The organism is Empedobacter sp. UBA6745 (genome assembly GCF_002453775.1).
GTDB lineage: Bacteria > Bacteroidota > Bacteroidia > Flavobacteriales > Weeksellaceae > Empedobacter > Empedobacter falsenii_C.
In genome coordinates this window covers 1-57671 of sequence record NZ_DKHL01000004.1, presented here as the reverse complement: position 1 = coordinate 57671, position 57671 = coordinate 1, and the positions used below count along the sequence as shown (strand labels likewise).

Sequence of the window (57671 nt, the reverse complement as noted above, 5' to 3'; positions counted from 1 at the left end):
TACATTAAACATAGAAGTAGCACTATCATACCAAATTGTAGAAGACGAATCGGTTGAAACTCCTGCTATATCAGTTGGCAAAGCAATAGAAGGTGCATAGAAATAAGAAACAACTTTTTTATATCCTAAATTTAACGGTTCCCACTTTTTTGTCATATCACCAGACCAATACCATAATCCTAATGCATCAATATCAGGAGTTGTATTCGTCGAAATAGCATTTGCATAAACAAGTGTTCCTGCTTTTAGATCTGTTGTAGACATCGCCTCTATTTGATTTCCACTCATCATTGGAAAAGCTACACCTGCTTTATCTCCACTTTTGTAATTTGCATCGATAGCTACATCAAGTGTTGCATTTGGATTAGATGTACCTATACCTACTTGTGCTAACAAAATGTTCATAAAACAAAATGAAATTGCTAATAATAAATTGATTTTCATAAATTTTTTGGAAATTTTGCGCAAAGGTATTGTTTTAATTATCAATAAGCTACTGATAACTAATTTATACCATTAATTATACTCATTAAATCATTATTAAAGTTTAAATTTACTCTTAAGAGAAAAAATACCTATTAATGCGAAGTACGAATTTATCTGAACTTAAGTTCCACCAAATTGTGGAAAATAAGTTTCAAATTTACAACAGTCTCTTTATGAGTCTGCCCTACGAAAAAATGCAAAATATCGGATCATTGATCCCGTTTTTGTACGATGAAAGTCAAAAAGGTTTACCTGAAGGTAAATCGCCAAATGAAATCATCAACAATTTTTTTGAGAAATACACTGATTTAAAAACCGAACAAGAGCAAATCGATTTGATGTTTCGAATGATACAATACATCGAGCGACAAGTTGTTTTGTTTGATAGTATCGAAGATGCTGCATTTCCGTCATTACATTCCGAAAATGAAAAAGGAAGTTTGGAAAGCATTTACCATATTGCGCAAGCGCAAGGTAAAATGGAGCAAGTAAAAACGAGAATTGAAGATTTTGTGACAAGAGTTGTTTTTACAGCACATCCAACACAATTTTATCCAACAAATGTTCAACAAATTATTCAGGATTTACGCGATGCTATTCAACAAGATTCGGTAAGTAAAATTGATTTATTGTTGCAACAATTAGGAAAAACACCTTTCATCAACGAAGAAAAACCGACACCTTACGATGAAGCAGTTTCGATTATTTATTATTTACGAAATGTGTATTATCAGACAATTGGACGATTGTATAACGAAATCAATCAATTGTTTTTTACAGAAAGTCAACCACTAAAATCTCCTGTCATTCAATTAGGTTTTTGGCCTGGAGGTGATCGCGATGGAAATCCTTTCGTTACAGCAGAAATTACGTGGAAAGTAGCAAGTTTATTGCGAACAAGTATCTTAAAAAATTATTACAATCATCTAAAAATTGTTCAAAGACGATTAACGTTCAAACATGTTACAGAGCCTTTAAAAGCGTTGAGTAATTTGATTTACGAAAATATGTTCAATGAAAATGGAACAATTACAATTGATGAAATCAAAACGCGCTTACAAACGATTCGTACAATTTTGATTGAACAACACAATGGTGTTTTCTTAGATATTCTGGACGATTTTATCACACGTGTTGATATTTTCGGATTGCATTTTGCTTCTTTGGATATTCGTCAAGATTCGCGTGTTCATCAAAAAGTAATTAACCAAATTGTTGAAAAATATACTGGAATTAATCTGAAAGATTTAAGCGAAGCAGAACAAATCGAATTGTTAACAAATCCTTCATTTACTGCTAAGCCTGAAGATTTTGAAGATGATATTGTGATTGATACGATCAAAAATGTTTATCAATTAAAAACAATTCAGCAACGAAATGGCGAATTAGGTGTTAACCGATACATTATTTCAAATTCTGAAACCATTTTCGATGTTTTAAATGTTTACGCTTTATTCAAATTTTGTGGTTACAAAGATGACGAAATTAAGTTTGATATTATGCCACTTTTCGAGACGATTAGAGGTTTAGATGGTGCTGAAAATACGATGAATAAATTGTATAATTTACCTATTTATGCACAACATTTAGAACGTAGAAAACAACGTCAATCAATTATGTTAGGATTTTCGGACGGAACAAAAGATGGCGGTTACATCAAAGCGAATTGGGAAATTTATCGTACCAAAGAAATCCTTTCGAATGTTTCGGATAAAAATCAAATCGAAGTTATTTTCTTTGATGGTCGTGGTGGACCTCCTGCACGTGGAGGAGGAAAAACGCACGAGTTTTACGCTTCTCAAGGGAAAACAATTGCAAATCACGAAATTCAAATTACAATTCAAGGGCAAACAATTACGTCGAATTATGGAACAATGCCGCAGGCAAAATATAATTTTGAACAATTGTACACGGCTGGTATTATTTCGGATGTTTTCTCGACAAGTACAAGTCAGATTTCGCCTGATGAACGCACATTGATTGATAAATTAGCCACAATTAGTTATCAGAAATACGAAGATTTGAAAGCGCATCCTTCATTTTTACCTTATTTAGAAAATATGAGTACGCTTAACTATTATGGAAAAACGAATATCGGAAGCCGTCCGAGTAAACGAGGTGGTGATAAAAAATTAGAGTTCGATGATTTGCGCGCTATTCCATTTGTGGGTTCTTGGAGTCAATTAAAACAAAATGTTCCAGGATATTTTGGTGTTGGAACGGCTATAAATGAATTGAAAAAACAAGGTCATTTAGAGGATGTAAAAGATTTATTCAAAAATTCGAGCTTCTTCAAAACGTTGATTCAAAATAGTATGATGTCGATGGAAAAAACTTATTTTCCATTAACTTCTTATATGAAAGATGATCCTGAATATGGTGAATTTTGGAATATTTTGCACGATGAATTTGAATTATCAAAAGCATTGTGTTTAGAAATTTCGGGTTACACAGAATTGATGCAAGATGAACCATTGAACAAATCTTCGGTACAAATGCGCGAAAAAATTGTGTTACCATTATTAACGATTCAACAATTTGCGTTGAACAAAATTCATCATGAAAGTGAATTCAAATCAGTCTATGAGCAAATTGTAATGCGTTCGTTATTCGGAAATATTAATGCGAGTCGAAATTCGGCTTAATTTTCAGAATATCTTAATACCTTCGCAACGATGGAAAAGATTATTTTAGGGATTGATCCTGGAACAATGGTGATGGGTTTTGGTTTGATTGAAGTCAAAAACAACAAAATAAAGTTGATTACTTTAGACGAATTGTTGTTGCATAAACTTCCGAATCAACAAACAAAATTGAAAAAGATTTTCGAAAAAACTTTAGCCATTATCGATCAATATCATCCTGATGAATTAGCCATTGAAGCGCAGTTTTTTGGCGTTAATGTTCAGTCTATGTTAAAACTTGGACGTGCACAAGGCGTTTGTATTGCGGCTTGCCTGCATCGCGATATGCCTGTGGTAGAATATGCGCCAAAAAAAATTAAGATGGCGATTACCGGAAACGGAAATGCCTCGAAAGAACAAGTTGCGGGAATGTTGCAACATTTACTTGGATTGAAAGAAATTCCGAAGCGTTTGGATGCCACAGATGGTCTTGCAGTTGCGGTTTGTCATTATCTAAATTCGGGTAAAACAACTGGAACCTCAAGTTCTTATTCGAGTTGGGATGCCTTTGTAAAAAATAATCCGAATCGAACAAAATAAAATATATTTGTAGTAGAATTAGCAACCTAATTCATAAAACATAAAACACATCAAATGAAAAAATATTTAATCGCTGCCTCAGTTTGTGCAACAGTTTTCTCTTCAGTATTATTTTCTTGTAAAGATTCTACAGGAAAAAACAATACTGCAATCACTGAAATTGTTTCGAAAATTGAACAAAATAAATACAAAATTGGCGACAAAATCGATATTCCTTTAACTAATCTAGATGGAATTACGAAAGTTGTAGTTTCGGTGGACGGACAAGAAGTTCCTGCTGATTTTACGATTGACGGAAAAACAATTGGATTAGGAAATCATACGGTTAATTTGAAATTCTTCAAAGGAGAAGAAGAAACAAATTCGCGCGATTTTACGTTTGTGGTTTATGCAAATGAGCCGGCTGCGCAATGGAATTATGAAATTGTTGGAACTTATCCACATAACCCTGATTATTTTACGCAAGGTTTTTATTTCAAAAACGGAAATATTTTCGAAGGAACTGGACTTCGTGGAGGAAAAACACGTTTGATTGAATATAAATTGGGAGCAACTGAGCCTACAAAATTATACCAAATTAAAGACGATGTTTTTGGAGAAGGAATTACAGAACTTAATGGTTTTATTTATCAATTAACATGGCAAGATCGTGCGATTTATAAATATGATTTAAACTTTAATCAAGTTGAAAAATTTGATATGCCAGCTCAAATTATCGAAGGTTGGGGAATTACTACAATTGGTAAAGAATTAGCCGTAACAGAAGGCTCACAACGTATTCATTTCTTCGACGAGAAATTTAACTACCTTAGAACTGTTCAAGCTTTTGATAACACGCAACCATATAGTTATTTGAATGAAATTGAGTATCACGATGGTCTAATTTATGCAAATGTTTACCTAAAATCTGGACATGCAGATAATAGTAATATTGTGGTAATTGATCCACAAACTGGTGCTGTAAAAGCTGAGTTTAATTTTGCTGAATTGAAAGGAAAACAAGGAAATCCACAAGCACAAGAATTGAACGGAATCGCTTTCAAAGACAACGGAAATATGTTATTAACAGGTAAAAACTGGGACAAAATCTTTGAAATTAAGATTAAGAAGTAGAATCTTATGCGATTAACCAGACCCAAAATAATAAGAACATTGAAGATTCAACGGATGATGTCTGAAACTTTGGCTGTTATAAATGACATCAAAAATCCTCCTAATAAAATAATTATTCCTTGTTCATCAATTGAAGATGGTGAAGAAATAATCGAAAAGATAAAAAAGCAAAAAGCTCGACCTGCAAAATCGAGCTTTTCTTTTCAAAAATCATCTAAAAAATTATAAGTAAAAATTTTTAGCTATAAAGATCTATAACCAAAATTGATCTTTCCAATCTGTGTTAGTTAAAAGTGAATTAAATTGTTCTTTAATTACTTTTAACTTTTTTTGTGTTGCATTTTTCTCAAATTCAGGAAACATTTGTTTCTCCTCAAATCTGATATGCAAATCCAATTCTTCTTCGATATAAATCAAACTTTTCATCGGATTTTTTGCATCTATCTTAAACAAGCGTCTCAAACGTCTATGTTCTTTCAATGCTCTTTTTACCAAGTAATGATCTTCATCCAAAAGTGTAAAAAGAAATTTTTCTTCTATCTCAAATTTTTTGAATAAAACATCTTCCCCATACCAATTTACATAATCAACAATTCGTTGAATATCGACTCCTTTATCTATTCCAGCACGAATATTCCAACAAAAAAATAATGTCTTATGATGTCTTTCGCACGCTTCATTTAGATTTACTGTTACAGTATAACTCATATGAGAAGCAGTTGTTTGAGGAAGTTCTATTAATAGGTTCATTGTTGTAATTTTTTAATTCGGATAATCGGATATTTTTATCTTATTTTTAATCAAATTTTTTTAATGCTTAAGAAAAGCAATTCCTTTCTCAAGATCATCAATCAAATTAAACATCGATGTCTTTTCTAGCATTCCTCGCAAATCATTACGAATTGCAAAAACACGGCTATGTAAAGCACAAGGTTTGTTAGCATCGCATTCTACTAAACCTAAAATGCAACTGTGATAAAGACCATCTCCGTCAATCGCTTTGATGATATTCACTAATTTGATATCTTCTAAATGCGCTGCATCCATTTGGAAACCTCCCATTTTTCCTTTGACAGATGAAATCACATTTGCTTTAACTAATTGTTGAAGAATTTTGGCTGTGTAAGCTTCTGGAGAATTAATCGAATTTGCAATTTGTTTTAAATTGACTCTCTTTCCTTCTACAGATTCTTGTGCAATAAACACACAAGCCTTAATTCCATATTCGCACGCTTTAGAAAACATTAATTTCTTTTATTCATTATAAATTATGAAGCAAATATACAACTAATTTTAATTCGGACAAATTTATCTTATTAAATTTTTAAAAATAAAAAAACCACTCAAAATTGAGTGGTTTAATTTTATCTGAAAAGAAAATTTCTTAATCTTCGTCTTCGTCTTGATCAGCATCTTTAACAGCGTTACGAGAAGTACGGATAGCTACTACTACTGCGTTATCTGGATGAGCGAATGTGTAGTTATCATTTTTCAATGTTTCTACATACATTTTGTGACCAATTCTCATTGGAGTAATATCGATTTCGATTTCGTCTGGTAAGTTTGCTGGAATAGCACGAACTTTTAATTTACGCATGTTGAAACGTAAAACCCCACCAGCTACTAAACCACGAGCACGTCCTACTAAACGAACTGGAACTTCCATAGTTACTGGTTTGTCCTCGTTTAATTGGTAAAAATCTACGTGTAAGATTTTATCCGTTACTGGGTGAAATTGGATGTCTTGTAAAATTGCTTGAATTTTAGCTCCATCAGCTAACTCGATAGTTGCTGTATGAGCATCTGGAGTGTAAACTAATGATTTGAATGCTTTTTCATCAGCTGAAAAGTGGATAGGCTCTCCAGAACCGTAAACCACACAAGGTACTTGTTCAGCATTACGTAGGTTACGTGTAGCCACTTTACCTAAGTCTTCTCTTTTTACACCTTGAATTGTAATTGACTTCATAATAATATGTATATAATAAAAATAATTTAATTTTAATCTAAATCACTAGATAACAAAACGTTGGCTAATAGATTTATTGCTATGTACTAAATGCATAACATCAGCAAAAAGCGGAGCGCAAGATAATACTTTTATTTTAGATACGGAAGTATTTTTTAATGGAATACTATCAGTTATAGCAATTTCCGTTAATAAAGAGTTATCAAGACGCTCGTAAGCAGGTCCAGATAAAACTCCGTGCGTAGCAATTGCGCGAACAGATTTTGCTCCTTTTTCCATAATCAATTCAGCCGCTTTAGCAAGTGTACCTGCTGTATCAATCATATCATCCACTAAAATAACGTTTTTACCTTCTACCTCACCGATTAACATCATGCTATCAACTTGGTTTGCAACTTTACGTTCTTTGTGGCAAATTACGATATCTGCATTAAGGTATTTAGCATATGTATTTGCACGTTTAGCACCTCCCATGTCTGGAGAAGCGATACAAATATTATCTAAACCTAAACCTTTGATATACTCAACAAAAATTGTTGAAGCGAATAAATGATCAACAGGAACTTCAAAAAATCCTTGAATTTGATCGGCGTGTAAATCCATAGTCATTACACGAGTTGCTCCAGCTGTCATTAACATTTTTGCAACTAATTTTGCTCCAATTGGCACACGTGGTGCATCCTTACGATCTTGACGAGCAAAACCAAAATAAGGAATAACAACTGTAATACTTTTAGCAGATGCGCGTTTTGCAGCATCACACATTAAAAGTAATTCCATTAAATTGTCTGTTGGTTGCATTGTTGAACCAATTAAGAAAACGCGAGCACCGCGAATTGGTTGTTCAAAAGCTGGCACAAATTCGCCATCGCTAAACTCTACAATTTTAGATTTACCAAGTTCTTGACCATATTGATCGGCAATTTTTTGTGCTAATTCTAATGATCCTCTGGTTGAAAAAAGAAATGCTGATTGTTCCATTGTTTGTTTTGGGAAATATTTGTGCAAAAATAATTTAAATGATTTGAAAATGATATAAGAAAACTAAAAATTAATTTCGGCACAATTATTGAAGTTCTTTTTAACTCATTAAACTAATCAACAAGAGAATTATATGATTTTCGTTAGTAATAGGCGTTTTTAACAGTTTTTTATTGATTCGTTTTTAAGTATTTATATAATTTTGTAATTAAATATATCCTCATGAAAAAGATTTCATACCTATTAAGTGTAATTGGATTAGGAATTTTTGCTCAAGCGCAAGAAACTACTGAGACAGTTAACAACGATTACAACAAATGGTCTATCGAGGCCAATGGAGGTGCTGTAAAAGCACGTAAAGCTTTCACTCCTGGTTACTATTCTGAAACGCCAAGTTTCTATCATGCTGATTTTGGAGTTCGTTACATGTTCAACAATAAGTTTGGTTTAAAATTAGACGGTGGATATGATCGTATCAAAGAAGGTGAAGATGTAGCTCGTTTCCGTTCTAATTATTACCGTGTAGATTTACAAGGGGTTGCGAACTTAGGACGAATCATGAATTTTGAAACATGGACAAATAGAATTGGTTTATTAGCGCATGGTGGTGCAGGTTATTCTTGGATGAATAATGACGCAACAAAAGGTGCTGATGGTAAAGTTTTCGATGACAATGATAACATGGTAAATGTTATGGTTGGTTTAACTCCTCAGTTAAGATTAACAGATCGTGTTGTATTAACAGGAGACGTTTCTTATGTAAGAAATATTCGTCAAAACGTAGCTTTTGATGGAAATTCTGAAATTTCAGGTTCTGGTTTTGGTGGTGAATTATGGAATGCTACTTTAGGTTTAACTTTCTACTTAGGTAAAAACCAAAAACACGCTGATTGGGTTTACGAACCAACTCGTTCTGACTTAGAAGATCGTATTGCTAACATCGAGCAAATGTTAAAAGATACTGATGGTGATGGTGTTGCTGATTACTTAGATCAAGAACCAGATTCAGCTCCAGGTGCAGTTGTTGACACTCACGGTGTTACAATTGACCACAATGGAAATGGTATTCCAGATAACATTGAAGAGTACATCAAACAAAATGCAGGAGGAAATACAACTATCGTTAACGATGCTGATTTCTTAGAGCAAATGATTAATTCAGGTATCATCAATGTATACTTTGATTACAATTCTGATAAACCATATCTACAATCTGTTGGAGGTATTAAATTTGTATCTGAATATTTAAAAGCTAAACCAAATGCTCAAATTGACATTTTAGGTTACGCTGACCCAGTTGGAAGTGATTCTTACAACAAAGATTTATCTCGTAGAAGAGCAGAAAATGTAAAAGCTATTTTAGTTAGTCAAGGAGCAAATGCTTCTCAATTAACTACAGTTGGTGAAGGTGAAGATAAAGAATTCAAAAATTCTCAAGTTTCTTCTCATCAATTAGCAAGAAGAGTTGTTTTCAGAGTAAAATAATTCTCTCTTAATTTAAGATATTAATCAGGGATAGATTTTTCCATTTTTTGGAGTCTCTATTCCTGATTTTTTTATTATCTTTATCACCACTTAAATTACTAAAATATTGAATCCTTTTAACCAACACTTTAATGCTCCTAGATGGGTCGTATTAGTGCTAGACATACTTATAGTTTTCTTTAGCTATGTAATAACCAATTTTATACTTAATAGTTTTCTAAATTCTTTTAGTTTAGAAAAATTATTATTTAAATTACCATTTGTTGTAGCAGCATATACTCTATGTTTCCTATACTTCAAAACATATAAGGGAATTGTAAAAAAAACGGGGTTAAAAGATGCTGAAAATGTTTTTGTTTCAAATACAACAGCTTTTCTGATTCTTTTCTTCATCTCTTTTATCTATAGACAATTCATTGAATCTAATCTTTCGGAGAACACTCCTGTTTCATATGTTTTCAGAATGTCTTACTCTGTTATCTTTGTCCATTTATTTATTTCAACAGTAATAATGGTTATTGCCAGATTATATTATAAATGGATTTACGATTATTTTTTTTCTAAAAATAAAGCTCAACAAAAAACATTGATTTACGGAGCTGGAGATTCAGGATTAATCACTCGAGATATTTTACAAAACGATACTCAATTTAACTATAAAGTAGTAGGTTTTATTGATGACAAACCTTCTAAAATTGGAACGTTTATCGATGGCGCTAAAATTTATTCTATAAATGATGTTGATGATAAATTCATTGAACGAAATGATATTTCAGAAATCATTATTTCTATTCAAAATATTAAAACTAATGAGTTATTAAACCTTTCTAAATCTTTAGAAGATTTAAATGTTAATATTAAAATAATTCCTCCTATTTCTAATTGGATTGATGGTACATACAAGCCTGCTCAAATCAAACAATTAAAAATTGAAGATTTATTAGGGCGTGAATCAATTAAGTTGAAAAACCCTATTATTAATGAAAATGTACAAGGTAAGGTAATACTTGTTACTGGTGCTGCAGGTTCTATAGGAAGTGAAATTTCAAGGCAACTTGCTATGATGGACTTTGCTCAACTAATTTTGATTGATCAGGCAGAATCGGCTCTATATGATGTTCAACAGTCTTTAAAAAATGAAATTTCTGAAGAAAAACAAAATAGAATAGATTATATCGTTTCGAGTGTAAGAGATCGAAAAAGGATGTTAAGCCTCTTTGATAAATATCATCCGCAAATTATTTTTCATGCAGCTGCATATAAACATGTTCCGTTGATGGAAAAATTTCCTTATGAGGCAATCAACACAAATATTTATGGAACAAAAATAATTGCTGATTTTGCAAATGAATTTGGCGCAGAAAAATTTGTAATGGTTTCTACTGATAAAGCAGTAAATCCTACAAACGTAATGGGCGCAACTAAACGCGTAGCAGAAATCTATGTAAATTGTACTAATGCAGTTTCTAAAACAAACTACATTGTTACCCGATTTGGTAATGTACTAGGGTCTAATGGCTCTGTAATTCCTCTTTTTAAAAGACAATTGGAAAATGGTGGTCCCTTAACAGTAACTCATCCTGATATTACACGTTTTTTTATGACAATACCAGAAGCGTGTCAGTTAGTGCTTGAAGCAGCAATAATGGGAAAAGGTGGCGAGATTTTTGTATTTGATATGGGTGAGTCAATGAAAATTATTGATCTTGCAAAAAGAATGATTAGACTTAGTGGATTTAAATATCCTGAGGAAATTGATATAAAAATTGTAGGTTTACGCCCAGGCGAAAAAATTTATGAAGAATTATTGGCCAATGATGAAAATACAGTTAAAACACATCATGAAAAAATAATGATTGCTAAAGTAAATACTTCAAAATGTCAAGATAATAAAAAGTTGATTGAAGAACTATGTTTAATGTCTTCAACGATAGAAAAACATGAGCAAGTCATGCATTTAGTAGCTAAAATAAAAGAGATTGTACCTGAATTTAAATCTCAAAACTCCGAATTTGAAAAACTTGATAACTTAATTTATGAAAAATAAAATTTTTAATATACTATTTGTAATAGTTGTACTCACAATATCATCTTGTGCATCAAAAAAGGAATTAGTTTATTTAAGTGGAGACCAACAGTCTACTACAAATTTCGAACAGTATATCCCTAAAATTCAATCTTCTGACATATTAGCTATTAGTGTCAGCGCTGCTGATATAAAAGCTACAGAACCTTTTAATCAACAAAGTGTTTATCAAGTAAATTCTGGAATGCAAAATAATCCTTATGCAAAAGTGTATACTGTTGACGAAAATGGTTATATTAACTATCCTTTAATAGGTAATGTAAAAGTTGGAGGATTAACTAGAGCAGAAGCTGAAAACGAATTAAAATCTAAGATATCAAAGTACATTGTAAATCCTGGTGTTAATATAAATTTCACAAATTTCAGAATCACTGTTTTAGGTGAAGTTGTTAGACCTGGTAATTTTACAATTCCAAATGAAAGAGTAAGTATTCTTGATGCATTAGGAATGGCAGGAGATTTAACAATTAATGGTGTAAGAAAAAATATTATGGTTATCCGTGAACAAAATGGACAAAAACAAACCTATAATGTCGATTTAACATCTAAAGAAATACTAAACTCCCCTGTTTACTATTTAGCACAAAATGATGTTGTTTATGTAGAACCAAATAATGCAAAAATTTCATCATCTAAATTTACACCAAACTATTCTTTATGGATATCTGTTGCTGGTGTTATAATATCTGTAATTGCTGTTATTTCTAAATAAAAATGAGTAAAAATAAAAACAAAGTAGAAGACCAATACTTCGATGAGTCTGAAGAAACTATTAATATCAGGCAAATTTTAGAGCAATATTTATACTATTGGAAATGGTTTGTTTTTGGAGTCATTATTTCTTTAATTATAGCCTTTTTATATGTTAAATATACACAAAAACAATATCAAGTTTCAGCTAAAATATTATTGAACGAAAAAGAATCTTCAACAGGAGAATTAGCTGGTTTAATGGATCAAGCTATGCTTGGAGGTGGTTCTGGAGGAAGCGCTGAAGTTGGTGATCAAATTGATGTTTTAAAATCGAGAAGATTATTAACTAAAGTAATTCAAAAAAACAACTTTAATATACAATATTTTAGTGTTGGTCGTGTTGCAGAAATTCAATTACAACAAGAAAAATCTCCCATAAAATTCATTTTATTAAATGAAAACGATAAAGCCAATGAAAGCTTAGACAATAATAGTTTTATTGTAAGTATATTATCGAACACTAAATTTAAACTTGAAAATAAAAAAACAAGTGTTATAAAAGAATATTCTTTTGGACAAAAGATTACAGAAGACTTTGGAAGTTTTATAATTAGTCCAAATGGAAACTTAGGAAAACATATTGGTTTTGAATATCAAATTAATGTAAATTCTATTGATAGAATTGTTAATGCATATCAAAACTCATTGAGTATTTCTCCAAATACTGAGAAGAGTTCAAAAATTATTAATTTTTCTTTGGTTGGTCCTGTTCCAGATATATCTAAGAAGTTAATAAATGATCTTATTACAACTTATAATGAAGATTTAGTAAGTGATAATCATAAATTAACAGAAGCTACCTCTAAATTTATTGATGATCGCCTACAAATTGTTACAAACGATTTACGTGGAGTTGATAAAAATCTTGAACGTTATAAAGTTCAAAATAATATTACAGATGTTACTTCAGAAGCGAATATCTTTTTAGAAAGTGCCGCAGATAACGAAAAGAAACTTTTAGAATCATCTACTCAACTACAATTAGTTGACTATATGAACTCTGCTCTAAATTCTTCTAAGACTGATTTACTACCTTCTAATATTGGATTAGAAGATAAATCTATCTCAGCAGAAATATCTTCATACAATGAATTAGTTCTCGCTAAAGAAGATATGTTAAAATCTGTAACAAAAGATCACCCTAACGCGATCAAATTACAAGAGCAAATTAATGATGTAAAAAGAAACTTGAAGAATAGTTTGAGATTATATAGAAATAACACTCAAACAATGTTAAATTCTGTTCAATCTAAACAAAATCAAATTGCGAGCAGAATTCAAAAAGTACCAAGTCAAGAACGTGGTTTTAGAGATATTTCTCGTCAACAGCAAATTGTTGAAGCTTTATATTTATTCTTATTACAAAAACGTGAAGAGAACGAAATAAAAGCAGCTGCTACACCAGATAATATAAAAGTTATTGACTATGCTTATGATTCTAAGATTCCCGTTTCACCTAAGAAAAGTATTATATTATTAGGAGCTCTAATTCTAGGATTAGTTATTCCATTTATATGTATATATATTTATAAATTATTGAATAATAATGTAAACTCTAAAGAGGATGTTGAAGATGCAGTTGGAGCTCCAATTGCTGGACAAGTACCTAAAAGTGATATTTCTATTATCGAGCAAAATGATAATTCTAGTGTTGCTGAAGCTTTTAGAATTCTTAGAACAAACATGAATTTTTTACTTAAAAATTCAACAGATCCTCAGTCTATCTATATAACTTCTACTACAAGCGGAGAAGGTAAAACATTTATATCAACTAATTTAGCTCAAATATTAACAATGTCAGGTAAATCTGTTTTATTAATTGGAGCAGATATTAGAAGTCCTAAAGTTTTAGATTATTTAGGAATTACTGATCAATACAGACACAAATATGGTGTTACAGAATATTTGATTTCAAATGATATTAATATTAGTGATATCATCATCAAAAATCCTGCTGATTATAAATTTGATGTTATTTATTCTGGACAGGTAGCTCCAAATCCTTCAGAGCTATTGATGAACGGACGTTTTGATGATATTGTCAAATATGGAAAAGCAAACTATGATTATGTATTAATAGATACTGCCCCTGTTAGTTTAGTTACTGATACTTTATTAATTTCTGACAGTGCAGATATTACAATGTACGTTGTTCGTGCTAATTATTTAGACAAACGAATGTTGGCTATTCCTAAAGAATTATATCAAGATAACCGTCTTAAAAACATGGCAATGGTTGTTAACGATGTTGACTTTACAAAAGGATACGGATATGGGTACGGATATGGTGAAAATCATAATAAAGGAAACTCTTTCTTTAGTAAACTATTCGGTAAAAAATAAAAATAAAAGCCACTTCGAAAGAAGTGGCTTTTATTTTTATTATAATCTATCTTATTGTCTTTGCCTCACAGCTTCGTAAACACAAATCGCTGCTGCGTTACTCACATTTAGCGAATCTACAAAACCTAACATCGGAATTTTAATCAACGAATCTGAATGATCAGCCCAAAAATCAGAAAGCCCTGTTGCTTCTGTTCCTAAAATAATGGCAGATGATTTTGTAAAATCAGTTTCGTATAAATTTTTCGTTTCATCTCTCAAAAATGTGGAAACAACTTGAATTGAATGAGATTTTAAAAACTCTAAAACAGCCTCTTTACTCGCCGATGCAATTTGATTAGTAAACAATGTTCCAACCGAAGAACGAATCACATTCGGATTGAAAAAATCAACTGTTTCATCACAAACAATTACAGCATCTACTTTTGCTCCATCTCCTGTTCGTAAAACTGCACCAAGATTTCCAGGCTTTTCTACCGCTTCCAAAACAACAACCAATGCATTTTCTGGCAATTGTAAATCTGTCAATGTCGAAGATTTCGTTTTATAGACACCAATAATTCCACCTGTCGATTTTCTATACGCAAGCTTCTCAAAAACTTGTTTGGTAATTGTAAATACTTTTACTTGTCCAAAATCTATTGATTTGTTATAAATATCTTCGCAAATATAAATTTCAACCGCTTCGTAACAACCTTTTACAGCTAATTCATTTTCTTGTGTTCCTTCCACAATAAATAAACCTTGATTTTTACGTTCTCTTGATTTTTCTTGCAATTTCAGCAAGTTTTTAATCCTTGGATTTTGAAGACTTTCTATTAACATTTTGCAAAATTAATTCTTTTTCAGTCAAAAAAATATAGAATTTTCATTTAACATTTTTTATCAGTTAAAAAACTCATTTTCAATCATATTTAATTTATATTCAGTATAAACTTATATTTTTTGTACCTTTGCACCTTAAAATCAGAATTTTCGTATGACCAAAGATGGAAAAATGGAGTTGATGGCTCCTGCTGGGAATTTCGAATCGTTACAAGCGGCTTTAGATAATGGAGCTGATTCTGTATATTTCGGAGTTGAGCAGTTGAATATGCGTGCGAGAGCATCAATAAACTTTACAATGGACGATTTACCAGAAATCGTAAAACGTTGTGAGGAAAAAGGTGTGCGTTCTTACCTTACTTTAAATACAATTATATACGATCACGATTTATCTTTAATCAAAAACTTATTGGACAGAGCAAAAGAAGCTAATATTACGGCTGTTATTGCGATGGATCAATCGGTTATTGCCTATGCAAGACAAATTGGGATTGAGATTCATATTTCGACACAAATTAACGTTACGAATATCGAAACAGTAAAATTCTATGCAATGTTTGCTGATACAATGGTATTGTCGCGTGAATTGAGTTTGAAACAAGTGAAAAAGATTTGTGAACAAATTATTAAAGATGATGTTCGTGGACCAAGTGGAAATTTAGTTGAAATCGAAATTTTCGGTCATGGAGCATTGTGTATGGCTGTTTCAGGTAAATGTTACTTGAGCTTACATTCTCACAATTCTTCTGCAAATCGTGGAGCTTGTAAACAAAACTGTCGTAAAAAATATACCGTAATCGACCAAGAATCTGGTTTCGAAATCGAATTAGATAACGAATACATGATGTCGCCAAAAGACCTTTGTACAATGGAATTTTTGGACGAAGTGGTTGATGCTGGTGTAAAAGTATTGAAAATTGAAGGTCGTGGACGTGCTCCAGAATACGTTGCAACTGTAATTCGTGCGTATAGAGAAGCGATTGATTCTATTGCGGATAAAACATATTCGAAAGAAAAAGTAGATTACTGGATGGGATTATTGCAAACTGTTTATAATCGTGGTTTTTGGTCTGGATATTATTTAGGTCAAAAATTAGGAGAATGGTCTGCTGTTCCAGGTTCTATGGCAACTCAGAAAAAAGTTTACATAGGAAAAGGAGTTCATTTCTTCCCAAAACCAAGCATTGGTCAATTTGTAATTGATGCGTATGATTTGAAAGTTGGTGATTTGATTTTAGTAACAGGACCAACAACTGGAGCCAAAGAAATGGTGGTTACAGAAATGATGGTGGAAGATGTAAAATCTGATACAGCTAAAAAAGGTGATTCGATTACAATTCCGATGGAATTTAGAATTCGTCCTTCTGATAAATTATACAAATTAGTAAAAGTAGAAGAGCCAGGAACGCAACAAAATAGTGTTGAAGAAGGCGCTTATTCTCATTAAAAAATAGTTATCAATGGTCATTATTACGTTACAACGCGATAAATGCATCGGATGCAACTATTGTTATGAGTTAGCACCAGAACGATTCAGAATGTCAAAAAAAGATGGCAAATCTGTTTTATTAAAAGCAATTGATAAAAAAGGTTTCCACACGTTGAAAGATCCTGATCATTCTATCGCAGATAATTGCGAACGTGCTGCCAAAGCTTGCCCTGTAAATATAATTACAGTAAAAGAAATATAGATTAAAACATTAGCTATATAAAAAGTCCATCAAAATTTTGATGGACTTTTGCTTTATGTAAAAAATAAATCTTAATTCATTTTTCCTTCTTTCTCCAATCTCTCTAATGCTTTTTCGTGAGCAGATTTCACATCATTTTTGATCTTTTTATCTTGGGTAGATTTTCTAATCTTTTCTGCATGATAGGCCAAATCATCCAAAGTCATTTTATAACTCACATAAAACCCGCGATTATATCTTGAATACGAAGCTAATCCCCAACCAGCAATTAATTGATTCTTAATTTTTTTGGTTTGATATTCGTTCAAATAACGTTGAAGTTTTGGAGATATTTCTTCTTTTGCAATTGATTTTACAGAACCATTCATTCGGCTAAACCAATATTTATTATCCAATTTTATATATGATTTTGCACCTAAAATGCTTTTAAAAGCAAGATCTCCAAGCAATAAAACCTTCTCAAATTCAGATTTTTCATTGGTCATATAATCCCAATACATTTCAGAAGTCATTCCAACCATCGGACTTTTATCTATTGTTGCTTCATACAAATCTTTACCATTTTGATAAGCTGCTGCAACATTTTTAAACTCGATTCCAAAATCATCACAAGCCTTCTGGTAACCTGTAAAAGAACCCGAATATTTCTCGAAATTATCTATAAAAACTCTATAAATACAATAATGTGAAATATCAATCAAAACTTTTTTAGAATCATCTAAAAAACCGTTTATCAACTGTATCGGAAAGTTATAATATTCGTAGGAACTCATAATTGTTTGATTGTCTTAAATGTGGTGTTAATTCATCGACTAAGATAAGATAGTTTTTATTATTCTTAAAATGATAAGTATCAAAAAACTTCAAAATTTAATAGGTTAGATTTTTAAAGGGGTAAAACTTCAATTCCTAATTTCTTCCTAAATCTTCTTTGTCCTTTGTCTCAAAATAATAAACAAATGAAATTTTTCTTAACAATAATTACAAGCACTTTCTTAACAATTACTACGATAGCTCAGACGAAAAATGATTCAATTATCACCATTCAACCTCAACAAAAAACATTAAAACCTAAAGTTGAACATGCAGAACCTCTCTATACAGATTTGATGCGTGATTTGGGCGCACGAAAAGGAGAAGCTGAGATAAATGTAGGATTTGGAGTTGCCTCAAAAAAAGGATATAATGAATATAATGGTTTTATTGAGTATGAATGGGCTGTTGCAGATCGTTTGGGATTGGAGGTTGAAGTACCTTTTTCTTTTAATCACAAAAGCGATAATAACGATGGCTCTATTTATGTTCCGAACAATAAAATTGAAGGTTTAAAATTAGCAACTCAATATACTTTTTTAGTAAATGAAAAACAAAAAATGTCTTTGGCTGTAGCTTATGTTCATGAATTTGAGTTTAATAATTTTAAAGAATTAGGACATCAAGGTTCTGTATTTACGGGTATGAAAATGAATCCTGTTTTTATTGGAGCAAAGAATTTTAAAAATTTCAACACGTTAATCTATACAGGTCCTGTTTTTGAACATCATTATAAAGAGCAAAAAGTAGATGTTGGAGCAACTATAAATGCAAGTATGATGTATGTTTTACCAAATTCGAAAAACTTTATTGGACTTGAAAATAATATGGATATTGACCGCGATGGATTTCATTATACTTTAAGACCTCAAATTAGATTGGCTATTCAACACAATTTAATGATTGGTTTGGTTACTGGAGTTCCTATCACCAAACATACCAGAACCAACCTTGATGTGATGACACGTATTATTTGGGAACCTTAGTTTTCTTAATAAAAAAAAACTCCTTTAAAACTTTTTAAAGGAGGTCTGTGGAGCTGGCGGGATTCGAACCCGCGTCCAAACAAGCAACAAATAAGCTTTCTACATGCTTAGTTTATTATTAATTTTCGACGAAATCCTGAGAATAAACACTCTGTCATCCGCTTATCATCTAAAATCTCGAAACCTATCCGATGCACTAAGGTTTCTATTCTTACTTTCCCGTGTCCCTGTATCAAACGCCGTAAGTCAAGGCTTTTGAGGGACATTCAGCTTCTATACCTAGTATAGACGTGGCGTATTCTTACTAAAATTCAGAATTATGCAGCTAAAGCGTACTCTTCGTTGCCAGTTAAAAAGTTGAAGTGCCTGATTAAAGTGAGTACACAACCTATCACTGCATGCTTACTTACCCATTGGCCTTGCTGTCAAAACCAGTCAGCCCCATAAATAAATTGTCAATAAATAATTGACGGATGCCAAATGTACAAATTTTATACCAAATAGAATTAACTTTTTCTAAACATAATTATTGAACAAATTTGAATAAATTAGAGAAAATTCAATTCACAAAAATTTTAATAAAATGGGAAACTTAGTTAATGTACCTACATTCAAAGATCATTATGACAATTACATCAATGGTCAATTTACGCCACCTACAAACGGAAAATACTTTGATGTTGTAACACCACTTACTGGAAAAGTTTTTACAAAAGCTGCACATTCTTCGGAAGAAGATTTAGCAAAAGCGGTAGACGCTGCTCACGAAGCTTTCAAAAGTTGGAGTCAAACTTCGCCAACGCAACGAAGCATTATTTTGAATAAAATTGCAGATCGAATAGAAGAAAATTTACAAAATGTTGCAGCTGTAGAAACCTATGATAACGGAAAACCTGTTCGTGAAACATTGAATGCTGATATTCCTTTGGCAATCGATCATTTCAGATATTTTGCTTCGGTAATTCGTGCTGAGGAAGGTTCTATCAACGAATTAGATAAAGATACAGTTTCAATTATTATCCACGAGCCAATTGGTGTTGTTGCACAAATTATTCCTTGGAACTTCCCAATTTTGATGGCTGTTTGGAAATTAGCTCCTGCTTTGGCTGCTGGAAACTGTGTGGTTTTAAAACCTGCTGAATCTACTCCTATCTCGATTTTATATTTATTCGAATTAATTGGAGATTTATTACCTCCAGGAGTTGTGAACATTGTAAATGGTTTCGGTGGAGAATTAGGTCGCGCATTGGTGACAAATCCTAAAGTATCGAAAGCTGCATTTACAGGATCTACTGCTACAGGGCGTTTCGTGATGCAATATGCAACAGAAAATATTATTCCAGTTACGTTAGAATTAGGTGGAAAATCACCAAATGTATTCTTCGAATCTGTAATGGATCATGATGATGATTTCTTAGACAAAGCGATTGAAGGAGCTGTTTTATTCGCACTTAATCAAGGTGAAATTTGTACGTGTCCGTCACGATTATTGATTCAAGAATCTATTTATGATAAATTTATTGAACGTGTGGTTCAACGTGTCAATGCAATTAAAGCAGGAAATCCTCTTGATCCTGAGACAATGATTGGCGCGCAAGCTTCTCAAATTCAGTATGACAAAATTTTAAGTTATATTAAACTAGGAAAAGAAGAAGGTGCAGAAGTTTTAACTGGTGGAGATGCTAATCATTTACAAGGAGATATCGAAAATGGTTATTACATCAAACCAACATTATTTAAAGGAAATAACAAGATGCGCATTTTCCAAGAAGAGATTTTTGGACCTGTGTTAGCGGTGACAACTTTCAAAGATGAAGCAGAAGCGATTGAACTTGCTAATGACACAATTTATGGTTTAGGAGCTGGAGTTTGGACGCGTGACGCACATCAATTGTATCAAGTTCCACGCGCTATTCAGGCTGGTCGTGTTTGGGTTAATCAATATCATAGTTATCCTGCTGGAGCGCCTTTCGGAGGTTATAAACAATCTGGAATTGGACGTGAGAATCACAAAATGATGTTAGACCATTATCGTCAAACTAAAAATATGTTAGTTTCTTACAGCAAAAAGAAATTAGGTTTCTTCTAAATCAATAATTAATTAAAAATCTCAAAAAATGAAACGTGTTGATGCAACAGAAAAAGCGATTAATTTATTGAATGAATTAAAAGCAAAACATGGCAATTTAATGCTTTATCAAGCGGGAGGTTGCTGTGAAGGAACGCAACCGCAATGTTTCAGAAAAGGAGAATTTTATCTTCGATACAAAGATGTTTGCATTGGAGAAATTGATGAAGTTGAATTTTGGATTGACAAAGATTTATTCGAATATTGGAAACATGCGCATTTCGAATTAGATGTCATTGATGCAATTGGCGCTGGAGGTTTTTCGTTAGAAGTTCCGCTTGGCAAAACATTTAAAGTCAATTATCGAATATTCTCTCAAGAAGAACTTAATCAATTAGACGAAGTCAAAATCAATTTATAAAAGAAAAGCCATTTGCAATGCAAATGGCTTTTTATATATTAATAACTTGAATTAAATCTTAATTAAAATTCGTCAATTCGAGTAATTTTATGTCATCCTGAGCTTGTCGAAGGATAATAAAATTGTATCGAGAATAGAATTCTATTTTCTGAATTTTATCCTAAAACTTCAATCGCTTTGTTGATACGTGCAATCGTTTCCTCTTTTCCTAAAGTTGCCATAATTACAGGAACATCCGGTCCTTGTAACGCACCAACTAAACTAAGACGTAAAGGCATTCCGATTTTTCCAAATCCAATTTCTTGTATTGTAACAAATTCAGCCATTGCATCGTGTAAAACCTCTGAAGTAAATTCTGATGAATTTAAAACTTCAACAAATTTTCCTAAAATCTCTTTCGAATCATCTTTCCAAGCTTTTTTAGCAGCTTTTTCATCGTAAGTAGAAGGAGCTATATAAAAGAATTGACCTTGTTCGAAAATATCTTTTACAAAGTTTGCTCTTTCTTTTAACAATTCAACAACTTTTGCATCTAAAGTTGGATTTGCTTCGATTCCGTTTTCTTTTAAAACTTCTTCGAAAGATGGCAATAATTCTTCAACAGATTTTTGTTGTAAATATTGATGATTAAACCAAGTTGCTTTCTCTGGAGAAAAACGTGCACCCGATTTTGAAACTTTTTCTAATGAAAATAATTGAATCAATTCTTCCATTGTAAAAATCTCTTGATCAGTTCCAGAATTCCATCCCAATAAAGCTAACATATTCAATACTGCATCAGGGAAATAACCTTCTTGTTTGTATCCTTTTGCAATTCCTTCTTCTGTTTTCCATTCCATTGGGAAAACTGGAAATCCGTGTTTGTCTCCATCACGTTTGCTTAATTTTCCTTTTCCTTCTGGTTTCAAGATTAATGGTAAATGTGCGAAACGAGGCGCTTCCCAACCAAATGCATCATACAATAATTCGTGTAAAGCCATTGATGGTAACCATTCTTCTCCACGAATTACGTGAGAAATTCCCATCAAATGATCGTCCACAATATTAGCTAAGTGATACGTTGGCATTCCATCAGATTTAAACAAAACTTTATCATCTAAAGTTGCTGCATCAATCGTGATTTTTCCACGAATCATATCATCCAATAAAACTGTACGCGAATCATCAATTTTGAAACGAATCACATAAGGTGTTCCATTCTCAATTAAAGCTTTTGTTTCATCTTCCGTCAACGATAAAGAGTTTTTCAAATTTCCTCTTGTCGACCAGTTATAAATAAATGTTTCTTTATTTTCTTCTGCTTTTGCACGTGCAGCGTCTAATTCTTCTGCCGTATCAAACGCATAATATGCATTTCCTGAAGCTAATAATTCGTCTACATATTGTTTGTAGATTTCTTTACGCTCTGATTGACGGTAAGAACCTAAGTCTCCACCAAAACCAACACCTTCATCAGGAGTTAAGCCTAACCATTTCAACGAATCGATAATATATTGTTCAGCACCTTCCACATAACGTGTTTGGTCTGTATCCTCTATTCTTAATAAGAATTTTCCGTTATTATGTTTTGCGAAAAGATAATTGTATAACGCAGTACGGACTCCTCCGATGTGTAACGCACCTGTTGGACTTGGCGCAAATCTTACACGAACTTCTTTTGCCATTGTATCAAAATTTTTGCAAATTTAAGTCGTTCAATTCTATAATAGATATTTATTTTAAATAATATTCTATTTTTTATCTTCGTGAAAGCAAAATTCAACAAAATAAAACCACATAAAAATGAAATTATATTCAATAGAAACAGGAAATTTTAAATTAGATGGCGGCGCAATGTTCGGTATTGTACCAAAATCGATTTGGAATAAAACCAATCCTGCTGATGATAGAAATTTAATCGATCTTGCAATGAGATGTCTATTAATCGAAGATGGCGAACGATTAATATTAATTGATACCGGAATCGGAACTAAACAAGATGCAAAATTCTTTGGGTTTTATTATTTGTGGGGCGATGCTACTTTGGATAATTCTCTAGCCAAACATGGATTTCATCGCGATGATATTACAGATGTTTTCTTGACGCATTTACATTTTGATCATTGTGGTGGCGCAATTCAATATAACAAAGAGAAAGATTATTTAGAAGCTTCATTCAAAAACGCAAAATTTTGGTCAAATGCGAATCATTGGGATTGGGCTGTAAATCCAAATCCTCGCGAAAAAGCATCTTTCCTGAAAGAAAATATTTTACCTCTACAAGAAAGTGGACAACTTAATTTGATTGATTTACCTCAAAATGGAGCAATTATAGAAAATTCTCCACTTGGTTTTGATATTTTATTTGTAGATGGACATACCGAAAAACAAATGTTGCCAATTATTACCTATAAAGGCAAAAAAATAGTTTATATCGCAGATTTAATCCCAACTGTAGGACATATTCCGCTAATTTATGTGATTGGGTTTGATACACGACCTTTAATAACAGTTGAAGAAAAAGGAACGTTTTTACAAAAAGCAGTCGAAAATGAATATATTTTGTTTTTTGAACACGATCATGTCAACGAATTAGCTACGTTAAAATTAACAGAAAAAGGTATTAGATTAGACCAAACCTATTCATTTTCAGAAATTTTTGATTCAATTTAAAATCAATTTCATAACCGAAATGATTTCACAAATTCAGAAAAATATTTTCATACCTTTGTGTTGTCATTTAAAAAAATTATAGAAGCATGGGATGTGGATCTTGTGGAACTTCTAATGGCCTTCCGAAAGGATGTAACAATAATGGTGCTTGTGGCACTGATGGTTGTGGAAAATTATCAGTTTTTGATTGGTTATCGAATATGCAACTTCCAAATGGACAAGAAAAGTTCAATTTTGTAGAAGTTCGTTTCAAAAACGATCGAAAGTTTTATTATAAAAACGAAAACAACATATCTCTAAATATTGGCGATGTAATCGCTGTTGAAGGAACACCTGGTCATGATATCGGGGTTGTTACACTTACGGGTGAGCTTGTTAGAATCCAGATGAAAAAAAAGAATCTTTCGTGGACTGCGGAAGATGTCAAGAAGGTTTATCGCAAAGCGAACCAAAAAGATATAGAAACTTGGGTAGAGTTTCGTGATAGAGAAAAACAAACAATGGTTGATTCTCGAATTATGGCGAAAAACCTTAATTTGGAAATGAAAATTTGTGATGTTGAGTACCAAGGAGATGGGGCGAAAGTTACATTTTATTATACAGCAGAAGGACGTGTCGATTTTCGTCAATTAATCAAAGAATACGCAGGTAAATTTGGCGTAAGAATTGAGATGAAACAAATCGGATATCGTCAAGAAGCAGCAAAAGTTGGAGGAATTGGATCTTGTGGACGCGAATTATGTTGTTCGACTTGGTTAACAGATTTCCGCTCTGTGAGCACTGCTGCGGCACGTTATCAACAATTGTCAATTAACTCGCAAAAGTTAGCTGGACAATGTGGTAAATTAAAATGTTGTTTAAATTTTGAATTAGATTCATATTTAGATGCATTAAATAGTTTTCCGTCGATAGAAAGCCGTTTCGAGACTGAAAAAGGTTGGGCACATTGTGTTAAAATAGACGTTTTCAAGAAAGAAATGTGGTTTGCTTATGACAAAGGAGGAATTGTTTGGTACAAATTTTCGGTAGACGATATTCAAGAATTTTTAGCAATTACTGCAAAAGGTCAAAAAACTGAACCTTTAGAAGATTTAGCTAAAAATGTAGAAGAATCGAAACCAGATTTTACAGATGTAATTGGAGAAGATTCTTTAGAACGTTTTGAACGTAAAGAAAAGCAAAACAAAAAACGTAAAAGAATTAAGAATAATCAAAATTCTGGAAACGAAAAAGTTGCGACGAATGCTAATAATCTAAAACCTCAGAAGGCAAAACAAAAACAGCCTAACGAAGCGAAAGATAAGGCGAATCGTCTTGAAAATAAACAAGGAAAGAATCCAAATCAGTCTAAAAAGAATAATCAAAGTAGACCGAACAAAAATTCGAATCCTAATCAGAATCAGCAACAACAAAATCAGCCAAAAGAGAAGCAACAGCCAACTCAGGCGAAAGAGCAACAAGCTCAACCAAATACTGATCAGCAAAAGCCGCAAGGAAATAATCGCAATCGCAATCAACAAAAGCGAAAACCGAATAATCCGAGCAATAATAGCCAACAAAATAATCAAACAAATCAGGCTAATCAGTCAACTCAACAACCAAAAAAACAACCTCAGCAAAATAATCAAAATGCTGAGCAAAAACCGAAAACTAAGGACGAGAATCAAGCAAATAATTCTCAACCGAAACCAAATAAATCGAAGAATCGAAATAAAAAAAGATTTAATCGTGGGCCAAAACCAGATGATACGCAACAGTAGTTTGCTTTTTATTTTAGTCTTTTTATTGTTTAGTTGCGAGGCTAAACATTATTATCAAGACACAAAAGATGTGAAAGACGAATGGAAGAGTAATCAGCCTCAAACCTTTACGTTTGATGTAAAAGATCCTAAACCTTCGGCTGTTAACATTGGATTTGTGTTAAGAAATAATACGTCGTATGAATATAGTAACTTATATTTGTTCACGAAATTCATCGATCCTAAAGGAAATGAAATGATTGATACCTTACAGTATTACATTGCAAATCCTGATGGAAGCTGGATTGGTAAAGGAATGACAACAAAAGAAATGATGTTGGTTTATCGCGAAAATTTACCAATAAAAGACTCTGGTCGCTATCAACTAAAAGTTTGGCAAGGTATGCGAACAAAGAATTTGAAAGGAATCGAAGACATTAGTTTGATTGTTGATAAAGCTGAATAATACAGAATGGAAAACAATAAAAATCCTAAAACAAGCACAACTTCTAAAGCAAAAAAGAAGTTCAATAGCTTTTCATTAGCCAAAAAAATAATCGTTACCATTTGGGTACTGTTTTTTTGTGCCGTATTAGGAATTTTCGGAATCTTTTGGGCGACATCTAACGGATGGTTAGGTGAAATTCCCAATGTACGTGATTTAGAAAATCCTGATATTTATGTTTCATCAGAAATTATTTCTTCTGATGGTGTTTTGTTAGATCGTTTCGAAGCAGAACGCAGAACACCAGTCGATTACAAAGATTTACCACCACATTTAGTTGATGCATTGTTAGCAAAAGAGGACGTTCGTTTCTTTGATCATTCAGGTGTAGATATTAAAGCTGCTTTCCGTGCTATATCTTCAGGAGGTGATTCAGGAGGTGGATCTACAATTACACAGCAGTTAGCAAAACAGTTGTACACAAAAGATCCTTCTTCTAATAAAGTGAAACGTGGTTTACAAAAACTAAAAGAATGGGTAACATCTGTTCAATTAGAAAAATTGTATACAAAAGAAGAAATCATTGCGATGTACTTCAATAAGTTTGACTTTATCTATGGTGCAAAAGGTATTGAATCTGCTTCTAAAGTTTATTTCAACAAAACAACAAAAGAATTAAACTTAGATGAAGCTGCAACATTGGTTTCAATGTTTCAAAATCCTGTAAAATTCAACCCTGTAAAAAATCCTGCATTATCTACAGAAAAAAGAAATCTTGTATTAGATCAAATGATGAAATACAACAAAATTTCTCAAGCTGAAGGGGAAGCTGCAAAAGCTACACCATTGGTTACAGATAAACAAGATATTATGCAGCATGATGAATCACATTCAGCATATTTCAAATCTGCTTTGAGAAAGGAAATTCAACAATGGATGGTTGATTATGAGAAAGAAACAGGAAAATCATATAACCTTGAAAAAGATGGTTTAAAAATCTATGTAACGTTAGACTCAAGAATGCAAAATTTAGCTGAAGAAGCGGTTAAAAAACAATTAAAAGTTTTACAAGATCAATTCTTTGGAGAGCAACGCGGACGTAGTTTAGCACCATTTTATAATATTTCTGCTGCAAAAAGAACGCAAATCTTTAAGCAAGCAATGGCTCGTACAGATTTGTACAAAAAGATGAAAGCCGAAGGAAAATCTGAAGCTGAAATCGAAACTGTTTTCAATACACCTCGCGACTCTGTTCAGTTCTTTACATGGAACGGAATTCAGTACAAAAAAGGGAAAACATTGATGGATTCAATCGAATATCACAAACATATTTTACAAGCTGGTTTGATGTCAATGGATCCAAAAGATGGAACAATCAAAGCTTGGGTTGGAGGAATCGATTGGAATTATTTCAAATTTGACCACGTAAAACAAGCACGTCGTCAGGTAGGTTCTACGTTCAAACCGTTTGTTTATGCAACAGCGATTAATCAATTAGGATTAACACCTTGTCATACTGTTTCTAATGAGAGAATTCCAGGAAATTGGTCTCCTCGAAATGCTAATGGTAAATATGGTGGATCTCAAGATTTAAGAACTGCATTAGCTTATTCAACAAATATTGTCGCTGCTCGTTTGATTATGCAAACAGGTACAGAACCTGTAATTCAAATGGCTCGTGACCTTGGAGTTGAATCTCCTATCGTGAAAGACCCTACAATTGCATTAGGTTCTGCCGATTTATCTTTGTATGAAATGGTTGGTGCGATGAGTGCTTTTGCAAATGGTGGTATTTACATTAAACCGCAATTAATCTTAAGAATAGAAGATAAACAAGGAAAAGTTATCAAAGATTATACACCTCAAACACGAGAAGTTGTTAATGAAAACGTAGCGTACACTATGATTGATTTGATGAAAGGTGTTGTAGAAAGAGGTTCTGGTTCGCGTCTTAGAAATAGATATAACATCACAGCAGAAGTTGCTGGTAAAACAGGTACAACAAACGAAAACTCTGATGGTTGGTTTATGGGATTAACACCAAATTTAGTTACTGGAGTTTGGGTTGGTGCAGAAGACCGATTTGCTCACTTTGCAAGTACAGCCACAGGACAAGGAGCCAATACAGCTTTACCTATTTGGGCTTATTATATGCAAGGCGTTTACAAAGAAGGAGGAAAGTTTGGCGTAACAGCTGGAGATAAATTTGACAAACCTAAGGACATTGAAAAACACTGGGATTGTTCGAATACATACGGATTCCATCAATATGATGAAATGTATGATCCAGGTCCAATTATCGAAGGAAGCGGTAGTGAAAGCGTAGGCGAAAACTATGAAGTTCCTGAAGAAGAAGGTCAATAATTAAATTGATATAAACAAAATAGCCACTCAAAATTGAGTGGCTATTTTTATGAATTATAATTCTTCTTTTTCCTCTTCGTTATCAAACTGATTGTTGTACGCTTCACGTTCTTGTGCCAATTTCTTTTCGCGTTGTTTTTTCTTAAAATCTCGAATCGTCATATACGTTAACAACACAACAAGCGCTGCAACCAAAAAATAATTAGCATACGTAAATAAATTCGTAATTGTATCCGTTACCACCTCATCTGGCGTTACAACAGCTTTTTCTTCCATAGGAAATATTTTTATTATTGATAGAATTCTTTCGGATATTCTACCATTCCATTCACATTTTTCAGCGCATCTTCCACCAACTCAATTGCCATACAATTTTCATCTGGAACATCAAAAGGTAACTGAATATCAAAGTCAGATGCTTTTCTGTAACCAAATTTAGGATAATAAGTTGGATGTCCTAATAAAATAATCGATTCAAAACCTAATTCTCTCGCTTTCTTGTGCGCAAATTCTATTAAATGACCACCAATTCCATTTCCTTGATAATTTGGTAAAACTGCCACAGGAGCAAGCGCTAAAGAATCGTAAGAAAAATCTGAATGATTAATTTTAATCTTTGTCAATAAAATATAGCCAACAATCATTTCGTTCATTTCAAAAACAATAGACAAATCAGGAACAAAACTATCAGAATTTCGTAATCGTTCTACTAAAAACTGCTCACGATGATCACTATATTCTTCATTTTCAAAAGCCTTTTCAATCAATTCAAAAACCTGATTATAATCTTTTTCCTCCTCTTTCCTAATATTCATTCCTTCATCAATTGATTAACCTTATAAAATTAGAAAAAGGTTTTAACAAAACAAACAACAAATCGTATCTTTGTCGCTTATAGATTTTAAGCAAATGAGTCAACCAAAAAGATATACAATTACAGCGGCTTTACCTTATGCTAACGGACCATTGCACATTGGTCACATGGCAGGTGTTTACGTTCCTTCTGATATTTATGCGCGTTTTTTACGAAGAAAAGGAAAAGATGTAGCATTTATTGGAGGTTCTGACGAACATGGTATTCCAATTACAATTCGTGCCAAAAAAGAAGGCGTTACGCCACAAGATATTGTTGATCGTTACCACGAAAATATTAAAAATACATTGGCTAATTTTGGTGTGACGTTCGATATTTATTCTCGTACAACATCAGATAAACACAGAGAAGTTGCTCAAGATTTCTTCAAAACGTTATATGATAACAACAAGTTTACAGAAGATGTTACGGAACAATTTTACGATGAAGATGCGCACGAATTTTTAGCGGATCGATACATTCGTGGTGAATGTCCGAAATGTGGAAACCCTGATGCTTATGGCGATCAATGTGAAAAATGTGGCTCAACATTAAGCCCAGAAGAATTGATTAATCCTCGTTCTGCTTTATCTGGAAATACGCCAATCAGAAAAGAAACTAAAAACTGGTATTTGCCATTGGATCAATACCAAGATTTCTTATCAAAATGGATTTTAGAAGGTCACAAAAATGATTGGAAATCGAGTGTTTATGGTCAAGTAAAATCTTGGTTAGACGATGGTTTGAAACCTCGTGCAATGACACGCGATTTGAACTGGGGAATTCCTGTTCCTGTTGATGGAGCTGAAGGAAAAGTAATGTATGTTTGGTTTGATGCGCCGATCGGTTATATTTCTTTCACACAAGAATGGGCAGAGAAAAACGGTAAAAATTGGAAAGATTATTGGCAAAACGAAGAAACGAAATTGGTTCATTTCATCGGAAAAGATAATATCGTTTTCCACTGTATCATTTTCCCAACAATGATGAAAGCGCATGGCGATTACATTATGCCAGACAATGTTCCTGCAAACGAATTCTTGAATTTAGAAGATGATAAAATCTCAACTTCTCGTAATTGGGCAGTTTGGGCACACGAATATTTAGAAGATTTCCCGAATCAACAAGATACATTGCGTTATGTGTTGACGGCAAATATGCCTGAAAATAAAGACAATAACTTTACGTGGAAAGATTTCCAAACGAAGAATAATTCTGAATTAGTTGGAATTTTAGGAAACTTTATCAACCGTGTAATGGTGCTTTCTCACAAATATTACGAAGGAATTGTTCCTTCAAAAACAATTGAATTTGAAGAATTAACTGAAATCAAATATTTTGCAAAGCGCATAGGTGATCATTTAGAAAAATATGAATTCCGTGCTGCATTAACAGAATACATGAATTTAGCTCGTCTTGGAAATCAATTTTTACAAGCACAAGAACCTTGGAAAAAAGGTGATGATCCAGAAGCTGTAAAAGGAATTATGTATGCTGCGACGCAAATTGCTGCTGCATTAGGACAATTGGGAGAACCATTTATTCCATTCGCTTCTGAAAAAATGTTGGCTATGATGAATGTAGAAAAAATGAGTTGGGATGATTTAGAATCAACAGACGAATTTGTAAAAGCTGGACATCAATTAGGACAATCTGAATTAATTTTTGCAAAAATTGAGGACGAAGCTATCGAAGCACAAATCAATAAATTAAACGAAAGTAAAGTCAAAAATAATATGACAAATCCAAACGCAGAACCTCAAAAAGAATTGATTTCTTTTGATGATTTCCAAAAAATGGATATCCGTATCGGAACTATTTTAGAAGCGAAAAAAGTTGAAAAAGCAGACAAATTATTCGAACTAAAAGTGGATACAGGAATGGACGTTCGTACAATTGTTTCTGGTATTGCAGAACATTTTACGTTAGAAGAAATTGTTGGAAAACAAGCAATGGTTTTAGCAAATTTAGCGCCTCGTAAAATTCGTGGAATCGAATCGAACGGAATGTTATTATTCGCTGATAAAGCAGACGGAAAATTAACATTTGTAAATCCAGAAGCTGAAACGCCAAACGGTGTTCAGGTTGGATAGACTTAGATTTTAGATATAAGTATTAAGATATTAGAAAGCCACTTCGATGAAGTGGCTTTTTATGTTTAATAATATAATTTTATTTCTAAGGATATTCTGGAAAAGTAAACGAATCGCCTTGATTTGGCTTATTTTTTCGTTGAGTTGGATTATCTTCTTTTGTTATTTGATGCTCATTCAGTTCATGTGCTGCGGTAAACGAAGTAACCATTGTATTCAGCATTTCCGAAGCGGCAGTTGGTGAATTTGGCAACAAAACTAATTTACTTCCAGATTTTTCTCCAATCGCTTGCAATGTATCATAATGTTGCGTCACCACAATTAGCGCAGAAGCTTCTTGTGACGTAATTCCTGCTCCATTCAAAACATCTACAGATTCCAATAAACCTTTTGCAATTTCACGACGTTGATCTGCAATACCTTGTCCTTGCAAACGTTTCGATTCTGCCTCTGCTCTTGCTTTTTCTACAATCAAAATACGTGCAGCATCACCTTCATATTGCGCCGCTAATTTTTCACGTTCGGCAGCATTAATACGATTCATCGCATGTTTTACTTGCTCATCTGGATCAATATCGGTTACCAAAGTTTTGACAATTTCGTAACCATATGAATTCATTGCTTCTTGCAATTCACTTTTTACAGCAACCGCAATATCATCTTTCTTCTCAAAAACATCATCTAAACGAAGTTTTGGAACCTCAGCTCGGACAACGTCAAAAACGAAAGAAGTTATTTGCGTATAAGGATTATCTAATTTGTAAAATGCATCATAAACTTGAGTTTTGATGACTTGATATTGAACAGAGACTTTCAATCGAACAAATACATCATCTTTTGTCTTCGTTTCGACAACAACGTCTAATTGTTGAATTTTAAGAGACATTTTTCCAGCAATTCTGTCTACAATCGGAATTTTGAATTGTAATCCTGGATTACGAATACTATTAAATTTCCCGAAACGCTCGATTACAACTGCAGTTTGTTGTTTTACTGTAAAGACGAATAAAAAAAGGAAAATAATTCCAAGAAAAACGATCACGCCTAAATATCCCATAAGTTTTAGTGTTTTGAATTTGTTGGATTAAGATACAAAAAAAATTAGGAATGTTAAGTTATAACATTCCTAATTCGAATTTTGCTTCTTCGCTCATCATATCTCTATCCCAAGGAGGATCGAACGTAATTTCTACGTAACATTTCGTTACATATTCTATCTCTTCAACGCGCTGTTCTACTTCTAGAGGTAAACTTTCAGCCACGGGACAGTTTGGAGATGTAAGGGTCATGGTAACTTTTACTTCACCATCTGCATTCACCTGTGCATCGTAAACCAATCCCAATTCATATATATCAACTGGAATCTCAGGATCGTAAACTGTTTTGAATTTTTCAACCAATTTTTCTCCAATCGAATCTAATTGTTGTTCTGTTAATGCCATTGTTATCAACTGTTATTGTTCTGCAAATGTACAAATAGTTTAGCTTACGTGGAATTTTTCTAAATAACTATTTTTAATGACTTAAAATAAAATAGTTATAATAGAAGAAAATCGCTTCTTTGGAGAACCCAAAAAAGCGATTTACAAACACGAAGAACTTTTTTATAAGAAAAGTTTAATCATTTAAATTATAATTAATACAATTATTAAATTTTACTTTAAATGTTTTTATACAACTACCATTAGTATAAATTAAATTTCCTTCCACGGAAGTCCAATTTGTTCCAAGTAAATTTGAGCTTATACCAAATTTTGCAGACCTAAATCCTTTCTTTACTACTATTTTAGGGTTATCAGTAGACCAAACACCTAAATCGTCATTACCATAATCTCCCATCAATATTGTATTATAAAAACCTATATCTCCAAAAGCATCAAAAGCACACACTTCCTTTGCTGTAACTATTTTAAATTTACATCCTGTATTTGGATATAAATATTTTACAGAAAAAATATCCCAATTTGAGAAACCTTTCCACGAATTTAACGCAGTACCTCCATTCATAACCGAGTTAGAATCTGAAGTTGGTGATCCTGGAATTTGATTAGCTCCCACAGAGCCTGCCCCTTCTCCCGATGAGTACCAATTAGTATGTCTAAATCCTATACAATGTCCTAATTCATGAACTAAATTATATATTTTTTGACTTTCTGAAACTTGATAATTATTGTTAAAATTAGTATTAACTAGAATCTCATTATAAGCTTTTCCAGTATTTGTAGGGAATCCTGCTGCTGCAATTGTTAAATTTGGTAAACTTCCTCCATCTGCTTTCACAATTATATCATAATCACCAAAACCTGTTTGATCACTTACAAAAGTAATACCACTACCAGCAGAATTCCATTTCACTAAAGCTTCGTCAAAAGCAGAGTACCAAGACATTAGCGAATTGTCTAACCTTACTCTAATAACTCTATTATCACCTGAACTTACTAAGTTGTGTGTGTTCGCTTGTTTTGCATTTGTTTTTTTATAATCTTCTATATTTTTGGAAAACAAAATATCATCTTCAACAAGATAATAGTCTTTTAATTCTTTAATATCATCTAAGTTATGACCCTGTTCTATAATTTGATTGACAACATCATTAATCACTAATTTTTCTTGAGAATTATCGTTTATTAGAGAGTCTTCGTCAGAACAACTATTTGTAATAAAAATAGTCATCAAAAAAAGTGTAAATAGTTTTTTCATAAATAGTTTTTTTAAAAGTTGATTATACAAAATGAGATTCTCTAAAATTTAGAGAATCTCATATAGATTTTTATTTTAATCCTGTCCAAGTAGCCCATGCTGGGATAGCTGCTCCTGCTCCTGCTCCTGTTACATTAGTTCCTAATTTGAAACCTGCTAGTAAATTAGATTCTGATGTTACATTAGATATTTTTACATTAGTTAATGGATTAGCTGTAAAATAAGCTTGAGATTCTGCTCCATTAAAGTTAATTCCTAAACCAGATCCGCTAACAGTACCTTTGAAATTCTCTATATATAAATTATCAATTGTTCCTTTTGTACCACGTCTTAACATCACACCTGCTTCACTGGTTACAGTTGCAAGATTACGTCCAATTAAAGTAACATTTTTAAGTGTTGGATTAGATATTGGTTCTAAAGTTGGAGTTGTTGAGTTATTATCTGCCTCAATTCCACGACTATCAGATGAAAAAGCTGTTGCAGTAGATTGATTAGCATATAAATTAGTTACCTTTCCATTCCATCCTTCAGTCCAATCAAATGAATCATCTTGGTTACCAATTGAGATTAAATTTTCAGCATTTACTGATCCTCCAAACCATTCAAATCCATCATCAGACCCTTGGTAAGTTAAGATATTGTTGACAGTAGTACCATTTCCTACTGCATAGAAAGTCATTCCATTATACTCTGCATCTGGATTGATTAATGCTCCAGCATACTCAATTCTTATGTATGAATAAACTCCTGAATTATCTGCAGGATTATCTCCTCCATAAGTTAATCCAGTTACCTCAGCTTGTACATTTTTACCTAGGTTAGTAATTGCATTACCACAAATAACTATTCCTCCCCAATCACCAGCTTGTGGATTTGATTTTCCAGAAGTCATAACAATTGGTTTTGCAGCTGTACCTTGAGCGTTGATTTTACCTCCTTGTTTAACAGCTAAATATGATGCTACTTTAGCATCTGAACCTGCATAACTTATTAATTTCGTTCCTGCTGGAATAGTTAATGTAACTCCCTTGTCTACAATAACTCCTTCTTTAATAGTATATACAGTATTTGCATTTAAAGTTCTATCTGCAGTAATAGTTCCTGAAAGAACTTCTTCTTTATTTGGTTCAATTTCTCCTCCATCATTGTTGTCATCATTATTAGAACAACTTGTTAAATATGTTAACGAAAGAATAGCTGTTAAGCTTAAGATTAATTTTTTCATTGTGTATGTTTTTATGTTTGTAATTCTGTTATTTAAAAATTTTATATTTTACTCCTAGACTAACGTCTAAACCTTTTCTGAAATTTCTAGTATCAATTTCTCCTTGTTGATTATCTTGTATTCTTCTTATTTTAGAATTTAATAGATTATCCACTGACAATTTCATTTCCCAACGATCACCAATTTCTGCTCTGGAAATAAAGTTTAGTGTTACCACTCCTTTTTCTATTATATTTCCTCTTTCAAAAGATCCTAATGAATAAACTCGATCATGGAAATAATTTCCAATTAATGTAAACGATGGTTTAAAGTTGCCTTTCAATACTTTATATGATAAATCTGCATTTAAAAGTAAAGGAGACGCCCCTTGCAGCTTGTCTTCTTTCTCATTGAAGTTTACACTTAAAGTATTCTTTGTGTCTTCTGCAACTTTATCAGAATCCAACTTTTGTTTACTATACATTACTGTTGCATTGAAACCTGCGGAAAGTTCACTATGTCCTACATTTTTAATAAGATTTTTTCTCACTTCTAATTCAGCTCCAAATACGTATGCATTTTCACCTGCATTAACAAATGTATTATCATTTAATGCTGAGTTTAACAATACTTGTGAAATAGGATTTTGAATAAATTTACCAAATGCACCAAAAGATAATATCTCATTAGATGATGGAAATAACTCCCATTTTATATCAAGATTATAGTTATCTGATGAATTAAGGAAAGGATTACCTACAGAGTTTTCTCCAATACCTTCATATCTAAAAGGTGCTTTTTCTTTAAACTGTGGTAAAGTATATGTTTTACTCGCCGAAAGTCGTAGGTTCTGACGAGAATCAAGGCTATATTTTATATTAAGTGCTGGTAAAATGAATGTTTTATCAATATCTGCATCACTAAATTTTACTCCAGACATCGGGTAATTTGTATCCCATTCTATCTCTTGTAAAACCTTATCCACACGTACTCCTAAAGAATATGTAAAATTATCATTTATAGTTTGTTCAAAATTAGCGAAACCAGAATGTACAGTTAAATCTCCATTATAAGTATAAGGAACTAAACTTTCCATACGCTGTGTATTAATAAAGAAGGTACCTGGAATATAAGGTGATGAAGCTTGATTATCTCCATTTAAGAAATCATCTAATTTATTTGGATTAACTTTTACATCACCAGAGATTCTGAAGTTAAATTGGTTAGACTCAAAATCTCTTGATTTCTTTCTTCCATTATAACCAATTGTTAATTTACCATTATAATCATTCTCAGCATTTTTGAACAATTTATAAGATAAAATTGCTTTGCCTGCATATTCTGTTTCATCAATATACTGAAAGTATCTATTATTTGTAGTTGGAGAACCTGTATTAAAAGCATAATTATCTCCATCATTATGGATAAGATTATTCGTAATACGATCTGGCATATCCGAATGAACAAGATTGTAAGAAGCTCCCCAATCAATATCTAATCTATCTGATAATTGGTGTTTTCCTAATAATTGTCCAATTAATAATAAATTTTGTTCTGTTAAAGTTTGACGTGTAAATTCGTATCTATTGTCTTGAGGTAAATATGAATCATACTCATTTACTGAACTTTTTGATCCGTTAACCATTATTCCATTAGCAAAAAGTTGATGTTTAGGATTAATCTTATAATTAACATTCAACATTCCTGTTGTTTTAGTTGAATATTCGTATTTCTTAACCTTGAAATAATCAACTTCGATATTATCATTTGTAGTCCCAACAACTCTTTGAAAACCATCTTCATACGTATAGGAGTTACTAAAACTAGCTGTTCCAAAAACATTTAGTTTTCCTTGAGAACCTACATTAAATGATTTTCCTCCTGTCAAACCATAATCTTGATTAACAGGAAAGGCACTTTTATCTGGGCTCCAACGAGAAACAAATTGATAAGATTTGATAGATGTTGGCAAATTATTTCTGTTAAATCCGTAATATTTCAAATTATTTGCAACTTTGAAAGTTCTATCAACAGCTCGCATACTAACTCCACTTCCAAATTCTATATCTAAGAACCCTTTTCCTTCGTATAATTTTGATGAAATATCGACATTAGCACCTCCTATATCCCCATATAAATCAACATTATATACTTTATTTACCCCTACAGATTGAATAATATCAGAACCAAATAAATCTAATGAAATATTTTTGTTCTCAGGTTCATTAGATGGTAGTGGTAAACCATTTAACATCGTACTATTATATCTATCTCCAAGCCCGCGAACAAAAACACCTCCTTTTCCTTCTGATTTAGAGATTCCTGTTACCTGTTGAATTGCACTTTCCGCATTCGATAAACCTTTTCTTGAAAGTTCTTGCGATCCAACATTTTGTACAATTGTTACAGATTTTTTTTGAACGTTTAACAAACTAGCCTCTGATGACTTTATTTTATTTGCTGTTACTACAGCTGTTTCTAAATCAATTTTTCCATCCTTAAAATCTTCTGGTTTCAAATACATGTTTAATGTATTCGAATCTGATAAATTTTGAGAAACAGATTGATATCCATCTACTTTAATATCCAATTGATAAGTATCATCCGGAATAGAAATTTCGTAGTGACCTTTCTCGTCTGTTTTTGCTTGAATATTTAATCCTTCAACCACAAAAGTTTTTTCAGAAAGTGGTTGGTTTGTTTTTTGATCAAATAAAGTTCCTTCTAACTTAATATTAGTTTGTGCAAAAAGTGCTGCCGAACCTAATAATAAAAGTAAAGTTAAATTGCGTTTCATTGAAATTGTATAATTCGTGTTTGTTTGATGGCAAAGTTGCTGCAATCCAATGAAAAAGATTTTTAGAAATTGTAAAGATTTTGTTAGGTAATTGTTATGAAATTATCGTAACTTTAAATGAATGTTAAGAAATGTTTTTACCTAATTTCTCCTAAAATTTAAGCTTAATTTTACATCGACTAATTTTATTTAGTTATTACAAACAATTATGAAGAACATTAAAATTTTATTAGTTGACGACGAACCAGATATCTTAGAATTTATTGGTTACAACTTAAAAAAAGAAGGTTTTGAAATAGAAACAGCTCAAAACGGAATTGAAGGACTTAAACAAGCTAAAATTTTTCGCCCAGATTTAATTCTATTAGATGTTATGATGCCGCAAATGGATGGAATGGAAATGTGTGCGGAATTAAGAAAGTTAGATTCTTTCAAGGATACTTTAGTTGTTTTTCTTTCTGCTCGAGCTGAAGACTTTTCACAATTAGCAGGATATGAGGCAGGAGCGAATGATTACATTTTGAAACCAATAAAACCAAAAGTTTTGATTAGTAAACTAAATGCTTTATTGAAATTAAAACAACCAAACGAAGCTCCTAAAGATGAATTCATTAAACTAAATAATTTTGAAATTAACCGCGAAACTTATAAAGTAAATTACCAAGGACAAGACTTTTTGTTACCTCGAAAAGAATTTGAATTGATTGCTTTATTAGCTTCAAATCCAGAACGTGTTTTCAAACGTGAAGAAATTTTGGAGAAAGTTTGGGGAAATGAAGTTGTAGTTGGCGGACGTACAATTGACGTACATATGCGCAAATTACGCGAAAAATTTGGGAACGATCGTTTCTCTACAATCAAAGGAATTGGATACAAAATAAATGACTAAAAGCTCGTAATGGCTTCAACTTTCAAAGTTCAAAACATCTTTCTATTTGCCTTTCTCAGTACATTATTCTTGGCTTTAGGATTTGTTTTGTTCTCTTTTTTATGGTTTGGAAATATTGATTTTATTCTCCAAGAAAAACTATTTTTCATTAGTTTAATGCTTCTTTTATTGATTGGATTATCAATATTTTATTGGTTTTCTTTAAAAAATCAACGAAGAAAAGATTTTACTGAAATCTCGAAAAATATTCCACAATTTCAATCCAGCACAATGGATTTTGAAGAACTTTCTCAAAAAATTTCTACAATTACAGAAGATCAATCCAAAGAAATTGATGTTTTGAATGAGAGAGAAAATTACAGAAGAGATTTTCTTGGAAATATTTCGCATGAATTAAAAACGCCCCTTTTTTCAGTTCAGGGATATTTATTAACCTTGATTGAAGGTGGAGTTGAAGATGAATCTATTCGCGATAAATACTTAAACCGAATCAATAAATCGGTTGATCGATTGATTTATTTGGTCAAAGATTTGGACATGATTGCAGAGCTTGAACGTGGACGAATCAATATCGAATTTTCAGTTTTCAACTTGACGGCGCTTGTACAAGACGTTATTGATTTATTAGAAATTAAAGCTGAAAAAAATAACATCAAAATTTCTCTAAATTATCCTATTCATCAACCAATAAAAGTTGTAGGTGATATTCAGAAAATTCAACAGGTTTTAATCAATTTGATCGTAAACGCCATCAATTATTCTAATCCAAATACAGAAATTGACATCGATTTTGAAGAATATGATGATAAAATTCAAATCTCAATAAAAGATCAAGGCGTTGGGATAAAACAAGAAGACATTGACCGAATTTTCGAACGTTTTTATCGAATTGATAAATCTCGAAATCGTAACAATGGTGGATCTGGATTAGGTTTGGCAATTGTAAAACATATTTTAGAAGCTCATAAACAGAAAATTTATGTGACAAGTAAAATAGGAAAAGGCTCTACTTTTTCGTTCTATTTACAGAAAGCTTAATACTATTCTCGCTTCGTAAACTTCAAGGTAATGTTGTGTTTAAAAACTTTCAACGTGTCGTTTTTTGCCTCTTTCCACAAAAAATAAGGAGGTTTCAAATTCAATACATTTCCTTTTACAGCCAATGAATCCTCAAAAAGTTCAGCATAAAGAACTGTATCTTTTTTTAAGAATGCTTTGTCTTTATAATCAATCAAATAATAATCACTTCTGACATAAATAGGATCTTTGACACGAAGTGTTGAATCCTTTTTATCAAAATTCCATTTGATATTAATAGGATTAAAACCATCTTCGTACCCCACAAAAATACGTGTTGTATTTACAATATGACGAACAGAAAAAATAAGGACAGTAAAAAAAATAAGGATACCGATATAATATAATATCAATTCTTTTTTCATGGATTTGGTTTAGTTGTTGATTGTTAATGTACAAATATCGCCATTCTATCCTAAAAGATACATAAAAAATGTAAATTTGCATAAATTTAATTTTAATATAACTTCCAATAATGCAATATAATCCGAATGAAATCGAACCAAAATGGCAAAAATTTTGGATTGAAGACAAGACGTTCAAAGCTGAAAATCAATCAGAAAAACCTAAATTTTACGTATTAGATATGTTTCCTTATCCTTCTGGAGCAGGATTACACGTAGGTCATCCACTTGGATACATTGCGTCTGATATATATTCTCGATACAAAAAATTAAAGGGTTTCAACGTTTTACACCCAATGGGTTACGATTCTTTTGGTTTGCCTGCGGAACAATATGCTATCCAAACTGGTCAACATCCTGCGATTACAACAACAACGAATATCGAAGGTGGTGTTGATAAACAAGGAAATGTGATTGCTGGTTACGAGAACCAAATGAAAAAAATTGGTTTGGGATACGATTGGGATCGTGAAATCAGAACTTCAGAACCTGAATATTATAAATGGACACAATGGATTTTCAATCAATTATTTGATTCATATTATGATAATTCAACCGATAAAGCTGAATCCATTTCAAAATTAGTTGAAACATTCAAAACTGAAGGTAATGCAAATGTAAATGCTGTGGCAGATGATGATATTGAAATCTTTACGGCAGAGCAATGGAATGCCTATTCTGAAAAAGAACAACAAGCAATTTTATTAAAATATCGTTTAACTTTCTTAGCAGAAGCAGAAGTAAACTGGTGTCCAGATTTAGGAACTGTTTTAGCGAATGACGAAGTAATTAACGGATTATCTGAACGTGGAGGATTCCCTGTTGTGCGCAAAAAAATGACACAATGGATGATGCGTATCACGGCTTACGCTGATCGTTTATTAACTGGTTTAGATAAATTAGATTGGCCAGATCCGATCAAAGAATCTCAAAAAAATTGGATTGGTAAATCGCAAGGTGCATCAATCTTTTTTGATGTTGTAGGAAACGATGACAAAATTGAAGTTTTTACTACTCGTCCTGATACTGTTTTTGGTGTTTCTTATGTAACATTAGCGCCAGAGCATCCTTTAGTTTCTCAAATTACAACAGCAGAAAACAAAGCAAAAGTTGATGCTTATGTCGATTATACTTCAAAACGTTCTGAACGTGATCGTTTAGCGGATGCTAAAAATATTACAGGAGAATTTACCGGGGCTTACGCCATTCATCCATTTACAGGAAAACAAATTCCGATTTGGATTGGTGATTACGTATTGGCTTCTTATGGAACTGGAGCTGTAATGGCTGTTCCTGCTGGTGATGAACGTGATTTTGCTTTTGCAAATCATTTCAATTTACCAATTATTAATATTTTCAAAAATCAAGATATTTCTGAAGCTGCTTTTACAGAAAAAGGTGGATTCGAATTACAAGATTCTGATTTCTTAAACGGATTAGATTATAAACAAGCGGTTGCAAAAGCGATTGAAGCTTTAGAAGAAAAAAGTTTTGGACAAGGAAAAACAAACTTCCGTTTACGCGAAGCTGTTTTCTCTCGTCAAAGATATTGGGGAGAACCGGTTCCTGTTTACTTCAAGGACGGGATGCCTTACACAATTCCTACAGAAGCTTTACCAATTATTTTACCTGAAGTGGACGAATATTTACCAACATCTGAAGGTGAGCCACCATTAGGGCGTGCAACAAAATGGGCTTTTGATACAACAACTAATCAAGTTGTAGACAATAGTTTAATCAACAATGAAACAATTTTCCCTATCGAATTGAACACTATGCCAGGTTGGGCAGGTTCTTCTTGGTATTGGTTACGTTACATGGATGCAAAAAATGACAACGAGTTTGTATCAAAAGAAGCGGTTGATTATTGGCAAAATGTAGATTTGTACATGGGTGGATCTGAGCACGCGACTGGTCACTTGTTGTATTCTCGTTTTTGGCAAAAATTCTTGTTTGATAAAGGATTCGTTCCTACAGATGAATATGCAAAAAAACTGATTAACCAAGGAATGATTTTGGGAATGACCGCTTATGCATATAGAATTAATGGAACAAATACTTTTGTTTCCAAATCTTTGAAAGATCAGCATGAAACAACTCCAATCCGTATTGATGTTAAGTTGTTAAAAGATGGAGGCGACGAATTAGATACAGAAAAATTCAAAACTTGGAGAGAAGATTTTGCTAATGCAGAATTTATCTTAGAGGATGGTAAATACATCACAGGACGCGAGGTTGAAAAGATGTCAAAATCTTATTACAATGTTTTAAATCCTGATGATATTTGTAATCAATATGGAGCAGATTCTTTACGTTTATACGAAATGTTTTTAGGTCCAGTTGAGCAATCTAAACCATGGAATACACAAGGTTTATCTGGCGTTTATTCATTCTTGAAAAAATTCTGGAGATTGTATCATTCAGGAGCAGAAGAAACATTCTTCGTTTCAGAAGATGAGCCAACAAAAGAAGAAATGAAAGTGTTGCATCAAACCATCAAAAAGGTGGACGAAGATGTAAACAATTTCTCTTTTAATACATCGGTTTCTACTTTTATGATTGCAGCAAATGAATTAGGAAAATTAAAAACAACTAAACGTGCAATTTTAGAGCCTTTGGCAATTATTATTTCGCCTTATGCACCGCATATTGCAGAAGAATTATGGTCAAAATTAGGTCATGAAACATCAATTGCGCATGCAGATTTTCCTGTTTTCGAAGAAAAATGGTTAGTTGCAGATGCAAAAGAATATCCAGTTTCATTCAATGGTAAAATGAAATTCTTGTTAGAATTACCTTTATCGTTGTCAAAAGATGAAATTCAAGAAATTGTAATGAATGACGAACGTACCATCAAACAATTGGGTGATCGTACACCGAAAAACATTATTATTGTTCCTGGAAAAATCATTAATATCGTTGGATAAAATTCGTCAGTTCGAGTGATTTTTAGAAATGAAATGTATAAAAATTGTATCGAGAACAGAATTTTAAAACCTTATTCTCGATACTAAATTCTTTCAGAATTTCACTCGAATTGACGGTTTCAAAAATAAAAGTAAAAGCCTCGCAATTGCGAGGCTTTTACTTTTATTTTGCGTTAGGGATTGTAGTGAAAATCCTTTGCTGAATAGCAAAGATTGTAACGAAAAGCCCGCCCGTAGGGAACGCCCAAAACATATTAATTAGCCATATTGTCCCTTGTATTTTTTTGCACAGCAATAGCCCCAAAAATTGCCAATAAAAAAGCAAATGCATAGAAACCTTTCTCCGAAGGTAAGATTGTTGCATTCCAAAGACCTATGATTAAAAGCGTGATTGAAGCAATAGTTCCAAACCAACAAATTCCGTAATAAATATCGGTTACAGGGATTTGTTCCAATCGATCTCGAACAGCTTTTTGCAAAGATACTACTGCGAAAAGTCCAAATAAAAGAACGGTAAAGTAATAACCTTTCTCGTTTAATTCCATTTCGGCGCGCGTCAATCCAATAATATATCCAATCATTCCCGAGCCTAAAGCAATCCAAGAAGCTGCTATAAAAGCATTAGATACTTTTTGTTGTTTCATTTTATGTATTTTAGTAATAGATTAGCTGTAAATATAAAAATAATTTAATCTGATTTACAATAAAGATTATTCTTAACTCAATAAATATGAAATATTTACCAACTTTAGAAACGGAGCGTTTAATAATTCGTCCAATTACGATGGATGATTTGCAGGATTTTTATGAGATGGATTCTCAACCAGAAGTGCATACATTTCTGAAAAATCAACCAATTAAAACGATTGATGAAACAAGAGAAATCATCGAAAACTTATTGATTCAATACAACGAACTTGGACATGGACGAGTGGCTGTTATAGAGAAAGAATCGGGAAAAATGATTGGTTGGACTGGTTTTAAATACATGACCGAAAAAGAGGCGATGAATAATCGATTTGATTTCTTAGATTTTGGCTATCGTTACCGTAAAGAAACTTGGGGAAAAGGTTATGCAACAGAAGCTGCGAAAGCTTGCATGGATTTTTATAACGAAAATATGATTGATTTTAAACTAAATGCCATAACACATACAGAAAATGCAGCATCAAGAAATGTTTTAGAAAAAATAGGTTTCGAAGTCACTGAAACTTTTCATCTGGACATGTGGGATTTGGATTGCTTTTGGTATGAATTGAAGAAATAATTAACTTCAAAATAATCTTGGTTCACGCAACCTTTTAAGTAAATGATTCTCTTTCTTTTAAACACTATTTATATGAAAAAGAATTTTTTACTTTTTTTATTCGTCATTGGTTTTGGACAATTGATTTCTGCACAAGAAAAATCAAACGATGAACGCAAAAATGTCATCACTTTTAGCGTTCTTTCAGCAGCTTTATCGCCTCCAAGATGGACTTTTGGATACATCTATAAACTGAACGAGCGTTATTGGATTGGCTCTGAAATTGGCTACGGAAGTTATCATAGCATTCCTGTTAGCCACAAACCAAAATATAAAATCAACGAAGATTATCAACTTTTTGAGATTCGACCAGAATTTTTTATCAATCTAAGCGAAAACAGACGAGTAAAACATCTTATTTCTTCCGAGTTTTTCTATATTCATCACACCGATCATCTTGAAAATGGTGAATATTACCGAAATGATGCTCAAAATTTTTCGTATTTATATTCGTATGACGAAGCCGATTATAAACGAATAAAATATGGATTGAATATCAATTACAATATTTTTATTCCAACTCATAAAGGATTAGTTTTTATTCCAAAAGTTGGTTTGGGTGTAAAAAATAGAAATGTAAAATATTCGAATGTTACAAATTTAGAAAGTGTTGATACTCGAATTTTTGATGATTTTATGGGCGGTTTAGAAAATCATTATAAAAAAGAAGGTTCTTCTACAGATTTCAATTTAAATCTTAACTTTAAGATCGCTTATCAATTTTAAACAAAACATGAAAAAAATAATTTTAACGACAATTTGTTTGGCTGCATCACAAGCTAATTTTGCACAAAAAATTTCGACAAATGATTATGAAGTTAAAACAACTTTAGCTGATTTTAATCTGAAAGGAAAGGTTGAAAAAGTGACTTCAACTGCAACAGATGCAAAAGGAAATACCACAACTTTACCTTTTTTGGAGAATGAATTTTACAATCAAATTTCGTTAGAATTTAATCAAAAAGGATTGTTAACAAAGCGAACAAATTATTTGGATTATCAAGGAAAATTAGCTGTTTATAACTATGTTAATTACGACTACAATAACTCAAATTTTATTGATAAACAGACAAATACAGTTATTAACAATGGTGAAGATCCAAAACGAATTGCTTCCGACAAAACCTTTGTTTATGACAATAAAAATCGGTTGATAAACTTGACAGAAAATATTGAAGGGAAATCGTCAAAATCGAGTTATGAAACGATTTTTAATTATTCGAATAAGTTGGATAAAATCACGACAAAAGTGGAAGGTTCTACGATTAGTGAGAATAATTTGACATATAACAAAAATGGTTTATTGGTTTTGGATGAAATGACTTCTTTTGATGGAAAAAAAGGGCGAAAATCGTATTATATTTATGATAAAGAAACACCTATTTTTCAGGAAGAAATTGCTGGAAATTCGAGCAAAATAATGTTTTTTGAGAATGGAAACATTTCAAAATTACAATCATTTGACGCCAATAAAACGTTAGCTTATCAAGCTGATTTTGATTCGAAAAATGAAATTGTAAACTTCAAAAAACAATCCTTCCGAAATGGACAAACTGTTTTAACTTCTTATCAAGTTTCGTATGAATATGATTCGAAAAATAATTGGATAAAAGCTTCTATTTCAATCAATGGAGAATTGAAATATGTTGTAAAACGAACGATAAATTATTATTAAAACACAAAAGGTTGAGCAATGCTCAACCTTTCTTCACAAATAAATAACACAACACTACTTATTAAGTCATTAAAGTAGGATGTTAAGCTTAAATCGCTTTTGGCGTATATATTTTTCTTAATTCTTTTGTCGCCGCAACCATTTCGATTAATGCTTTTTCGGTTTCTTCCCAATGACGCGTTTTTAGTCCGCAATCAGGATTTACCCATAATTGATCTGCTGGAATAACTTTTGCCGCTTTCTCTATCAAATCAACCATTTCCTCTTTCGACGGAACGCGAGGCGAGTGAATATCATAAACTCCAGGTCCAATATCATTTGGATAATTGAAATCTGAAAAAGCATTTAATAATTCCATCTGACTTCTCGAACATTCAATTGTAATGACATCCGCATCTAAATCAGCAATATTTTGAATAATATCGTTGAATTCTGAATAACACATATGCGTATGAATTTGCGTAGAATTATCAACATTACTTGAGGCTAATTTAAACGAATCAACAGCCCATTTCAAATAATTTTGCCATTCATCTTTTCTTAATGGTAAACCTTCTCGAATTGCAGGCTCATCAATCTGAATAATTTTAATTCCAGCTTTTTCTAAATCCGAAACTTCATCTCGAATCGCCAATGCAATTTGTTTACACGTCGTAGATCTTGGCTGATCATCGCGAACAAAAGACCATTGTAAAATCGTAACTGGACCAGTCAACATTCCTTTTACTTTTTGTTCTGTGATAGATTGTGCATATTGTGACCAATAAACCGTCATTGGAACTGGGCGATAAACATCACCAAAAATAATCGGCGGTTTTACACAACGCGTTCCATAACTCTGAACCCAACCATTTTTAGAGAAAACAAATCCGGCTAATTTTTCACCAAAATATTCCACCATATCGTTGCGCTCATATTCACCATGCACCAAAACATCAATGCCAATTTCTTCTTGCCATTCTATCGTACGCTTCGTTTCTTGTTTCAATAAAGTATCATATTCTTCGGCAGATAATTCCCCTTTTTTATACTTCGCACGCCAACTTCTCACCTCTTGCGTTTGTGGAAAAGAGCCGATTGTTGTCGTAGGAAAAGGAGGAAGATTCAATACATTTTGTTGCACAATTTTTCGGTTTCCAAAACTATTTGCACGATTATAATCTTCATCTTTTATTGCATTTACTCGTTCTTTAACTTGAGTTTGATGAATTAATTGAGAATTTTTTCTATTATTAATAGAGAATTGATTCGCTTCATATTGTTGAATCAATTTTTCGTCATTCGGGTTTGAAAAATAATTTTTTAAGAAAGCAACTTCTTCTAATTTTTGCTTCGCAAATGCAAACCAATCTTTAATTGTAGTCGGAAGATTTTTTTCGTTTGTTTCTAAATCTAAATCACAAGGTGAATGTAATAATGAACAAGATGTTGAAATAATAACTCGTTTTTCTCCAATTTTGTTCACAACTTTTTCTATCGTTGAAAGTGATTTTTGAAAATCATTTTTCCAAATATTTCTACCATCAACTAAACCTAAAGAAAGTTTTAATTGAGAAGGAGCTTGATTCAATATTTCATCAAGTTGATTTTCGTCTCGAACCAAATCAAGATGCAAAATATCAATTGGTAAATTGATTGCTAAAGCTGTATTATCTTTCAATCCATCAAAATAAGTTGCGACCTGAATCGTAAGTTGAGGAAATTCTTTTCTTATTTTTTTGTAAACTTCTTGATAAGCCGTTTTCGATTTTTCGTCTAAATCTAAAGCTAAAAAAGGTTCGTCGAACTGAATTGTATTTGCTCCATGATTGATTAAATCATGAATAATTTCAAAGTAAACTGGCAATAAATTCTGAATTAAATCAATTCGATCAAATCCTTCTTCTTTTTCTTTTCCTAATAATAAATACGTAATCGGTCCAATTAAAACAGTTTTTGGATTAAAACCTTCTTTTTTGGCAGCGATAAATTCATTTACAATTAAGTTTGAGAAATATTTAAATTCTTGATTTTTTACAAATTCTGGAACGATATAATGGTAATTGGTATCAAACCATTTTGTCATTTCCATCGCTGTAATATCTAAATTATCTTTTTGATAGCCTCTTGCCATCGCAAAATATAAGTCTAATTCAGTATTCTTTTTATTTAAAGCAACTGTATTGAAACGCTCTGGAATTGCGCCAACTGATAACGTAAAATCTAAAACTTGATCGTAAAAAGAAAAGTCATTACACGGAATTAAATCAATTCCGGCAGCTTGTTGCAATGCCCAATTTTGTTTGGTAATTGTACGGCTTGTTTGCAATAAAGCTTGTAGTTCAATTTTACCTGCCCAATAATTTTCGCAGGCTTTTTTTAGTTCACGGTTAGCGCCAATTCTTGGATAACCTAAAATTTGTGTTTGCATTTTGATTGTTTTTTAATGTTCAAAAACACAAACGCGAGTTGATAAATAGTAAACCTATTTTGACAGACAGACTTCAAATCGCGAAAGTATCATCTTTTGTTTCTATTGGTAATCTGACTTGTAATTTGCATTACTTACAGTTGCGCGACAGCTCGTGATTCTCACACGATTCCCCAATAATTTGTTGTTTATTTCTTCACAAATGTAACAAGACAAAATAAACGATTGTAAAACTTGAAAAAATAAGATTATACTACTTATTATGACTAATTTTACAAAACAAAACACTTAAACAACGATAAAATATCGTGTTGAAAAGAATATTATTTGGATGGAAACATTAGATCAAACCGATTTAGAATTATTAAGAATTCTACAAAAAGATTCGAAATTGACAGTAAAAGCAATTGCTGCTTTAGTTAATTTATCTCCTTCACCCGTTTTTGAACGTATAAAAAGGTTGGAACAACAAGGTTATATCAAAAATTATAGAGCGGTTTTGGATGCAGAAAAGCTGAACAAAGGCTTTATGGTTTTTTGCAGCATCAAGCTAAAACAACATGATCGCACGATTGGGAATAAACTTGTAGAAGATATTTTGTTGATTGATGAAGTGGTGGAATGTTATAATATTTCGGGCGAATATGATTTTATCTTAAAAGTACAAGTTTTGGATATGAAGCAATATCAAGATTTTGTTTTCAATAAATTGGGCGCTTTAGAAAGCATCGGAAGTACGCACAGCTCTTTTGTGATGGCCGAAATAAAAAATACGTATGGAATAAATATTTAATAAAAACAAAAGGTCGAGCAATGCTCAACCTTTTTTCCACAAATAAATAACACACTACTTTTTGATTACTTTGAAAGTAGAATTGTTAATTTTTATGATGTAAACACCTTTTGGTAAAGAAGAAACATCTAATTGATTTTTCCCTTTTTGAAGTGTTTTCTCTGTCATTTTAGCTCCTGTAATAGCGAAAATTTCAGCTTTTGAAGCTTCATTTGTTTCGATAAACAATACATTGCTAACAGGATTTGGATAAACATTAATTGATGATTTATTTAGATCACTTGTTCCTAAAACAGTTGATGAAATTGTGATGTTTTGTGAAACAACTTTTCCATTCGAATTGAAAGAAATTTTGATTTTAGCTGTTCCATTTTTTAATGGATTAATTACTAATTCTTCCTTATCATTAATCGAAATTTCTGCTACATCATCATTTTCAATGATTTCTAAATCTTTTACAATTGCTGCTGATAAATTATCTAAATCAGAAACTTTATCTTTCAAATCAATTGTTGTTGCTGTATTGATATGATAAGTCGTCTCTAAATCATTAATAATTGGTGCTGCATTATCTGGAAAAACTGGTATTGAAGGAAACCAATAATATTCACTTAATTTCACAGATTTTTTAAGACTTCCATTATCAGAAAATCTATGAACAAAATTAATTTGTGAATTAGTTCCCCAACCTGAACCAATAGTAGTTAATACTAGTTCGTTTGTCAACGGATCAATCCTTAAACCTGCTCCATAATATGTTTCCTTTGGTGTCGTATCTTGACCAGGAATTTCTATAAAACTTTCTTCAAATTTATTGTTTGTTACATCGTATTTCACAACATTGATTCCTGATAGAAAATAAATAGTATTATCTTGTATTGAAGAACAAAAAGTACCAGCATTCCAAGCAGAAGGAGTTGGAACTGTTTTCGTAGGAATAGCAATTTCTGTAGTTTCTAAAGTCGTAGGATTTATTTTGACTAATTTTTTAGATAAAGCTCCCCATACATTTCCATCTTTAGATTGCACAACTGAAATAAAACTTCCAGCAATCGTTTGTTTTATTTGATGTGTTTTTGGGTCGATAACTAAAATTCCTCCAGTACTTGAAACAGCAAAAACAAATTTAGATGTACGAATCATATTTCCTACTTGACCAACTTTAGAAGTTCCATCAATCAGAGAACCAATTTTTAAATTCTCAATATCAAAAAGATAAATTCCTTTTGCAGATCCTATATAACCTTTTTTACTATTAATCCCAAGAAAACTTCTACCATCAGCACCAATTGTTTCGAAACTTGCTTTTTTCTGTAATGTTTTCGAATCTGCAACAACTAAACGATTTCCTTGTTTCGAAACAATGTAAAAATTATCGCCATATATTGTTCCATATTGAGAAGTTACACCAAATTCTTCACCAGGATTAACTGTTTTATAAACATTATAATCAATCGAATCATTTGCATTGATAAAATTGATTGAGCCATTTGAATGACCAAACCAATCTTCATTCACAATAAAAACGCCGTTTGTGTATTCTTTTGTTTGTGCAAAACTTGTTTGAAATGCAGCAATTGTAAAAACCGAAAGTAAAATTTTTTTCATGTATTGTTTTTTAGAAATCCGAAACCATCATCCATGAATGATAGTCTCGGATAAAAATATTTAGAAATGAGATTTATTGAATTTTTTCTACTTTTAATTTATCCATTGTAAAGTATAATGCTGTATTTGCTCCCCAATTTCCTACATCGGTTGTTTCTAAGAAAAACATTAAATACTTGACTTCTCCTAAAGACGAAAGATCAACATCTTGCCAAGTTGTTGAAATGTTATTTACTCCATTTCTGAAATCAACAAAGTAATGTGTCACAGGTTTTTCTGTTGTTAATTGCTTATTAGCCGAAACTCCATAAATATGAATAGCGAAATAATCTCCTTTTTCAAATTTTCTTGCATAAGCATCTCCGTTCATAATTCCATAGTAAGACCAAGGACTAATCGCTAATTTTACACTTTTGGCTTTATATTTATTCGCCATATCCAAAATTTCTACTACACTAGAAAATCTGTCAATCTTAACTTCTTCTCCATATTTCAAAACTTTTTCTGATGGTTTATGATCTGCAAAAGAAACCAAAAAAGGTGTTCCTTGTCCATTTGCTCCTCCTTTTGCCATAGTTCCCCATTGATTATCTAACCAACCTCCTTCATTCTTTATTTGATCAGAATTATCATTACTATTAGAAACCGTGAATCCCATCCATGTTAAATATTCGGGCCAAGCAGTATGCTTTAGTTTGAAAATTCCTAAAATTAAATCTGTATCTTCTTTATATGTTCCTTCCCAAATTTTACCTCCAGAAGTTGAAATTCCTTTCGAAAGATCGAACTTAGAAACATCTAATGTTTGGTATTTTTTTAACTCAACTACCTCATTTTTATAATCATCATCATTACATGATGACAAAAATGTGATAGATGACGCGATGATTAATAGATTAAAAAAAAGTTTTTTTGCAAATTGTAAATTTATAGTCTTCATATTGATGAAATAATTGTAAAAAAACCGTCTCATCATCGTAACAACTCGACGGTTTATAAAAAATATTTAGTGTTAATTATAGATGTAAATCGTAAGCTCCTGCAACTTCTGTTGAGATTTCGCCTAACCAACCTGCTTCTTGATTTGTTGCTGTGTAAACTTTGATAAAATCGATTCCCATTAACTTAACTGGATTACCATTTTTATCAACAGCCCAATCGATATCAATGTTTGAATCTTCGCTATTATTTGGTGCATTATCTACATAACCATAAGCATATTGTTTACCAGTCCAAATACCATTTTTCTCTGTATAATTGCTTTCCAAAAGTGTACCTGTAAATTTTAACTGATCCGAACCAAACCACAATGGATAATATGATTGCTTATGATAACTGTTTTTAGTTTTATAACCTGAATTTCCTTGATTATCAGACCATTTTATATACTCAATATCTGTTTGCCATCCAATAGTACCTTTTACAGGCGTTTTATTTTCGTCTGGCTTAGTATACGTTATAGTGTAATTTTTTATTGTATTTGGATTCGTGTACTCACTTCCTGCAATTTCGTACCATTCGTCGTCATCTGGTTTTCCATTTTTATTTTTATCATATGCAACCATCACAATTCCAGGTTCAGAAGATCCAGCAAAACCATTTCCTAAAACTTTAAAATCGCGTTTGTTTGGTTGGTTCATAATCGTATGGTCAAAACCAAATACCACATATCCTCCGTAACCTCCAAGTGTAATCATTGTAGATTTTTCTCCTACTAAAGCCTTAGCAGCTTTGGCTGTCATATCAGCTTGAGTTTCTCCTGTTACATAAGCTGGTAAAGCATTTGTGAATTGTCCAACTGCTGGCAAATAATCAAAGACTTGAGAAATATATTTACTGTAAGTAGATAATTCTTGTGTAACATTAACCTTTGTTTTTATCGTTTTAGAAGTTACTCCTGAAGTAATTTCTAATGTTAAATCATAAGCACCAACTTTATCAGAAACAAAACCTAAGGTTTTCTCATTACCAATAATTTCATTGCCAAGTTTCCATGTATATGTTGCATTTTCGAAACCAGAAACAGTTGGTTCAATTGAAACAATTTTTAAACGTGCTGCATCATAAGATACTTGTAAAGTAGCATTATCAGGATTAGTCTCGATAATGTTTTCATCATCACTACAGCTTTGTATTAAAGCAAAACTTAGTGCGGTTAGTAAGATTTTAGAATATTTCATATGTAAATTTTATTTATAGACAAAAGCAAAGTGAGCAGGAATATTTCCAGCAGCAGTTTTCCATTTAAAAGCACCATTTTTATCAAAACAATAGATGTAACCCATCGAAACATAATTTCCGACATCGGTTAGAAAAAGATCTTTGGTTTGAGGATTTACAGCAATTCCGTAAGGCGTTTCGATTTCATTAATAACAGGATCATTGACCAATGTTTTGTTGATAACTTGTTCTGTTTTGGTATCAATTACACCATAAGTTTTTGTGTATTCGAAAGTTGTGTAACTAAATTCGTTTGAATAATAATAGAGTTTGTTATCAACAATTGTAAAGTTAGAAACAGGAATATCAAATTTCTTTTTGATTTGATGCGTTTTACTATCCAACACATATAAATTTGATGGAACGTTGTAATAATCACCACGAGAAGTCACATATAAATCGCCATCTGCATCTTTTTTTAAACGATGAAGGTTTACTTCAACATCAATTTTTTTAGTTTCTTTAAATGTTGATAAATCAATCACTGAAACTGTTTTATCATACTCAGGAACTCGATAACCTCCTGAGTTTGCTACATACAAATTGTTCCCAACAACTTCTAATTCTTCTGGCTGATAACCTACGGTCACTTGTCGCGTAACCGATAAATTAATCGTATCAATTTCGACCACTTTTCCTAAAGGTGCTTTCGGATCGATTGTAACAGGACCAGCATACGAAGATGCATACGCTTTACCATTTGCAAACGTGATGTAACGACCATTTTCTAAAGGAATTGTTCCCAAATGTTTGGCTGTTCTTGCATCCATTACTTCGATAAAGTTTGATACATTGATAACCGCATATAATTTATTTCCATAAATTTTTATATCATTCCCAACATCACCCAATTCCTTTACCATAGTAGGATTTACGGTTGCATATATGTTTCGATTATAAGTTCCTGTTGTAAAGTCCATATAATCTACCGTAGCCATATTGCTTCCCATATTTCCTTCGTTTAGCAAATAAAAACCAACGACATCTGTTTTTTCGGGATCAGTTACACCTTCTTCTTCTTTCTCAATCAAATAAGTATCTTGTTGACAAGCATAAAAAGTGATTGCTGTAAAAAAACAGACGAATAATTGTTTGAAATTTCTCATAAGTTTGCGCTTAGTATTAGTTTGAATTGTCTTCCTGGCATTGGATAATTTAAAACCACATCATATTGCTGATTCAAAATATTATTTAATTCAAAAGAAACTTTGAACAAATTTTGATTCAACCTAAATTCTTTATGTATTCCTAAATCATTTGTAAACCAAGGATTAAGACGATTTATTTTAATATTATCTTGATGAACATTGTAACGTTCGCCCACATAAATAAAACTGTAATTAAAATTCCACGTTTTATAAGAAGCAGCTAACACAAAAGAGCCACTATGTTTTGGTGTATATGGAATTTGATTTTTGTAGTAACTTTTCTTCGAATTCGAATAATCCAACGCTTGCAAAAAACCATAGTTAAGCATTGGTGAAACTTCTATTTCTCCTAGTTGGAATGTTGATCGAATTTTAACATCCAACCCTTTTATTCTAACTTCATCCAAATTCAACATCGTAAAACGAAACAGGCTTCCCGAAGGCGCAGCAACAATTTTATCAGTTACTTCATTGTAAAAAGCATCGGCTTGAATTGTAATATTTTTGAAAAAATTTGGAGTTGATTTTGAATAGGTAAAACCAACATTATATTGCGTTGAATATTCTGGTCGAAGATTAGAATAACCAATATTTGTATAATACAAATCGTTGAACGTTGGCATTCTAAAAATACGTTTGTAAAATGCTCTGACATTAAAATCATGAGATTTGAATGGTTGATAATTGGCGATAATTGTTGGCGTCCATACATTTTTATCTGGAGCACTTGTGTTCATTTCTACTGATTCTTTTACAAAAGTTCCTAATAAACTTCCTTGTAAACTCAAACGTCCAAGACGATAAGTAGACGCGAACGCAACAAGATTTGTATGACGAGTAGGAAAAGAAAAATTCTTTAAATCAGCTCCCATATTATTAAACTGATAATCTGTTGCAACATTCACATCCCAATTATCTGTAATCGAATAAAGATTTGCCCAAGACACATAAAACTCGCGTTGTGTGTACTTATTTTCTGTTTTTACGGTCGAAACTGTATCTGTATAATGGGTGAAATCGTAAGCAAATTTTGCGTTTATCTTCGATTGAAAATTTCTGAATCGTTTTTCATATTTTCCTTGAACAAAATAATTTCGATCAACCAAAGTTTGTCCGCGTCCATCAAATCGACCACGAACAATTGCGGCAGGAATTCCACGATCAGAATCATATAAATATCCTTTTACATTCCAATTCGATTGATTTCCTTTTCCGATCAATCCTAATTCCAAACGTTTCGCATCAACTTGTCCATCTCTACGTTTCAAAACTGTATCGTATGCAGTTGTTCCATCCAAATTTTTGCGTTGATAACGGAATTTATATACACCATTAGTTTTAACATATTCAGCACTCAAAACAGCTGATAATCTATCCGTAATTTTTTGTTCAATACGAATAGAAGGATTGATTAATTGAATCGAACCTAGCTTATAACGAAGTGTAGCATTTGTTTTTTTATCACCAATAAAAACAGGTTTTTTGGTTTGAAGATAAATAGCTGAAGCAGAAGCATAATCTTTCGCCGATTGAAAAATATTACTTTTTTGACCATTATATAAAGAAATCACTTCCATATCGTCTAAAGAAAATTTCCCTAAATCGACAATTCCATTCTGTGCATTTCCCAATTGAATTCCATCATAAAAAACTGCAACATGTTGAGATCCCATCCCACGAACATCAATAGTTTTTAAACCTCCAACTCCACCGTAATCTTTGATTTGCACACCTGCAAAAAAACGAACAGCATCAGCCACAGAATGGCTATTTAAAGCCTCTAGTTGCTCTCCCTTCAATTCCTGAACAGGAACAACGGCTTTTGCATTATTCTTTAAGATATTAACTTGCTGAAGCTCTAAAATACTATCATGAATAATTTGCGCAGAGGCTATGCGACATGAAAGCAAAATCAAGCTGCAACAAATAATTATAGTTTTCAGATTTCTCATTTAGCAATAATCAATTGTTGCTAACGAGAGTGTATGAAGAAGTATTGAAAGGACGAACCTATCCAAAATTTGAACTTCACGCTTTAGTCCCCGAAAGCATTCAACATTTATCATTTTGGTAGGTCTTCTGACTTACTCCTTTTTTAGAAATCCTTCCCATTTTATGAACAGTGGATCTATGTATCTAAAAAAAATATGGAGCTTACAGCAGCGGGTCTGTTCAGGATTTTCACCTGATTCCCTGTTACCGAACGATTAAGTTCGCACCAAATGTTAATCAAAAGTAAAATTATTATTTTGAATAAACAATTAAATCTTTATCAATAATGTAAAACAAAAAAAGCTAACTCATTCGTTAGCTTACTCTTTTACTTTATTTATTTCAATTACTTCTCCAGTTTCATCAACCTGAACAGCGATCTTTTCATAATTCCATTTATCAAATTCTTTCTCTCCAACAATAATTGCAGTTCCAGAACCTTTTGTCCCTTTTATTGGAACAGAAATATTAGCTTCTCCAGTATTATTCGATACAGAAATATTTCCACTAAATATTCCATTCGTTTTAACATCCGTACCCAATTTTTGCTGAACTTCAGGATTTTGATTGATAATATTGATTGCATGTTTCGTCACATCACTATCAGATGTTAACTTACTAAAACCCCAAAAAGCGCCTCCAATTAACAATCCAAAAAATAAAATGACAAACGATAAACAGCCAACAGGCACTACCCATTTCCAATTGCGTTTAAACCAACTTTCCTTTGGTAACAATTGATTATCAAATTGATTTTCTTCCATAATGTTTAGGTTTTGAGTAAAGATAATAAATTTGGGCGTTCGCTTGTTAAATTTAAATTATAAACAAAAATAATACTGTTACTTGGAACTTAGCGAAATGAAGAATCTTAAGTTATAAGACGCAAGATTTAAGGCTTAGAGAATAAAAATCTAAGCAAAATATCCCCTTGAGAGGATTATAGAGGTGTTTTCGAGTTCTAAGTTAGTTGTAAAAAGGAAGCCTCTTATTAACTGACTAGAAGCTTGTTGTTTTATAAAGCATAGTTTTGAGATGCGTTGAAGTAAAGCTTACATTTTACTTAATACATTTTACTTGTACATTATACAAAAAAGTATAAACATAAAAAAAGCCTCAAGAAAATAA

General features: G+C 32.1%; 49 protein-coding genes, 1 other RNA gene and 2 riboswitches (1 of these 52 running past the window's edge). Of the genes, 25 read left to right on the top strand and 25 right to left on the bottom strand.

The features are described from left to right. Nucleotides 1-444: the 5' portion of a hypothetical protein gene (locus tag B4H69_RS01790; RefSeq protein ID WP_180905474.1), read on the bottom strand. Its footprint begins 267 nt before the window's first position; 444 of the gene's 711 nt are visible here — the first part of the coding sequence; its start codon is at nt 442-444; its stop codon lies beyond the left edge, outside the window. 215 nt (nt 445-659) lie between these two features. On the opposite strand from B4H69_RS01790, the gene B4H69_RS01785 reads away from it, so the two are divergent. Genes B4H69_RS01785 through B4H69_RS01770 form a run of 4 tightly spaced genes read left to right on the top strand, consistent with a single transcriptional unit; the run spans nt 660 to nt 5051 of the window. Further along, nucleotides 660-3131: a phosphoenolpyruvate carboxylase gene (locus B4H69_RS01785; protein WP_244957981.1), complete on the top strand. Its 2472-nt coding sequence runs from the start codon at nt 660-662 to the stop codon at nt 3129-3131. A 30-nt stretch (nt 3132-3161) separates the two neighbouring features. Next, entirely contained in the window at nt 3162-3710 is a 549-nt protein-coding gene (gene ruvC, locus B4H69_RS01780; RefSeq protein ID WP_038336282.1) for a crossover junction endodeoxyribonuclease RuvC, read from the top strand. Between the two features lie 54 nt (nt 3711-3764). Continuing rightward, the gene (locus B4H69_RS01775) at nt 3765-4823 is read left to right on the top strand and encodes a glutaminyl-peptide cyclotransferase (RefSeq protein WP_280046190.1); all 1059 of its coding nucleotides are present in this window, start codon (nt 3765-3767) and stop codon (nt 4821-4823) included. Nucleotides 4824-4862: 39 nt separating this feature from the next. Beyond that, a complete protein-coding gene (locus B4H69_RS01770) occupies nt 4863-5051 on the top strand; it encodes a hypothetical protein (RefSeq protein WP_280046191.1) in 189 nt (62 codons plus the stop codon). Nucleotides 5052-5075: 24 nt separating this feature from the next. On the opposite strand, the gene B4H69_RS01765 is transcribed toward B4H69_RS01770, so the two are convergent. From B4H69_RS01765 to B4H69_RS01750, 4 genes are all read right to left on the bottom strand, one after another. Further along, entirely contained in the window at nt 5076-5573 is a 498-nt protein-coding gene (locus tag B4H69_RS01765; protein ID WP_280046192.1) for a hemerythrin domain-containing protein, read from the bottom strand. Nucleotides 5574-5633: 60 nt separating this feature from the next. Next, nucleotides 5634-6068 (bottom strand): RrF2 family transcriptional regulator, encoded by a 435-nt coding sequence (locus B4H69_RS01760; RefSeq protein ID WP_038336279.1) that lies wholly within the window; start codon nt 6066-6068, stop codon nt 5634-5636. 139 nt (nt 6069-6207) lie between these two features. Further along, nucleotides 6208-6792 carry a 50S ribosomal protein L25/general stress protein Ctc gene (locus tag B4H69_RS01755; RefSeq protein ID WP_038336278.1) on the bottom strand — a complete coding sequence of 195 codons (585 nt, stop codon included), beginning with the start codon at nt 6790-6792 and terminating at the stop codon, nt 6208-6210. A 45-nt stretch (nt 6793-6837) separates the two neighbouring features. Beyond that, the gene (locus B4H69_RS01750) at nt 6838-7773 is read right to left on the bottom strand and encodes a ribose-phosphate pyrophosphokinase (RefSeq protein ID WP_038336277.1); all 936 of its coding nucleotides are present in this window, start codon (nt 7771-7773) and stop codon (nt 6838-6840) included. 222 nt (nt 7774-7995) lie between these two features. Between B4H69_RS01750 and B4H69_RS01745 the strand changes: the two genes are divergently transcribed. The 4 genes from B4H69_RS01745 (at nt 7996) to B4H69_RS01730 (ending at nt 14440) form a co-directional block, all read left to right on the top strand. Beyond that, nucleotides 7996-9258 carry an OmpA family protein gene (locus tag B4H69_RS01745; protein ID WP_291092523.1) on the top strand — a complete coding sequence of 421 codons (1263 nt, stop codon included), beginning with the start codon at nt 7996-7998 and terminating at the stop codon, nt 9256-9258. 106 nt (nt 9259-9364) lie between these two features. Further along, nucleotides 9365-11305 carry a polysaccharide biosynthesis protein gene (locus tag B4H69_RS01740; RefSeq protein WP_221627922.1) on the top strand — a complete coding sequence of 647 codons (1941 nt, stop codon included), beginning with the start codon at nt 9365-9367 and terminating at the stop codon, nt 11303-11305. Beyond that, entirely contained in the window at nt 11295-12056 is a 762-nt protein-coding gene (locus B4H69_RS01735) for a polysaccharide biosynthesis/export family protein (protein WP_180905477.1), read from the top strand. Before B4H69_RS01740 ends, B4H69_RS01735 begins: the two co-directional genes overlap by 11 nt. Nucleotides 12057-12058: 2 nt before the next feature. Further along, a complete protein-coding gene (locus B4H69_RS01730) occupies nt 12059-14440 on the top strand; it encodes a GumC family protein (RefSeq protein ID WP_291092520.1) in 2382 nt (793 codons plus the stop codon). A gap of 51 nt (nt 14441-14491) precedes the next feature. Here the strand turns inward: B4H69_RS01730 and B4H69_RS01725 are convergent, their stop codons facing one another. Beyond that, a complete protein-coding gene (locus B4H69_RS01725; RefSeq protein ID WP_115002246.1) occupies nt 14492-15265 on the bottom strand; it encodes a TrmH family RNA methyltransferase in 774 nt (257 codons plus the stop codon). 154 nt (nt 15266-15419) lie between these two features. Here B4H69_RS01725 and B4H69_RS01720 point away from each other — a divergent pair, with 154 nt between their 5' ends. Both B4H69_RS01720 and B4H69_RS01715 read left to right on the top strand, forming a co-directional pair. Beyond that, a complete protein-coding gene (locus B4H69_RS01720) occupies nt 15420-16712 on the top strand; it encodes a peptidase U32 family protein (RefSeq protein ID WP_038336270.1) in 1293 nt (430 codons plus the stop codon). Nucleotides 16713-16725: 13 nt separating this feature from the next. Then, nucleotides 16726-16956 (top strand): ferredoxin, encoded by a 231-nt coding sequence (locus B4H69_RS01715; protein WP_038336269.1) that lies wholly within the window; start codon nt 16726-16728, stop codon nt 16954-16956. Nucleotides 16957-17027: 71 nt separating this feature from the next. Here the strand turns inward: B4H69_RS01715 and B4H69_RS01710 are convergent, their stop codons facing one another. Further along, nucleotides 17028-17729 (bottom strand): hypothetical protein, encoded by a 702-nt coding sequence (locus tag B4H69_RS01710; RefSeq protein WP_280046197.1) that lies wholly within the window; start codon nt 17727-17729, stop codon nt 17028-17030. Between the two features lie 186 nt (nt 17730-17915). On the opposite strand from B4H69_RS01710, the gene B4H69_RS01705 reads away from it, so the two are divergent. Then, a complete protein-coding gene (locus B4H69_RS01705) occupies nt 17916-18755 on the top strand; it encodes an HAEPLYID family protein (RefSeq protein WP_280046198.1) in 840 nt (279 codons plus the stop codon). A 45-nt stretch (nt 18756-18800) separates the two neighbouring features. Here the strand turns inward: B4H69_RS01705 and ssrA are convergent. Next, nucleotides 18801-19198, bottom strand: a transfer-messenger RNA (tmRNA) gene (gene ssrA / locus B4H69_RS01700). A gap of 140 nt (nt 19199-19338) precedes the next feature. Here ssrA and B4H69_RS01695 point away from each other — a divergent pair. Together B4H69_RS01695 and B4H69_RS01690 are read left to right on the top strand one after the other, a co-directional pair. After that, nucleotides 19339-20844 carry an aldehyde dehydrogenase family protein gene (locus B4H69_RS01695; RefSeq protein WP_286501594.1) on the top strand — a complete coding sequence of 502 codons (1506 nt, stop codon included), beginning with the start codon at nt 19339-19341 and terminating at the stop codon, nt 20842-20844. A gap of 28 nt (nt 20845-20872) precedes the next feature. Further along, on the top strand, nt 20873-21244 hold the full coding sequence (locus B4H69_RS01690) for a DUF779 domain-containing protein (RefSeq protein ID WP_291092518.1): 372 nt from the start codon (nt 20873-20875) through the stop codon (nt 21242-21244). A 155-nt stretch (nt 21245-21399) separates the two neighbouring features. Here B4H69_RS01690 and gltX read toward each other — a convergent pair whose 3' ends face one another. Further along, nucleotides 21400-22908 carry a glutamate--tRNA ligase gene (gene gltX, locus B4H69_RS01685; RefSeq protein ID WP_291092516.1) on the bottom strand — a complete coding sequence of 503 codons (1509 nt, stop codon included), beginning with the start codon at nt 22906-22908 and terminating at the stop codon, nt 21400-21402. A gap of 118 nt (nt 22909-23026) precedes the next feature. Here gltX and B4H69_RS01680 point away from each other — a divergent pair, with 118 nt between their 5' ends. The 4 genes from B4H69_RS01680 to B4H69_RS01665 all read left to right on the top strand — a co-directional run bounded on the left by B4H69_RS01680 (nt 23027) and on the right by B4H69_RS01665 (nt 28444). After that, nucleotides 23027-23896, top strand: coding sequence for an MBL fold metallo-hydrolase (locus B4H69_RS01680; RefSeq protein WP_291092514.1), 870 nt, complete (start codon nt 23027-23029; stop codon nt 23894-23896). A gap of 86 nt (nt 23897-23982) precedes the next feature. Next, nucleotides 23983-25656 (top strand): PSP1 domain-containing protein, encoded by a 1674-nt coding sequence (locus tag B4H69_RS01675; protein WP_286474538.1) that lies wholly within the window; start codon nt 23983-23985, stop codon nt 25654-25656. Further along, on the top strand, nt 25640-26101 hold the full coding sequence (locus tag B4H69_RS01670; protein WP_084106949.1) for a gliding motility lipoprotein GldH: 462 nt from the start codon (nt 25640-25642) through the stop codon (nt 26099-26101). The genes B4H69_RS01675 and B4H69_RS01670 overlap by 17 nt, the downstream gene beginning before the upstream one ends. A gap of 6 nt (nt 26102-26107) precedes the next feature. Then, nucleotides 26108-28444, top strand: coding sequence for a penicillin-binding protein 1A (locus tag B4H69_RS01665; protein ID WP_291092512.1), 2337 nt, complete (start codon nt 26108-26110; stop codon nt 28442-28444). 54 nt (nt 28445-28498) lie between these two features. Here the strand turns inward: B4H69_RS01665 and B4H69_RS01660 are convergent, their stop codons facing one another. Both B4H69_RS01660 and B4H69_RS01655 read right to left on the bottom strand, forming a co-directional pair. Then, a complete protein-coding gene (locus tag B4H69_RS01660; RefSeq protein WP_038336800.1) occupies nt 28499-28720 on the bottom strand; it encodes a hypothetical protein in 222 nt (73 codons plus the stop codon). Nucleotides 28721-28734: 14 nt separating this feature from the next. Then, a complete protein-coding gene (locus B4H69_RS01655; protein ID WP_291092510.1) occupies nt 28735-29259 on the bottom strand; it encodes a GNAT family N-acetyltransferase in 525 nt (174 codons plus the stop codon). Between the two features lie 94 nt (nt 29260-29353). Here B4H69_RS01655 and metG point away from each other — a divergent pair, with 94 nt between their 5' ends. After that, entirely contained in the window at nt 29354-31390 is a 2037-nt protein-coding gene (metG, locus tag B4H69_RS01650; RefSeq protein ID WP_291092508.1) for a methionine--tRNA ligase, read from the top strand. 85 nt (nt 31391-31475) lie between these two features. Here metG and B4H69_RS01645 read toward each other — a convergent pair whose 3' ends face one another. The 5 genes from B4H69_RS01645 to B4H69_RS01625 form a co-directional block, all read right to left on the bottom strand. Further along, nucleotides 31476-32447: an SPFH domain-containing protein gene (locus B4H69_RS01645; protein ID WP_038336808.1), complete on the bottom strand. Its 972-nt coding sequence runs from the start codon at nt 32445-32447 to the stop codon at nt 31476-31478. 58 nt (nt 32448-32505) lie between these two features. Then, nucleotides 32506-32832, bottom strand: coding sequence for an iron-sulfur cluster assembly protein (locus B4H69_RS01640; RefSeq protein ID WP_038336809.1), 327 nt, complete (start codon nt 32830-32832; stop codon nt 32506-32508). Between the two features lie 175 nt (nt 32833-33007). Next, nucleotides 33008-34090 carry a M57 family metalloprotease gene (locus tag B4H69_RS01635; RefSeq protein WP_052217974.1) on the bottom strand — a complete coding sequence of 361 codons (1083 nt, stop codon included), beginning with the start codon at nt 34088-34090 and terminating at the stop codon, nt 33008-33010. Nucleotides 34091-34160: 70 nt separating this feature from the next. Continuing rightward, on the bottom strand, nt 34161-35318 hold the full coding sequence (locus B4H69_RS01630; protein WP_038336811.1) for a hypothetical protein: 1158 nt from the start codon (nt 35316-35318) through the stop codon (nt 34161-34163). 28 nt (nt 35319-35346) lie between these two features. Further along, nucleotides 35347-38094: a TonB-dependent receptor gene (locus B4H69_RS01625; RefSeq protein WP_038336814.1), complete on the bottom strand. Its 2748-nt coding sequence runs from the start codon at nt 38092-38094 to the stop codon at nt 35347-35349. A gap of 208 nt (nt 38095-38302) precedes the next feature. Here B4H69_RS01625 and B4H69_RS01620 point away from each other — a divergent pair, with 208 nt between their 5' ends. Next, on the top strand, nt 38303-38983 hold the full coding sequence (locus B4H69_RS01620; protein WP_038336816.1) for a response regulator transcription factor: 681 nt from the start codon (nt 38303-38305) through the stop codon (nt 38981-38983). A gap of 9 nt (nt 38984-38992) precedes the next feature. Beyond that, a complete protein-coding gene (locus B4H69_RS01615) occupies nt 38993-40021 on the top strand; it encodes a sensor histidine kinase (RefSeq protein WP_038336818.1) in 1029 nt (342 codons plus the stop codon). A gap of 2 nt (nt 40022-40023) precedes the next feature. Here the strand turns inward: B4H69_RS01615 and B4H69_RS01610 are convergent, their stop codons facing one another. Next, on the bottom strand, nt 40024-40425 hold the full coding sequence (locus tag B4H69_RS01610) for a hypothetical protein (RefSeq protein WP_038336819.1): 402 nt from the start codon (nt 40423-40425) through the stop codon (nt 40024-40026). Between the two features lie 110 nt (nt 40426-40535). Here B4H69_RS01610 and leuS point away from each other — a divergent pair, with 110 nt between their 5' ends. After that, nucleotides 40536-43391, top strand: a complete 2856-nt coding sequence (leuS, locus tag B4H69_RS01605; protein WP_115002230.1) for a leucine--tRNA ligase — start codon at nt 40536-40538, stop codon at nt 43389-43391. 254 nt (nt 43392-43645) lie between these two features. Here the strand turns inward: leuS and yiaA are convergent, their stop codons facing one another. After that, nucleotides 43646-44035, bottom strand: coding sequence for an inner membrane protein YiaA (yiaA, locus tag B4H69_RS01600; RefSeq protein WP_038336823.1), 390 nt, complete (start codon nt 44033-44035; stop codon nt 43646-43648). 86 nt (nt 44036-44121) lie between these two features. Between yiaA and B4H69_RS01595 the strand changes: the two genes are divergently transcribed. The 3 genes from B4H69_RS01595 (at nt 44122) to B4H69_RS01585 (ending at nt 46372) form a co-directional block, all read left to right on the top strand. Then, nucleotides 44122-44658: a GNAT family N-acetyltransferase gene (locus B4H69_RS01595; protein WP_038336824.1), complete on the top strand. Its 537-nt coding sequence runs from the start codon at nt 44122-44124 to the stop codon at nt 44656-44658. A 72-nt stretch (nt 44659-44730) separates the two neighbouring features. Then, nucleotides 44731-45423: a hypothetical protein gene (locus B4H69_RS01590; RefSeq protein WP_115002229.1), complete on the top strand. Its 693-nt coding sequence runs from the start codon at nt 44731-44733 to the stop codon at nt 45421-45423. A gap of 7 nt (nt 45424-45430) precedes the next feature. Beyond that, on the top strand, nt 45431-46372 hold the full coding sequence (locus tag B4H69_RS01585) for a hypothetical protein (RefSeq protein ID WP_115002227.1): 942 nt from the start codon (nt 45431-45433) through the stop codon (nt 46370-46372). Nucleotides 46373-46460: 88 nt separating this feature from the next. Here B4H69_RS01585 and metE read toward each other — a convergent pair whose 3' ends face one another. Beyond that, the gene (metE, locus tag B4H69_RS01580; RefSeq protein WP_115002225.1) at nt 46461-48782 is read right to left on the bottom strand and encodes a 5-methyltetrahydropteroyltriglutamate--homocysteine S-methyltransferase; all 2322 of its coding nucleotides are present in this window, start codon (nt 48780-48782) and stop codon (nt 46461-46463) included. Nucleotides 48783-48868: 86 nt separating this feature from the next. Beyond that, nucleotides 48869-49004, bottom strand: a riboswitch (cobalamin riboswitch). A gap of 109 nt (nt 49005-49113) precedes the next feature. Between metE and B4H69_RS01575 the strand changes: the two genes are divergently transcribed. Continuing rightward, nucleotides 49114-49575 (top strand): Lrp/AsnC family transcriptional regulator, encoded by a 462-nt coding sequence (locus tag B4H69_RS01575; RefSeq protein WP_038336827.1) that lies wholly within the window; start codon nt 49114-49116, stop codon nt 49573-49575. 54 nt (nt 49576-49629) lie between these two features. Here B4H69_RS01575 and B4H69_RS01570 read toward each other — a convergent pair whose 3' ends face one another. From B4H69_RS01570 to B4H69_RS01545, 6 genes are all read right to left on the bottom strand, one after another. Then, the gene (locus B4H69_RS01570) at nt 49630-51183 is read right to left on the bottom strand and encodes a DUF5074 domain-containing protein (RefSeq protein ID WP_115002224.1); all 1554 of its coding nucleotides are present in this window, start codon (nt 51181-51183) and stop codon (nt 49630-49632) included. 73 nt (nt 51184-51256) lie between these two features. Further along, nucleotides 51257-52123 (bottom strand): DUF4465 domain-containing protein, encoded by an 867-nt coding sequence (locus tag B4H69_RS01565; RefSeq protein ID WP_260392520.1) that lies wholly within the window; start codon nt 52121-52123, stop codon nt 51257-51259. 76 nt (nt 52124-52199) lie between these two features. After that, nucleotides 52200-53363, bottom strand: a complete 1164-nt coding sequence (locus B4H69_RS01560; RefSeq protein ID WP_291092504.1) for a PKD-like domain-containing protein — start codon at nt 53361-53363, stop codon at nt 52200-52202. Between the two features lie 9 nt (nt 53364-53372). Continuing rightward, the gene (locus tag B4H69_RS01555) at nt 53373-54509 is read right to left on the bottom strand and encodes a YncE family protein (protein ID WP_291092502.1); all 1137 of its coding nucleotides are present in this window, start codon (nt 54507-54509) and stop codon (nt 53373-53375) included. Further along, nucleotides 54506-56503 (bottom strand): TonB-dependent receptor, encoded by a 1998-nt coding sequence (locus B4H69_RS01550; protein WP_291075626.1) that lies wholly within the window; start codon nt 56501-56503, stop codon nt 54506-54508. The genes B4H69_RS01555 and B4H69_RS01550 overlap by 4 nt, the downstream gene beginning before the upstream one ends. 99 nt (nt 56504-56602) lie before the next feature. Continuing rightward, a riboswitch (cobalamin riboswitch) is annotated at nt 56603-56789 on the bottom strand. Between the two features lie 74 nt (nt 56790-56863). Continuing rightward, nucleotides 56864-57307: a cytochrome c oxidase assembly factor Coa1 family protein gene (locus tag B4H69_RS01545; RefSeq protein WP_286474506.1), complete on the bottom strand. Its 444-nt coding sequence runs from the start codon at nt 57305-57307 to the stop codon at nt 56864-56866. Nucleotides 57308-57671: the final 364 nt, after the last annotated feature.

What these genes read in the sequence shown, in the direction of transcription:
- B4H69_RS01755 (WP_038336278.1), bottom strand. Translation starts at nt 6,792, where the DNA reads ATGAAGTCAATTACAATTCAAGGTGTAAAAAGAGAAGACTTAGGTAAA.
- B4H69_RS01785 (WP_244957981.1), top strand. Translation starts at nt 660, where the DNA reads ATGAGTCTGCCCTACGAAAAAATGCAAAATATCGGATCATTGATCCCG.
- B4H69_RS01675 (WP_286474538.1), top strand. Translation starts at nt 23,983, where the DNA reads ATGGGATGTGGATCTTGTGGAACTTCTAATGGCCTTCCGAAAGGATGT.
- B4H69_RS01765 (WP_280046192.1), bottom strand. Translation starts at nt 5,573, where the DNA reads ATGAACCTATTAATAGAACTTCCTCAAACAACTGCTTCTCATATGAGT.
- ruvC (WP_038336282.1), top strand. Translation starts at nt 3,162, where the DNA reads ATGGAAAAGATTATTTTAGGGATTGATCCTGGAACAATGGTGATGGGT.
- B4H69_RS01715 (WP_038336269.1), top strand. Translation starts at nt 16,726, where the DNA reads ATGGTCATTATTACGTTACAACGCGATAAATGCATCGGATGCAACTAT.
- metG (WP_291092508.1), top strand. Translation starts at nt 29,354, where the DNA reads ATGAGTCAACCAAAAAGATATACAATTACAGCGGCTTTACCTTATGCT.
- B4H69_RS01745 (WP_291092523.1), top strand. Translation starts at nt 7,996, where the DNA reads ATGAAAAAGATTTCATACCTATTAAGTGTAATTGGATTAGGAATTTTT.
- B4H69_RS01595 (WP_038336824.1), top strand. Translation starts at nt 44,122, where the DNA reads ATGAAATATTTACCAACTTTAGAAACGGAGCGTTTAATAATTCGTCCA.
- B4H69_RS01570 (WP_115002224.1), bottom strand. Translation starts at nt 51,183, where the DNA reads ATGAAAAAAATTTTACTTTCGGTTTTTACAATTGCTGCATTTCAAACA.
- B4H69_RS01720 (WP_038336270.1), top strand. Translation starts at nt 15,420, where the DNA reads ATGACCAAAGATGGAAAAATGGAGTTGATGGCTCCTGCTGGGAATTTC.
- B4H69_RS01615 (WP_038336818.1), top strand. Translation starts at nt 38,993, where the DNA reads ATGGCTTCAACTTTCAAAGTTCAAAACATCTTTCTATTTGCCTTTCTC.
- B4H69_RS01645 (WP_038336808.1), bottom strand. Translation starts at nt 32,447, where the DNA reads ATGGGATATTTAGGCGTGATCGTTTTTCTTGGAATTATTTTCCTTTTT.
- B4H69_RS01590 (WP_115002229.1), top strand. Translation starts at nt 44,731, where the DNA reads ATGAAAAAGAATTTTTTACTTTTTTTATTCGTCATTGGTTTTGGACAA.
- B4H69_RS01760 (WP_038336279.1), bottom strand. Translation starts at nt 6,068, where the DNA reads ATGTTTTCTAAAGCGTGCGAATATGGAATTAAGGCTTGTGTGTTTATT.
- B4H69_RS01610 (WP_038336819.1), bottom strand. Translation starts at nt 40,425, where the DNA reads ATGAAAAAAGAATTGATATTATATTATATCGGTATCCTTATTTTTTTT.
- B4H69_RS01560 (WP_291092504.1), bottom strand. Translation starts at nt 53,363, where the DNA reads ATGAAATATTCTAAAATCTTACTAACCGCACTAAGTTTTGCTTTAATA.
- B4H69_RS01620 (WP_038336816.1), top strand. Translation starts at nt 38,303, where the DNA reads ATGAAGAACATTAAAATTTTATTAGTTGACGACGAACCAGATATCTTA.
- B4H69_RS01630 (WP_038336811.1), bottom strand. Translation starts at nt 35,318, where the DNA reads ATGAAAAAATTAATCTTAAGCTTAACAGCTATTCTTTCGTTAACATAT.
- B4H69_RS01660 (WP_038336800.1), bottom strand. Translation starts at nt 28,720, where the DNA reads ATGGAAGAAAAAGCTGTTGTAACGCCAGATGAGGTGGTAACGGATACA.
- B4H69_RS01585 (WP_115002227.1), top strand. Translation starts at nt 45,431, where the DNA reads ATGAAAAAAATAATTTTAACGACAATTTGTTTGGCTGCATCACAAGCT.
- B4H69_RS01735 (WP_180905477.1), top strand. Translation starts at nt 11,295, where the DNA reads ATGAAAAATAAAATTTTTAATATACTATTTGTAATAGTTGTACTCACA.
- leuS (WP_115002230.1), top strand. Translation starts at nt 40,536, where the DNA reads ATGCAATATAATCCGAATGAAATCGAACCAAAATGGCAAAAATTTTGG.
- B4H69_RS01725 (WP_115002246.1), bottom strand. Translation starts at nt 15,265, where the DNA reads ATGTTAATAGAAAGTCTTCAAAATCCAAGGATTAAAAACTTGCTGAAA.
- B4H69_RS01635 (WP_052217974.1), bottom strand. Translation starts at nt 34,090, where the DNA reads ATGAAAAAACTATTTACACTTTTTTTGATGACTATTTTTATTACAAAT.
- B4H69_RS01550 (WP_291075626.1), bottom strand. Translation starts at nt 56,503, where the DNA reads ATGAGAAATCTGAAAACTATAATTATTTGTTGCAGCTTGATTTTGCTT.
- B4H69_RS01565 (WP_260392520.1), bottom strand. Translation starts at nt 52,123, where the DNA reads ATGAAGACTATAAATTTACAATTTGCAAAAAAACTTTTTTTTAATCTA.
- B4H69_RS01545 (WP_286474506.1), bottom strand. Translation starts at nt 57,307, where the DNA reads ATGGAAGAAAATCAATTTGATAATCAATTGTTACCAAAGGAAAGTTGG.
- B4H69_RS01690 (WP_291092518.1), top strand. Translation starts at nt 20,873, where the DNA reads ATGAAACGTGTTGATGCAACAGAAAAAGCGATTAATTTATTGAATGAA.
- B4H69_RS01625 (WP_038336814.1), bottom strand. Translation starts at nt 38,094, where the DNA reads ATGAAACGCAATTTAACTTTACTTTTATTATTAGGTTCGGCAGCACTT.
- B4H69_RS01670 (WP_084106949.1), top strand. Translation starts at nt 25,640, where the DNA reads ATGATACGCAACAGTAGTTTGCTTTTTATTTTAGTCTTTTTATTGTTT.
- yiaA (WP_038336823.1), bottom strand. Translation starts at nt 44,035, where the DNA reads ATGAAACAACAAAAAGTATCTAATGCTTTTATAGCAGCTTCTTGGATT.
- B4H69_RS01710 (WP_280046197.1), bottom strand. Translation starts at nt 17,729, where the DNA reads ATGAGTTCCTACGAATATTATAACTTTCCGATACAGTTGATAAACGGT.
- B4H69_RS01655 (WP_291092510.1), bottom strand. Translation starts at nt 29,259, where the DNA reads ATGAATATTAGGAAAGAGGAGGAAAAAGATTATAATCAGGTTTTTGAA.
- B4H69_RS01750 (WP_038336277.1), bottom strand. Translation starts at nt 7,773, where the DNA reads ATGGAACAATCAGCATTTCTTTTTTCAACCAGAGGATCATTAGAATTA.
- B4H69_RS01640 (WP_038336809.1), bottom strand. Translation starts at nt 32,832, where the DNA reads ATGGCATTAACAGAACAACAATTAGATTCGATTGGAGAAAAATTGGTT.
- B4H69_RS01680 (WP_291092514.1), top strand. Translation starts at nt 23,027, where the DNA reads ATGAAATTATATTCAATAGAAACAGGAAATTTTAAATTAGATGGCGGC.
- B4H69_RS01705 (WP_280046198.1), top strand. Translation starts at nt 17,916, where the DNA reads ATGAAATTTTTCTTAACAATAATTACAAGCACTTTCTTAACAATTACT.
- B4H69_RS01575 (WP_038336827.1), top strand. Translation starts at nt 49,114, where the DNA reads ATGGAAACATTAGATCAAACCGATTTAGAATTATTAAGAATTCTACAA.
- B4H69_RS01555 (WP_291092502.1), bottom strand. Translation starts at nt 54,509, where the DNA reads ATGAGAAATTTCAAACAATTATTCGTCTGTTTTTTTACAGCAATCACT.
- gltX (WP_291092516.1), bottom strand. Translation starts at nt 22,908, where the DNA reads ATGGCAAAAGAAGTTCGTGTAAGATTTGCGCCAAGTCCAACAGGTGCG.
- B4H69_RS01775 (WP_280046190.1), top strand. Translation starts at nt 3,765, where the DNA reads ATGAAAAAATATTTAATCGCTGCCTCAGTTTGTGCAACAGTTTTCTCT.
- metE (WP_115002225.1), bottom strand. Translation starts at nt 48,782, where the DNA reads ATGCAAACACAAATTTTAGGTTATCCAAGAATTGGCGCTAACCGTGAA.
- B4H69_RS01695 (WP_286501594.1), top strand. Translation starts at nt 19,339, where the DNA reads ATGGGAAACTTAGTTAATGTACCTACATTCAAAGATCATTATGACAAT.
- B4H69_RS01665 (WP_291092512.1), top strand. Translation starts at nt 26,108, where the DNA reads ATGGAAAACAATAAAAATCCTAAAACAAGCACAACTTCTAAAGCAAAA.
- B4H69_RS01730 (WP_291092520.1), top strand. Translation starts at nt 12,059, where the DNA reads ATGAGTAAAAATAAAAACAAAGTAGAAGACCAATACTTCGATGAGTCT.